This is a genomic window from Candidatus Chryseobacterium colombiense, assembly GCA_029203185.1.
GTDB lineage: Bacteria > Bacteroidota > Bacteroidia > Flavobacteriales > Weeksellaceae > Chryseobacterium > Chryseobacterium colombiense.
On record CP119310.1, the window covers coordinates 1960833 to 2018503 of the forward strand.

Annotated in this window: 53 protein-coding genes (2 of these 53 cut by a window edge); 24 read left to right on the plus strand and 29 right to left on the minus strand. The window is 35.0% G+C overall.

Features of this window, described 5'->3' with window-relative positions; all coding sequences use genetic code 11:
- Both P0Y62_08700 and P0Y62_08705 read right to left on the minus strand, forming a co-directional pair.
- On the minus strand, nucleotides 1-1140 hold the 5' portion of the coding sequence (locus P0Y62_08700) for an outer membrane beta-barrel protein (GenBank protein WEK71633.1). It extends 972 nt beyond the left edge of the window; only the first 1140 of its 2112 coding nucleotides appear in the window; the start codon lies at nucleotides 1138-1140; the stop codon falls past the left edge of the window.
- A gap of 69 nt (nucleotides 1141-1209) precedes the next feature.
- A complete protein-coding gene (locus P0Y62_08705) occupies nucleotides 1210-1446 on the minus strand; it encodes a hypothetical protein (GenBank protein WEK71634.1) in 237 nt (78 codons plus the stop codon).
- Nucleotides 1447-1728: 282 nt separating this feature from the next.
- Between P0Y62_08705 and P0Y62_08710 the strand changes: the two genes are divergently transcribed.
- Nucleotides 1729-3465: an AraC family transcriptional regulator gene (locus tag P0Y62_08710; GenBank protein WEK71635.1), complete on the plus strand. Its 1737-nt coding sequence runs from the start codon at nucleotides 1729-1731 to the stop codon at nucleotides 3463-3465.
- 132 nt (nucleotides 3466-3597) lie between these two features.
- Here the strand turns inward: P0Y62_08710 and dnaK are convergent, their stop codons facing one another.
- On the minus strand, nucleotides 3598-5487 hold the full coding sequence (gene dnaK / locus P0Y62_08715) for a molecular chaperone DnaK (protein WEK71636.1): 1890 nt from the start codon (nucleotides 5485-5487) through the stop codon (nucleotides 3598-3600).
- 246 nt (nucleotides 5488-5733) lie between these two features.
- Between dnaK and ppk1 the strand changes: the two genes are divergently transcribed.
- The 7 genes from ppk1 to P0Y62_08750 all read left to right on the plus strand — a co-directional run bounded on the left by ppk1 (nucleotide 5734) and on the right by P0Y62_08750 (nucleotide 15098).
- Nucleotides 5734-7806 carry a polyphosphate kinase 1 gene (gene ppk1, locus P0Y62_08720; GenBank protein WEK71637.1) on the plus strand — a complete coding sequence of 691 codons (2073 nt, stop codon included), beginning with the start codon at nucleotides 5734-5736 and terminating at the stop codon, nucleotides 7804-7806.
- A 92-nt stretch (nucleotides 7807-7898) separates the two neighbouring features.
- Entirely contained in the window at nucleotides 7899-8771 is an 873-nt protein-coding gene (locus tag P0Y62_08725) for an exopolyphosphatase (protein ID WEK71638.1), read from the plus strand.
- 358 nt (nucleotides 8772-9129) lie between these two features.
- The gene (locus P0Y62_08730; protein ID WEK71639.1) at nucleotides 9130-9783 is read left to right on the plus strand and encodes an NAD-dependent epimerase/dehydratase family protein; all 654 of its coding nucleotides are present in this window, start codon (nucleotides 9130-9132) and stop codon (nucleotides 9781-9783) included.
- Nucleotides 9780-9932 (plus strand): hypothetical protein, encoded by a 153-nt coding sequence (locus tag P0Y62_08735; GenBank protein WEK71640.1) that lies wholly within the window; start codon nucleotides 9780-9782, stop codon nucleotides 9930-9932. The genes P0Y62_08730 and P0Y62_08735 overlap by 4 nt, the downstream gene beginning before the upstream one ends.
- Before the next feature lie 178 nt (nucleotides 9933-10110).
- Nucleotides 10111-13152: a choice-of-anchor I family protein gene (locus P0Y62_08740; protein WEK71641.1), complete on the plus strand. Its 3042-nt coding sequence runs from the start codon at nucleotides 10111-10113 to the stop codon at nucleotides 13150-13152.
- A 107-nt stretch (nucleotides 13153-13259) separates the two neighbouring features.
- On the plus strand, nucleotides 13260-13859 hold the full coding sequence (locus tag P0Y62_08745) for a Crp/Fnr family transcriptional regulator (GenBank protein WEK71642.1): 600 nt from the start codon (nucleotides 13260-13262) through the stop codon (nucleotides 13857-13859).
- 90 nt (nucleotides 13860-13949) lie between these two features.
- On the plus strand, nucleotides 13950-15098 hold the full coding sequence (locus P0Y62_08750) for a T9SS type A sorting domain-containing protein (GenBank protein WEK71643.1): 1149 nt from the start codon (nucleotides 13950-13952) through the stop codon (nucleotides 15096-15098).
- 114 nt (nucleotides 15099-15212) lie between these two features.
- Here P0Y62_08750 and P0Y62_08755 read toward each other — a convergent pair whose 3' ends face one another.
- Both P0Y62_08755 and P0Y62_08760 read right to left on the minus strand, forming a co-directional pair.
- Nucleotides 15213-15461, minus strand: a complete 249-nt coding sequence (locus tag P0Y62_08755; protein WEK71644.1) for a NifU family protein — start codon at nucleotides 15459-15461, stop codon at nucleotides 15213-15215.
- Nucleotides 15462-15479: 18 nt separating this feature from the next.
- On the minus strand, nucleotides 15480-16583 hold the full coding sequence (locus tag P0Y62_08760) for an Mrp/NBP35 family ATP-binding protein (protein WEK71645.1): 1104 nt from the start codon (nucleotides 16581-16583) through the stop codon (nucleotides 15480-15482).
- Between the two features lie 129 nt (nucleotides 16584-16712).
- Between P0Y62_08760 and P0Y62_08765 the strand changes: the two genes are divergently transcribed.
- Together P0Y62_08765 and P0Y62_08770 are read left to right on the plus strand one after the other, a co-directional pair.
- Entirely contained in the window at nucleotides 16713-19514 is a 2802-nt protein-coding gene (locus P0Y62_08765; protein ID WEK71646.1) for a GH92 family glycosyl hydrolase, read from the plus strand.
- 236 nt (nucleotides 19515-19750) lie between these two features.
- On the plus strand, nucleotides 19751-22906 hold the full coding sequence (locus tag P0Y62_08770) for an AsmA-like C-terminal region-containing protein (GenBank protein WEK71647.1): 3156 nt from the start codon (nucleotides 19751-19753) through the stop codon (nucleotides 22904-22906).
- A 45-nt stretch (nucleotides 22907-22951) separates the two neighbouring features.
- Here the strand turns inward: P0Y62_08770 and P0Y62_08775 are convergent, their stop codons facing one another.
- Both P0Y62_08775 and P0Y62_08780 read right to left on the minus strand, forming a co-directional pair.
- Nucleotides 22952-24184, minus strand: a complete 1233-nt coding sequence (locus P0Y62_08775) for a hypothetical protein (protein WEK71648.1) — start codon at nucleotides 24182-24184, stop codon at nucleotides 22952-22954.
- A gap of 10 nt (nucleotides 24185-24194) precedes the next feature.
- Nucleotides 24195-25535: a DUF4270 family protein gene (locus tag P0Y62_08780; protein WEK71649.1), complete on the minus strand. Its 1341-nt coding sequence runs from the start codon at nucleotides 25533-25535 to the stop codon at nucleotides 24195-24197.
- Between the two features lie 227 nt (nucleotides 25536-25762).
- Here P0Y62_08780 and P0Y62_08785 point away from each other — a divergent pair, with 227 nt between their 5' ends.
- The 4 genes from P0Y62_08785 (at nucleotide 25763) to P0Y62_08800 (ending at nucleotide 28886) form a co-directional block, all read left to right on the plus strand.
- Nucleotides 25763-26743 (plus strand): kelch repeat-containing protein, encoded by a 981-nt coding sequence (locus P0Y62_08785; protein ID WEK71650.1) that lies wholly within the window; start codon nucleotides 25763-25765, stop codon nucleotides 26741-26743.
- Nucleotides 26736-27038, plus strand: coding sequence for a DUF4907 domain-containing protein (locus P0Y62_08790; protein ID WEK71651.1), 303 nt, complete (start codon nucleotides 26736-26738; stop codon nucleotides 27036-27038). The genes P0Y62_08785 and P0Y62_08790 overlap by 8 nt, the downstream gene beginning before the upstream one ends.
- A gap of 406 nt (nucleotides 27039-27444) precedes the next feature.
- Nucleotides 27445-28173 (plus strand): sensor histidine kinase, encoded by a 729-nt coding sequence (locus tag P0Y62_08795; protein ID WEK71652.1) that lies wholly within the window; start codon nucleotides 27445-27447, stop codon nucleotides 28171-28173.
- A 2-nt stretch (nucleotides 28174-28175) separates the two neighbouring features.
- Nucleotides 28176-28886, plus strand: coding sequence for a LytTR family DNA-binding domain-containing protein (locus tag P0Y62_08800; GenBank protein ID WEK71653.1), 711 nt, complete (start codon nucleotides 28176-28178; stop codon nucleotides 28884-28886).
- A gap of 29 nt (nucleotides 28887-28915) precedes the next feature.
- On the opposite strand, the gene P0Y62_08805 is transcribed toward P0Y62_08800, so the two are convergent.
- Together P0Y62_08805 and P0Y62_08810 are read right to left on the minus strand one after the other, a co-directional pair.
- On the minus strand, nucleotides 28916-29635 hold the full coding sequence (locus tag P0Y62_08805) for a phytanoyl-CoA dioxygenase family protein (GenBank protein WEK71787.1): 720 nt from the start codon (nucleotides 29633-29635) through the stop codon (nucleotides 28916-28918).
- A 24-nt stretch (nucleotides 29636-29659) separates the two neighbouring features.
- Nucleotides 29660-30910 carry a cation:dicarboxylase symporter family transporter gene (locus tag P0Y62_08810; GenBank protein ID WEK71654.1) on the minus strand — a complete coding sequence of 417 codons (1251 nt, stop codon included), beginning with the start codon at nucleotides 30908-30910 and terminating at the stop codon, nucleotides 29660-29662.
- 224 nt (nucleotides 30911-31134) lie between these two features.
- Here P0Y62_08810 and P0Y62_08815 point away from each other — a divergent pair, with 224 nt between their 5' ends.
- The 3 genes from P0Y62_08815 to P0Y62_08825 all read left to right on the plus strand — a co-directional run bounded on the left by P0Y62_08815 (nucleotide 31135) and on the right by P0Y62_08825 (nucleotide 34145).
- Nucleotides 31135-31623 (plus strand): BON domain-containing protein, encoded by a 489-nt coding sequence (locus P0Y62_08815; protein WEK71655.1) that lies wholly within the window; start codon nucleotides 31135-31137, stop codon nucleotides 31621-31623.
- Nucleotides 31624-31628: 5 nt separating this feature from the next.
- Nucleotides 31629-32048, plus strand: a complete 420-nt coding sequence (locus P0Y62_08820) for an SH3 domain-containing protein (GenBank protein ID WEK71656.1) — start codon at nucleotides 31629-31631, stop codon at nucleotides 32046-32048.
- A gap of 240 nt (nucleotides 32049-32288) precedes the next feature.
- Nucleotides 32289-34145, plus strand: a complete 1857-nt coding sequence (locus tag P0Y62_08825) for a CocE/NonD family hydrolase (GenBank protein WEK71657.1) — start codon at nucleotides 32289-32291, stop codon at nucleotides 34143-34145.
- 111 nt (nucleotides 34146-34256) lie between these two features.
- On the opposite strand, the gene P0Y62_08830 is transcribed toward P0Y62_08825, so the two are convergent.
- The 3 genes from P0Y62_08830 to speB form a co-directional block, all read right to left on the minus strand.
- On the minus strand, nucleotides 34257-34871 hold the full coding sequence (locus P0Y62_08830; protein WEK71658.1) for an alpha-ketoglutarate-dependent dioxygenase AlkB: 615 nt from the start codon (nucleotides 34869-34871) through the stop codon (nucleotides 34257-34259).
- A 188-nt stretch (nucleotides 34872-35059) separates the two neighbouring features.
- Nucleotides 35060-35908, minus strand: a complete 849-nt coding sequence (locus P0Y62_08835) for a methylated-DNA--[protein]-cysteine S-methyltransferase (protein WEK71659.1) — start codon at nucleotides 35906-35908, stop codon at nucleotides 35060-35062.
- Between the two features lie 66 nt (nucleotides 35909-35974).
- The gene (gene speB, locus P0Y62_08840) at nucleotides 35975-36832 is read right to left on the minus strand and encodes an agmatinase (GenBank protein ID WEK71660.1); all 858 of its coding nucleotides are present in this window, start codon (nucleotides 36830-36832) and stop codon (nucleotides 35975-35977) included.
- Nucleotides 36833-37013: 181 nt separating this feature from the next.
- On the opposite strand from speB, the gene P0Y62_08845 reads away from it, so the two are divergent.
- Nucleotides 37014-37673, plus strand: coding sequence for an HAD-IA family hydrolase (locus P0Y62_08845; GenBank protein WEK71661.1), 660 nt, complete (start codon nucleotides 37014-37016; stop codon nucleotides 37671-37673).
- 122 nt (nucleotides 37674-37795) lie between these two features.
- Here the strand turns inward: P0Y62_08845 and P0Y62_08850 are convergent, their stop codons facing one another.
- The 6 genes from P0Y62_08850 to P0Y62_08875 form a co-directional block, all read right to left on the minus strand.
- A complete protein-coding gene (locus tag P0Y62_08850; protein ID WEK71662.1) occupies nucleotides 37796-39190 on the minus strand; it encodes an arginine decarboxylase in 1395 nt (464 codons plus the stop codon).
- A gap of 111 nt (nucleotides 39191-39301) precedes the next feature.
- Nucleotides 39302-40177, minus strand: a complete 876-nt coding sequence (locus tag P0Y62_08855) for a tyrosine-protein phosphatase (GenBank protein ID WEK71663.1) — start codon at nucleotides 40175-40177, stop codon at nucleotides 39302-39304.
- A 165-nt stretch (nucleotides 40178-40342) separates the two neighbouring features.
- Nucleotides 40343-40972: a thiamine diphosphokinase gene (locus tag P0Y62_08860; GenBank protein ID WEK71664.1), complete on the minus strand. Its 630-nt coding sequence runs from the start codon at nucleotides 40970-40972 to the stop codon at nucleotides 40343-40345.
- On the minus strand, nucleotides 40962-41594 hold the full coding sequence (locus tag P0Y62_08865) for a hypothetical protein (GenBank protein ID WEK71665.1): 633 nt from the start codon (nucleotides 41592-41594) through the stop codon (nucleotides 40962-40964). Before P0Y62_08865 ends, P0Y62_08860 begins: the two co-directional genes overlap by 11 nt.
- A 1-nt stretch (nucleotide 41595) precedes the next feature.
- On the minus strand, nucleotides 41596-42165 hold the full coding sequence (locus tag P0Y62_08870; protein WEK71666.1) for a cob(I)yrinic acid a,c-diamide adenosyltransferase: 570 nt from the start codon (nucleotides 42163-42165) through the stop codon (nucleotides 41596-41598).
- Nucleotides 42166-42295: 130 nt separating this feature from the next.
- Entirely contained in the window at nucleotides 42296-42880 is a 585-nt protein-coding gene (locus tag P0Y62_08875; GenBank protein ID WEK71667.1) for a hypothetical protein, read from the minus strand.
- A gap of 178 nt (nucleotides 42881-43058) precedes the next feature.
- On the opposite strand from P0Y62_08875, the gene P0Y62_08880 reads away from it, so the two are divergent.
- Complete coding sequence (locus P0Y62_08880) at nucleotides 43059-43550, plus strand: DinB family protein (protein WEK71668.1); 492 nt, start codon at nucleotides 43059-43061, stop codon at nucleotides 43548-43550.
- A 204-nt stretch (nucleotides 43551-43754) separates the two neighbouring features.
- On the opposite strand, the gene P0Y62_08885 is transcribed toward P0Y62_08880, so the two are convergent.
- The 4 genes from P0Y62_08885 to lptB all read right to left on the minus strand — a co-directional run bounded on the left by P0Y62_08885 (nucleotide 43755) and on the right by lptB (nucleotide 47964).
- The gene (locus tag P0Y62_08885; GenBank protein WEK71669.1) at nucleotides 43755-44711 is read right to left on the minus strand and encodes a YafY family protein; all 957 of its coding nucleotides are present in this window, start codon (nucleotides 44709-44711) and stop codon (nucleotides 43755-43757) included.
- Between the two features lie 42 nt (nucleotides 44712-44753).
- Nucleotides 44754-46481 (minus strand): ABC transporter ATP-binding protein, encoded by a 1728-nt coding sequence (locus P0Y62_08890; GenBank protein ID WEK71788.1) that lies wholly within the window; start codon nucleotides 46479-46481, stop codon nucleotides 44754-44756.
- A 165-nt stretch (nucleotides 46482-46646) separates the two neighbouring features.
- Complete coding sequence (locus P0Y62_08895) at nucleotides 46647-46901, minus strand: hypothetical protein (GenBank protein WEK71670.1); 255 nt, start codon at nucleotides 46899-46901, stop codon at nucleotides 46647-46649.
- Between the two features lies 1 nt (nucleotide 46902).
- On the minus strand, nucleotides 46903-47964 hold the full coding sequence (gene lptB / locus P0Y62_08900; GenBank protein WEK71671.1) for an LPS export ABC transporter ATP-binding protein: 1062 nt from the start codon (nucleotides 47962-47964) through the stop codon (nucleotides 46903-46905).
- Between the two features lie 133 nt (nucleotides 47965-48097).
- Between lptB and P0Y62_08905 the strand changes: the two genes are divergently transcribed.
- Nucleotides 48098-48826 (plus strand): hypothetical protein, encoded by a 729-nt coding sequence (locus P0Y62_08905; protein ID WEK71672.1) that lies wholly within the window; start codon nucleotides 48098-48100, stop codon nucleotides 48824-48826.
- 40 nt (nucleotides 48827-48866) lie between these two features.
- Here the strand turns inward: P0Y62_08905 and P0Y62_08910 are convergent, their stop codons facing one another.
- Nucleotides 48867-49625 carry a carbonic anhydrase family protein gene (locus P0Y62_08910; GenBank protein WEK71673.1) on the minus strand — a complete coding sequence of 253 codons (759 nt, stop codon included), beginning with the start codon at nucleotides 49623-49625 and terminating at the stop codon, nucleotides 48867-48869.
- 200 nt (nucleotides 49626-49825) lie between these two features.
- On the opposite strand from P0Y62_08910, the gene P0Y62_08915 reads away from it, so the two are divergent.
- Complete coding sequence (locus P0Y62_08915) at nucleotides 49826-50008, plus strand: bacteriocin (GenBank protein WEK71674.1); 183 nt, start codon at nucleotides 49826-49828, stop codon at nucleotides 50006-50008.
- Between the two features lie 57 nt (nucleotides 50009-50065).
- Here P0Y62_08915 and hemB read toward each other — a convergent pair whose 3' ends face one another.
- Nucleotides 50066-51055 carry a porphobilinogen synthase gene (gene hemB / locus P0Y62_08920; protein WEK71675.1) on the minus strand — a complete coding sequence of 330 codons (990 nt, stop codon included), beginning with the start codon at nucleotides 51053-51055 and terminating at the stop codon, nucleotides 50066-50068.
- Between the two features lie 120 nt (nucleotides 51056-51175).
- On the opposite strand from hemB, the gene P0Y62_08925 reads away from it, so the two are divergent.
- The 3 genes from P0Y62_08925 (at nucleotide 51176) to P0Y62_08935 (ending at nucleotide 53862) form a co-directional block, all read left to right on the plus strand.
- Nucleotides 51176-51526, plus strand: coding sequence for a T9SS type A sorting domain-containing protein (locus tag P0Y62_08925; GenBank protein WEK71676.1), 351 nt, complete (start codon nucleotides 51176-51178; stop codon nucleotides 51524-51526).
- A gap of 106 nt (nucleotides 51527-51632) precedes the next feature.
- Nucleotides 51633-52544, plus strand: coding sequence for an ATP-binding cassette domain-containing protein (locus tag P0Y62_08930; protein ID WEK71677.1), 912 nt, complete (start codon nucleotides 51633-51635; stop codon nucleotides 52542-52544).
- Between the two features lie 7 nt (nucleotides 52545-52551).
- Nucleotides 52552-53862 (plus strand): ABC transporter permease, encoded by a 1311-nt coding sequence (locus P0Y62_08935; protein WEK71678.1) that lies wholly within the window; start codon nucleotides 52552-52554, stop codon nucleotides 53860-53862.
- An 81-nt stretch (nucleotides 53863-53943) separates the two neighbouring features.
- On the opposite strand, the gene P0Y62_08940 is transcribed toward P0Y62_08935, so the two are convergent.
- From P0Y62_08940 to lpxA, 5 genes are all read right to left on the minus strand, one after another.
- Nucleotides 53944-54588 (minus strand): porin family protein, encoded by a 645-nt coding sequence (locus tag P0Y62_08940; GenBank protein ID WEK71679.1) that lies wholly within the window; start codon nucleotides 54586-54588, stop codon nucleotides 53944-53946.
- A gap of 126 nt (nucleotides 54589-54714) precedes the next feature.
- Nucleotides 54715-55587 carry a succinate--CoA ligase subunit alpha gene (gene sucD, locus P0Y62_08945; protein ID WEK71680.1) on the minus strand — a complete coding sequence of 291 codons (873 nt, stop codon included), beginning with the start codon at nucleotides 55585-55587 and terminating at the stop codon, nucleotides 54715-54717.
- A gap of 90 nt (nucleotides 55588-55677) precedes the next feature.
- Nucleotides 55678-56580 carry an LpxD N-terminal domain-containing protein gene (locus tag P0Y62_08950; GenBank protein WEK71681.1) on the minus strand — a complete coding sequence of 301 codons (903 nt, stop codon included), beginning with the start codon at nucleotides 56578-56580 and terminating at the stop codon, nucleotides 55678-55680.
- A gap of 73 nt (nucleotides 56581-56653) precedes the next feature.
- Nucleotides 56654-57220 carry an elongation factor P gene (gene efp, locus P0Y62_08955; protein ID WEK71682.1) on the minus strand — a complete coding sequence of 189 codons (567 nt, stop codon included), beginning with the start codon at nucleotides 57218-57220 and terminating at the stop codon, nucleotides 56654-56656.
- Between the two features lie 31 nt (nucleotides 57221-57251).
- On the minus strand, nucleotides 57252-57671 hold the 3' portion of the coding sequence (gene lpxA / locus P0Y62_08960; GenBank protein WEK71683.1) for an acyl-ACP--UDP-N-acetylglucosamine O-acyltransferase. Its footprint extends 372 nt past the window's final position; only the last 420 of its 792 coding nucleotides appear in the window; its start codon lies off the right edge, out of view; the stop codon is at nucleotides 57252-57254.

Genomic DNA, 57671 nt, shown 5'->3' on the forward strand with positions numbered 1-57671 from the left:
AAGATTGATCAGATCATTATTAATTGAAGTATTGGATATTCGATATCCTGAGCTTAATTTTCCTTTTTCAAAATTATGAACATGCGCAATTTCCCCTACAATTCCGGTTTGTTTCGCTTTCAAATTCATATCATTATTGAAAATGTCGGTATAATCACTGGATTTCCATTCATGGTCAAACTGATAAGATTTTGTATTGAAATAGGAACCTATGACATTCAAGCTCAATTCATCTTTTTTTCCAATGTTTTTAGAATAGTAAAGATCCAAAGTAGGGTTCGTATAATTAGAATTGCTATTATGAACAGTATGATGCAGCTCATCATTATTATTCATTGTAAATAAGCTTTGACCTGCTCCTTTTAAAAAACTTGAATTCAAAATCATATTCAATTTTGCCTGAAATACATACTTACCTGAATCAGTATTCGAATATCGTAATCCTATATTCTGATAAGTATACCCAAAATGATCTTTTTGCTCCTCTGCTGACCGGTAATGAATCTGATTCAGATCATATTCATACGTCTTATCAACAATCCTGTTATTATAGTCCCTAAGATTGATGGTATATTCCAGACCGAAATCATTTTTCCCTTCTGTATAACCACCATACACAGAACCATTAACAAAACCTGTTGTAAATGCAGAAGTCAGATCTGTCCCGAATGAATATCCTACTTCCGGATTTTTTGTAATAATATTTACTACCGCATCTGCTCTTTGTGAATACCTTGCAGGCGGAATATCAAAATATTCCACTCTTACAACATTTGTTGATGCAACACTTTTAATTTGGTTATCGGTAGCCTCAACTCCATTGATAAGAAACAGGATTCTTCCTCCTTTAAGACTTATCACCATATTAGAAACAGGATCAAGCTGTAGCTCAGGCAGTGTAATAAGCAAATCTTTAGAATGCCTGGCTTTTTCAAGAGCTTCTTTATCAAAAGTATAATTTGCGTGATCCGAAAACTGTTTTTTCTTTTGGGCTTTAATAAGTACCTCCTGAATTTCTTTAGTTTTTAAGGTATCAACTACATTTTCCGATATTTTATTTTCATTAGTCTGTGCAAACATACCGGTTGCCATCAATGCCAATATCACTGTAAAATATCGTTTATTACTTTCTTTTATCATAATTTCTTTCTCAATAAAAACCAGTATTTACTTTATTTCATACTGCACATTTTTCAATAAGTATAAATATCACCACTTAATTTCATCCTTCTTTGGTGGCGGATCACCTTCTGGCCCATCTGACAAAATGGAAGCATTTTGTGACAGAGTCACAGACTGTATGCCAACAGAATCTATTTTGATTTTTGTAGCTATCGACTGATTTTGCATTTCATCAGCAATTGTTGTTAATTCTTCTGCTTCTCTACAGCTAACTACTGTAACGAATACAACAATTGCTGATACCCAAGAGATAAACTTTTTCATAATATTTTCTTTGAAGTTTATCCCGGCGCCGGGAGTTTTTTAAATTGAATTCGGATGCTAAATTATTTGGGTGAAACGTTTTTTCCTAAAAAAGCAAGTCTCTAATTGAAAATTGACAAATAAAGACGTCCTAATACAGAAATTAGGACCACTATTTCGGAATTAAATATCTGATACACATTCATATAATTTTTATTTATAATTTGTATAAATAAAAATTATATGAATGTTTTTTTATCAGGTTTAGTTAGTTTTGCACTACATAATATATTCTGAACTAAAATGTTCTCTAAAAAAACTCCTTTTTATTTATTTTATTTTTTATTGTTTTTTTCTTTTGGAAAGATATACAGCCAGCAAAGCTTTGAAAATCTACGAGGTCTATATGAGAAGAAAAATGAGAATGATATAACCGCATTAAAAGGTATAAATCTCTATATTAAGAAAGCTAAACTAGAAAACAATCTAACTGAGCAGATACAGGGATACAGAGATGCCACATTTTTTTCTCCTGATAAAAAGTTAAAAATACAATATGCAGATAGCGCCATAGCAGTCGCAAAAAAAGCAGATAATAAAGAACTTATTTCTACGGTTTATCTGCTGAAAGGCAGTCTATATTATTTTTACTATAGAAACTACCAGTATGCATTAGCAGAATATTTAAAAGCCTACCAATATTCTAAAGACAGTAAAGATGATTATTTGAAATTTAAGATCATTTATCAGATGGGGCTGGTAAAAAGTTATTTAGGATACTATAACGAAGCAATTGAACATTTTAAAGAATGTATTTTTTACTTTGAACCGAAAACAAAGGGCAATTACCATCCTAATTCAATATATAATGCTAAAAAAGGATATCTCAACAGCCTACACCAGATTGCTGTATGTTATAGAAATATAAATGACTACAAAAATGCAGATTCAATCATCAACATAGGCTTAAATATTTCAAGTCAATCGGACGATTTTTCTTTGGAAGAAGCGTATTTTCTTAAATGTAAAGGCATCTCGGAATTTAATCATAAAAATTATAATGCATCCCGTGCTTTTCTGCTCCAAGGGCTCTCTCTCTTAAATAAAAATGAAGACTTTTATTGGGCATCTGTTTCCGATTTTTATGTCGGAAAAAATTACCTAAGTTTAGGAAAAGAAGATGTTGCAATACAACAGTTTGAAAAAGTGGATTCCATTTTTCAAAAAAGAAAATTTATTGTCCCTGAGCTTCTCGAAAATTATAATTTCTTAATCAAATATTACCAGAAGAAAAAAGATGTTGAAAAGGAACTCGAATACTCAAAAAAGCTTTTGAAAGCTGACAGTATTTTTAGTAAAGACTTTAATTATTTGTCTGCAAAAATCCACAAGGATTACGATAAGCAAATTTTGGAAGAGTCTAAGAATAAACTAGAGGCCCGTAATAACCTGAATATTGGAACAATCATACTCCTTGTTTCCGTGCTGATTTTGTTAGCTATATTGGCGTGGCGATTTTACAATAATGCACAATCAATAAAGCTGAAGTACCAAGAATTGGAAAAAAAACTTCAACACCAGACGAAACCAGCTTTACCTTCGTACGAGAATATCACTAATTACGGAAAGTCTGTCTTGAGTGAAGATATATTCATGGATTTACAAAATAAATTAAAAGAATTTGAAGCTACAGGAAATTTTAAAGAAAATGGATTAACAATCGACCAACTTGCCAATACTTTCCGTACTAATAAGTCTTATCTCTCTCAATATATTAATGATGTTAAAGGTATGAATTTCAGTAAATATCTTTCTACCCTTCGTATTAATTATATTACTAAATTAATGTATGAAAACCCTCAGTACCTACGATTAAAAATACAAGGACTGGCGAACGAGTGTGGAATAAGTTCCCGCCAAAATTTTTCAGACCTTTTTCTGGAAATAAATAATATTCGTCCCACAGACTTCATTAAGCAAAGGAGAAAAGAATTAGAAGAAAGAAAGATACCTGGTTTTGAATCTCCATCCGAGTCTTAAGTTGGGATCAGAACAATTATCTACTTCTGATTTTAGATTGGTTTCTTTGGCTTCTTAAAATATAAAAAATATAAACCGCTATAAATATTTATAGCGGTTTATTAATTATTATTAATTGATAATGATCAATACTTATTTCACTTCTTCGAAGTCTGCATCCTGTACATCTTCACCTCCTGCATTTCCTGCATTTTGTGCACCTGCATCAGCTCCCGGCTGTTGACCAGCTGCATACAATTCTTCTGAAGCGGCCATCCAAGCTGCATCTAAAGCTTCTGTTTTAGCTTTTACATCGTCAGCATTTTTAGCTTCGAAAGCTGTCTTCAATTCTCCGTGAGCTGCTTCGATAGCTGCTTTTTTATCAGCAGAAAGTTTCTCACCGAATTCTTTCAATTGTTTTTCAGTCTGGAAGATCAATCCGTCAGCTTTGTTGAAAATCTCAACTTCTTCTTTCTTCTTAGCATCCGCTGCAGAGTTTTCCTGAGCTTCTTTCTTCATTCTTTCGATTTCTTCGTCAGAAAGACCTGAAGATGCCTGAATTTTGATTGTCTGTTCCTTACCAGTACCTTTATCTTTAGCAGAAACACTTAGGATACCGTTAGCATCAATATCGAAAGTTACTTCGATCTGAGGAACTCCTCTTGGTGCTGGCGGAATATCTGTAAGGTCGAATCTACCGATTTCTTTGTTATCGTTGAACATTGGTCTTTCCCCCTGTCCTACTCTGATGCTTACAGCAGGCTGATTGTCAGAAGCTGTAGAGAATACTTCAGATTTTTTAGTTGGGATCGTAGTGTTTGCTTCAATTAATTTAGTGAAAACAGAACCCATAGTTTCAATACCTAAAGAAAGTGGCGTAACGTCAAGAAGCAATACATCTTTTACATCACCTGTCAATACACCTCCCTGAATAGCAGCACCAATAGCTACAACCTCATCCGGGTTAACTCCTTTAGATGGTTTCTTACCGAAGAATTTTTCTACTTCTTCCTGAATAATTGGGATTCTTGTAGAACCTCCTACCAAGATTACTTCGTCGATATCAGAAGTTGATAAACCTGCATCTTTCAATGCTTTAGCAACCGGTTCCATAGATCTTCTTACTAGATCTGCAGATAATTGCTCGAATTTAGCTTTAGTTAAAGTCTTCACTAAGTGTTTAGGACCTGTAGCTGTAGCTGTAATATATGGAAGGTTGATTTCCGTTTGTGGAGAAGAAGATAATTCAATTTTAGCTTTTTCAGCAGCTTCTTTCAATCTTTGAAGAGCAATTGCATCAGCTTTTAAATCTACACCTTCTTCAGCTTTGAATTCATCTGCCATCCAATTGATGATCACATCATCAAAGTCATCACCTCCTAAGTGCGTATCACCGTTTGTAGACAATACTTCGAATACACCATCTCCTAAATCAAGGATAGAGATATCGAAAGTACCACCACCAAGGTCATACACAGCGATTTTTTGATCTTTATGGTTTTTATCTAGACCATAAGCTAACGCAGCAGCTGTAGGTTCGTTGATAATTCTTTCTACTTTAAGACCAGCGATTTCACCCGCTTCTTTAGTAGCCTGTCTTTGAGCATCGTTGAAGTATGCAGGAACAGTGATTACCGCTCTTGTTACTTCCTGTCCAAGATAATCTTCAGCAGTTTTCTTCATTTTCTGAAGCGTCATTGCAGAAATTTCCTGTGGAGTATATTCTCTGTCGTCGATTTTTACTTTTACCGTATCGTTTGGTCCGGATACTACTTCATAAGGTACTCTTGAAATTTCTTTCGCATCTTCTTTGAAGTGAGTCCCGATAAATCTTTTAATTGAATATACTGTTTTCTTTGGGTTAGTTACCGCTTGTCTTTTTGCAGGATCACCCACTTTTCTTTCTCCATCTTCTGTAAATGCTACAATAGAAGGAGTTGTTCTTTTACCTTCAGCATTAGGAATAACAACAGGGTCTTTTCCCTCCATTACAGCAACACAAGAGTTGGTTGTTCCTAAGTCAATACCAATTATTTTACTCATAATATTTATATTTTTTCTAATTTTTAAAATTAATTTACACTCTCAATTTCTCAATATCTGTACCATTCATAGGGATGTGACAAAATGACACAATACAGTATAAAGAGACTTATCCATCGCTCAAAAACCAGTCTATTCAAGACATTTTTGACATTGACAGCTACAAAAATTTAATCAAAGTTTAACCTATTATATAGGGATCATAATCTCATGAATTATTATTTTTGATAAAATATAAACTAGAGAATGTCATTACACTTCAATCCAAGAGATATTACATGGCTTGCTTTCAACGAAAGGGTTTTGCAGGAAGCTATGGACGAAAATGTGCCTTTGCATTTAAGAATCCGTTTTTTAGGAATTTTTTCTAATAATTTAGATGAATTTTTCAGAGTACGTGTAGCAGGATTAAAGCGTGCCATGGATTTTAAAGAAAAAGTAATTGCAGAATCGTTTTACCAACCTCCTTCAAAAATTCTTCAGAAAATTAATGACATTGTTATCAAGCATCAGCAGAATTTTGATAAGACCTGGAAGAAAATTCAGACTGAAATGGCTGATCATAAAGTTTTCATTAAAACCGCAAAAAACTTAACCGCCAGACAAAAGGAATTTGTCAGAAATTATTTTGATGAGGTAGTAGAAGCTAATGTCATCCCTATTCTACTTCATGAAAATACACCAATGCCTTACATGAGAGATAAAAGTCTTTACCTGGGTGTTGCAATGAGAAAAAAAGACTGGCAATATTCCAGCAATTATGCTATCATTGAAATTCCGTCAAGATTTGTAGGACGATTTCTTTTGCTCCCGACGGAAGATCCTGAGGAAAAAGATGTCATGCTGCTGGAAGATGTCATTACATTCAATTTACCGCATATTTTCTCTTATTTTGGATATGACGAATTTTCTGCTAATGCTTTTAAAGTAACCAAAGATGCAGAGCTTGATCTGGATAATGACATCCGAACCAACTTCGCGGAAAAAATCGAAAAAGGATTGAAAAACCGAAGAAAGGGAAAACCTACCCGTTTTGTTTTTGATAAAGATATGGACAAAGCACTCCTGGAAATGCTGATCCGAAAATTGAACTTAACGAAGAAAGACAGCATCATTCCTGGTGGAAAGATTCATAATTTCAAGCATTTCATGGATTTTCCGGATGTTTTTGAAAAATACGAAAGACCGGTAGAGAGAACTTCTTTTATGCACCCTGCTTTTGAACATGGCGAAAGAATAACCGATGTTATTCTGAAACATGATGTTCTGCTTACTTTCCCTTACCACAAATATAATCCTGTAATTGACCTTTTACGTGAGGCAGCAATGGATCCGGATGTAAAATCGATTCAGATCACGGCTTATCGTTTGGCAAGCAGCTCAAAAATCATCAATGCATTGATCAATGCAGCCAGAAACGGTAAAGAAGTTACAGTAATGCTTGAGCTTCAGGCCAGATTTGATGAAGAATCCAACCTTGAATGGAAAGAAATGCTTGAGCCAGAAGGAATAACGGTTCTGGTAGGAATTCCTGATAAAAAAGTACATGCCAAATTGTGTGTCATCAAAAAAAGAGCCCATAATAAAACCATTCAATACGGATTTATAAGCACAGGAAATTTTAACGAAAAAACTGCCCGAATCTACGGAGATCACCTTATCATGACCGCAGACCGGGGAATAATGGCAGATATTAATAAAGTGTTTAATGTTTTGAGAAAACCGAAAGAAGATTATCTTACGGTACTAAAAACCTGTAAAAATCTTTTGGTATGCCCTCAGTTTATGCGTGAAAAAATCATTCACCATATTGATAAAGAAATAGAAGAGGCTAAAGCAGGAAGAAAAGCTGAAATGATCATTAAAGCCAATTCGGTAAGCGACCGTCTCCTCATTACAAAGCTTTATGATGCAGCAAATGCAGGAGTCGTAATAAAAATGATCGTAAGAGGAATTTACTGCGCAGTCAACCAGAAAGATTTTAAAGAAAAAATAAAAGCGATAAGTATTGTAGATGAATATCTGGAACACGCAAGAGTGATGTACTTCTATAATAAAGGTTCAGAAGACCTGTATATTTCTTCGGCAGACTGGATGACCCGAAACCTTGACTATAGGATAGAAGCCGCTGCAAAAATCACTGATAAAAATTTAAAAACCGAATTGAAAGAAATTCTTGATATTCAGCTTCGGGATAACGTAAAAGCAAGAATATTAGATAAAAAATTGAGCAACGAATACATCCGGAATAATAAAGAGGAATGCCGTTCTCAGGTAGAAACATATAAATATTTAAAAGCAAAGGCCACGAAAAAGTAATTGTTCACCAAAACTTTGCTTTAAATGACAAATAATCATATAATTTTGTAAATTCAATTCATTAACTGAAATTTAATAAACGTAAGAACATAATGATCATCGCAGCGATAGACATAGGAAGTAATGCAGCCAGACTTTTAATAAACGAAGTAAAAACTCAGCAGAAAGAGCCTGAATTTATCAAGCTTAATCTTCTAAGAATCCCTTTGAGATTAGGTATGGACGTTTTCACTATGGGTAAAATCGGCGTCGAAAGAGAAAAAATGGTCCTCGATTCTATGAAAATATTCAGTGATCTGATGAGAATTTACAACGTACAGCATTACAGAGCTTGTGCCACAAGTGCAATGCGCGATGCAGTAAACGGTTTGGAGATCATTAAAGAAGTAAAAGAGACTTCAGGTATTGATATTGAAATTATTTCAGGGGACGAGGAAGCAACCTTGATCTATGAAAACCACGTAGCAGAAGGACTTGATAAAAACTTTGCCTATCTGTATGTAGATGTTGGTGGAGGTTCCACTGAGCTTACCTTCTATGAAAATGGGAAAATGGTATACAAAAGATCGTTCAATATCGGAACCATACGTCTTTTGAATGATTTGGTGGCAGAGGATAACTGGAAAGAAATGAAAGAAGAGATAAAATCCAATATCGTCAGCAAAAAACCAATCGTTGCCATTGGTTCCGGAGGGAATATCAACAAAGTTTTTTCTTTAAGCAAAACCAAAGACGGAAAGCCTATGTCTGCTTCCTATCTGAAAAAAGCTTATAAAGAATTTGCAGGACTTACCATAGATGAAAGAATGACTCAATATAATCTAAGAGAGGATCGTGCCGATGTATTGGTTCATGCATTAAAAATTTACAATAATGTAATGTCCTGGTCAGAGATAAGCCGGATTTTTGTTCCGAAAATATCTGTAGCCGACGGTCTTATCCATAATATTTACAGCAAATTATAGCTAAACAATTAGCTTTTTAACACATACATTAAAAAACCAGTCAAAAGTGATTAGTTTTTTATTTTATACCTCATCTCAAATCTGTCATTCTGACGAAGGAAGAATCTAATAGTAGTAAAAATGATTTATTAAAGATTTTTACCATTAAGAAATTAAGATTCATTAAGGGAAAAAATTACTTTTATTTTGAAGTATAACGGATAAATTTAAAGTTTTTTCTTTTAATAACTTCTTTATGAAAAGGTACCTGAAATAACCTCATTCTGTTTATCAACCTATTATACTAATTCAAATTAAATTTTAAAAAGTTAAAGTAAAACTCAATGAGGAAACGTCATTAAGAAAAACAGAACTAAAAATGGACACACTCAAAATAATTCTAACAGGAGCTACAGGAATGGTAGGAGAAGGAGTTTTAATGGAATGTCTTGAAAACCCCAATATATCAGAAATATTAAGCGTAAGCAGAAAACCGTCAGGAAAGAAACACGCCAAACTTAAAGAATATATCGTTTCAGATTTTTTAAACATCGATATGAATGATGAAAACCTGAAAGGTTACGATGCCGTTTTCTTTTGTGCCGGAATCAGCAGCGTAGGAATGAGTGAAGAAGAATATATTAAAACCACGTATGATGTTACTTTACATTTTGCAAAGGTGGTTTTACACCAAAATCCCAATATGGTATTCAATTATGTTTCAGGAGCACATACCGACAGCACGGAAAGCGGAAAAATGATGTGGGCCAGAGTAAAAGGCAAAACGGAGAATGCATTAAAAAAACTGGGATTGAAAGCCGCATACAATTTACGTCCCGGATTTATGAAACCTGTTGAAGGCCAGGAAAATGTAAAATGGTTTTTTAAGCCTTTTATTTGGCTGTTCCCTATTTTTTTACCGTCAAAATCATTAACTTTACACGAAGTGGGAAGAGCAATGATCAATGCCGTACAAAAAGGATACCCAACTTCAACATTAGAAATTAAAGACATTAAAAATCTCGCGGTATGAAAGATATGTTAAAAAGAATTTTTCTGGTTATTTTTGTATTACTTGTTCTGACGGCCATTTCAGGGTTTTTCTTCATGCAGAAACATCCTTTGGGAGGGAAGCAGCCTGTAACGGGGATTCATGCTCCATCAGGACAAACGGTTAAATAGTACAATTATTTGCCCATACTGTATCATACCATTTTTACGGTATGTCTTTCTTCCTGCGATCTTATAACATTGATTTATCTGAAATACAATTACCTATTTATTAAACATTTATTAAAATTACCTTAAAATGTTTACAAAGTAGAAACTTCATTTTTGCATAAACTTAATTTAAGTAAAAATGATTAATAACTACTTGTTAAAAGGGACTGTAATTGCAGCATTTTTCCTTCAGGGAAATCTTTTCGGACAGACCTCTCTTATCCACTACTGGAATTTTAATAATAACGCCTCTGCCACTTCCATCACTACTCCGACTTCAACTTTGACAGGCGGTTCACTGACGGCATTTACAGGAGGAACCACAGAAATAGATTTCGCAGGCGGAACAGGACAAAATTTTAATGTCAATAATTTAAATGCAAGAAACGGAGACGCTTCAGGAACGCATTTGAGATATAATATTCCTATTGGAGGTAATTTACAGTTCAATTTGCCTACTACTGGATACAATAATGTAATTGTAAAATTCACAACGAGAAGATCAGGTTCGGGAGCAGGAACACAAATATGGACCTATTCTACTGACGGAACAACTTTCCTGCCTTATCAGACCGTTTCTCCACTTGATGCAGACCCTCAATTAATTACTTTTGATTTTTCGGCGATTGCTGGGGTTGCCAATAATCCGAATTTTAAACTTAAAGTTGAATTCGCTGCTGGAGCCGGAGGAACAGTAGGAAACAACCGTTTTGATAATTTCACAGTAGACGCAACAGCAGTAAGCGGAACAGATACCACTCCACCTACTGTAACCTATCTTCCTGCAAACAATACAAATAATACTTCCACAACTATAAATCCTACCATTTCTTTCAATGAAAATGTAAGGTTAATAGACAACTCAACGATCAACGATTCTAATGCACAAACCCTTGTAGATTTCCGCCTTGGAAGTGCTTCAGGTACACAAGTTCCCTTCACAACCACTTTCGCCAACAACAAAATCACAGTAATTCCCACTTCAAGCTTAGTGGCGAACCAGACTTATTATCTGGCTTTAAAACCGAATATGGTAGAAGACACCAGTGACAACGCTGTAACAGTCTCTACTTCAACAACCTTTACTACAGCCGGATCTATCATTTCTTTGGATAAGAATTTTATTAAAGTCAATGAAAATACAGGAACTTTAGCGTTTAAAATAAACATTGCCAATCCTTCGAATTCAACAGTCAATCTGGTAGTAAAGCCCGCTCCCTTCAGTACTGCAGACAACAGTGATTTTACTTTAGCTAGTCAAACGATTAGTCTCACTCCATCAATGACAAGCTATACCGTAAATATTCCGATCATTGATGATACTTTAGAAGAACAACAGGCTGAATATTTTGTAGTCAGTCTTGAAAATCCTACAGGAGCAACAATTTCCGGCGATAATAATGCAACGGTTTATATTGTTGATAATGATAAACCTGCACCTGTTCCTTCCAACCAAATCTCATTAAACTATATCGGAAGTTTTGATCCTTCCGGAACGAACACAAGCTCTACGGAAATTGTAGTTCATGATCCTACTACTCAAAGATTATTTACGATCAGTTCAATTACTGATGTTTTTGACATTATTAATTTCAGCAATCCACTTGCACCAACTGTAGTGAGCACTGTCAATATGGCACCGTATGGAGGAATCACAAGCATCGCAGTGAAAAACGGGATCATTGCGGCCGCTTCTCCGAATACCAATCCTCAGCAAAACGGTTCCGTTGTTTTCTTTGATATCAATGGAAACTTTTTAAAACAAGTCACTGTAGGAGCTTTACCGGATATGGTCACTTTTTCTCCGGACGGAACAAAAGTAATCACTGCCAACGAAGGCGAGCCGAATGATGCATACACCGTAGATCCTGAAGGTTCTATAAGTATTATCGATATTTCCGGAGGAATTAATAATCTGAGTCAAACCAATGTCACAACGCTAAACTTCAATGCATTTGATTCTCAGGTTGCAGCTTTAACAGCAACAGGTTTAAGAAAAGTAAGAACCAACAATACATTGTCTCAGGATCTGGAGCCAGAATATGTTACGGTGAGCTCTGACAGCCAGAAAGCATGGGTTACTCTCCAGGAAAACAATGCTATTGCGGAGATTAATTTAGCCACAAAAACAATTACCAACATCTGGGGATTAGGAAAAAAAGATATGAGCATTCCAGGAAACGGTTTTGATGCTTCCGATAACAATGGAGAAGTTTTAATCGCGAACTGGCCCGTAAAAGCTTATTTCCTTCCGGATGGCGTTCAGAATTTCAAAGTCGGAGGAACAAATTATATTGTAACCGCCAATGAAGGGGATGAAAAAGACCTTCCGGGTTTCAGTGAGAGAACAACAGTCGGAGCCAATACTTATACTTTAGATCCGGCTATTTTCCCTCAATCAGCGATTCTGAAAGCTTCTTATAACCTGGGAAGATTCAGGGTTTCCACCGCCACAGGAAATACAGACGGAGACGCCGATTTTGAAGAAATGGCAGCATTAGGAGCACGTTCATTCTCGATCTTCAATGCAGACACAAAGCAGATCGTTTATGACAGCGGCGACAAGTTTGAAAGATATATTGCAGCTAATCATCCATTGATTTTTAATGCAGACAATGAATCCAACGGAATAAAAAACAGAAGCCGCGCAAAAGGGCCGGAACCTGAAGGAGTAGCTTTAGGAGTTATTGGCGGACAAACCTATGCTTTTATAACATTAGAGAGAACAGGAGGCGTAATGGTTTACAATATTTCAGATCCTAATAATCCTACTTTTACCGATTATAAACATTCCCGTACAACTTCGGCTTATGGAGGAGATAACGGACCGGAAGGGCTTATCTATATTGCTCCAGAAAATACAACAACAGGAAAAGGCTATGTAATTATCGCTAACGAAATCAGCGGAACGTTATCGATGTATGAGGTAGCGAATGCACCAACTCTGGCAACAGGTGAAGTAAAAACTGAAAAAGCAACCTTCAATATCTTCCCGAATCCTATTAACAAAGGAAATACGCTTTATTTCAACAGAGCTCAGGATTACGAATTGTACGATATGTCCGGAAAGCTTCTTGGAAAAGAGAAAAACGCTTTAACAATTGAAACTTCAAAGCTTTCTACAGGCGTTTACCTGGTTAAAACTTCCGAAGGTTTTGTGAAAAGGGTGATTGTAAAATAGATTCAAAATAGTATCATTAATAAAAAAGTCTCGGGATTTCCCGGGACTTTTTTGTTGAAGAGAAAATGAGTAGTTTTAGAGCCTCCAAAATAAACAAAGCTCTTTCTATGTTAAATATTTTCAATGCCATAAATTCATACATCAGTTCTATGATTGATGAAGAAAATACTTCGCTGGTTAATCTTTCATTAGAAAGTATGATGGCGGTCTTTATGAAATTAAAGAAAGAAGAATTTCCTAAAAACACTTTATTATTAAAACCCGGTCATACTTGCCAACATATTTATTTCATAGAAAAAGGAGCGGCAAGAATTTTTTATTATAAGGATGAAAAAGATATTACGGACGGATTTCGAGGGGAAGAAACACTCTTATTATCAATTATCAGTTTCATCAAACAAAAACCAGACAAAAGGGGAATTGAGCTTTTAGACAATTGCATACTCTGGAAATTAAGCTATAAAGACTTAGAAGAATTAGCCAATAAACATCCTGATATTCAATATTTATATAGAATGATCATGAGTAGCGTATTGGTGATGACCCAAAACAGGATTGATAGGATGCTGTTTCAGACTGCTGAGGAGAGATATGAAGATTTTATCAAATCTCATCCCAGAGCAAACGAGTTGCTTACTTTAGGAATGATCGCTTCTTTTTTAGGAATAACTCTCGAAACCTTAAGCAGAATCAGATCAAGAAAATAGTATTTGATCAATATCAAAATATTTATTCTATGATTTGATTTTTATCAAATTGATTAGTTGAGGCCTGTTAATATCTTTGAAAAAAAAGCTATGAAACAGAAGTCAATTTATTTCTCTTTATTATTATTCTTTTCAAATTTTTTACTGAGCCAACAATGGCAAACGGCAACATTACAACACTCTTCAGGACTTAGAGAATATTCTATTTATATTCCGTCCAATTACAATGCACAAAATCCGGCATCATTAATTTTAACGTTGCACGGATTAGGAGACACGATGTATAATTTCAGAAATATCGGCTTTAGTAGTATTGCTGAAACCAATAATGTTATCATCGTTTGTCCTCAAGCACTCACTGATCCTTTATCAGGAACCGCATGGAATTCAGGAGCCGGTTATACTTTTTATACACCCAATGCGAACGTTGATGATATTGGGTTTATAAGTGCCTTAATCGATAAAGTAAAACAAGATTACAGCATTAATGCTAACAAAGTTTTTGCCTGCGGATTTTCTATGGGCGGATTTATGACGGAACGTTTAGCAATATCTTTAAATAATAAAATAAAATTATTCGCTTCTGTAGCTGGAACTTTTGGAAATGGTATACTTCCTGTCGCAGCAGGAGCTCCTGGACGACCAGTATCCATCGCACACTTTCATGGTACAAGTGATGCCACTATTGGATATACCAACAATAATTTTGGAAATTCTGTTGATCAGATGATAAATTACTGGAAAACTAATAATCAATCCGTTGCTACTCCTGTCCACACATTACTTCCTGATACAGCAAATGACGGCTACACCGTGGATCACTATAAATATACAAGTCTCAATAATAATTCTGTAATTGAATTATATAAAGTCAATAATGCGGATCACGTCTGGCTTACTTCACAAAACGACATATCCTATACACAGAAAATTTGGGAATTTTTTAATCAAAACAGTAATTTATTAGCCGTTTCAAATTCAAAACAGGAAATCAGTTTCTCGGTTTCTCCGATTCCTGCAAAAAATTATATCACTATAAGCTTTCCTAAGGATTATTCTGATGCTGAATTAAGTATATATGATGCAGCAGGCAGATCTGTCTGGACGGAAAAACCTAAAATAGTGAATCAGCAATATAGGCTTAATTTAAATTCAGTAGGCATTAAAAATGGAACATATATTTTATCTCTTAAAGCCAATGGTTCTACTACTACAAAAAAAATAATTGTACTTCAGTAACTCATAATTTTATTCAATTAAAGCCTCGGAAAATTCTGAGGCTTTTTGTTTGAAATAGAACACAAAAAAAGACAGACCCAAAAGCCTGTCTTAAAAAATATATCGTTTTATTTTTTACTCTACATTCACTACCTTATCAATTTCAGGAGCATGTTGTTTAATGGTATTTTCAACGCCTAATTTCAACGTTGAGAAATTAAGAGAACACCCTGAGCAGTTTCCTAAAAGTTTTACAAATACTGTACTTTCCTTTACATCGATCAGCTCAATATCTCCTCCGTCCTTATTAAGAAACGGACGAATGCTTTCCAACGCTTCCATTACTCTCGTCACAGTCTCTTCGTGTGTTGTATTTATCTCCATATTTGGGTTTGGTTTTCTTTATTTTTTTGGTGAGCAACCCGCCATTGTTGTAATTTTCACTGCCTCAGTCGGAGGAAGGTTTTTATTTCTTTCTACAAGGCTTTCAATCATTTTCTGTACAGTTCCTGTATAGATATCAGAAATTTTAGAATTTTCCTGTAACGCCGCTGGTCTTCCTACATCTCCCGCTTCTCTGATACTCTGGATCAAAGGAATTTCCCCTAATACAGGAATTCCCAAATCATCCGCTAAATATTGTGCTCCCTGGTTTCCAAAGATATAATATTTATTCTCAGGTAATTCTTCCGGAGTAAAATAAGCCATATTTTCAACTAAACCTAGTACCGGAATATTGATACTTTCCATCTGGAACATCGCAATTCCTTTTCTAACGTCTGCCAAAGCAACATGTTGAGGAGTACTTACGATTACCGCTCCTGTTACCGGAACTTCCTGAATAATGGATAAATGAATATCTCCCGTTCCCGGAGGAAGGTCGATCAATAAAAAGTCAAGCTCCCCCCATGCTGCATCTCTGATCATCTGGTTCAAAGCTTTTGAAGCCATCGGACCTCTCCAAACAACTGCCTGATTGGCTCCTGAAAAATATCCGATCGAAAGCATTTTTACTCCGTAATTTTCAATAGGCTTCATCAAACTTCTGCCGTCCACTTCTACCGTAACCGGTTTTTCTCCTTCTGTATCGAACATCGTAGGAACTGAAGGCCCATAGATATCTGCATCTAAAAGTCCCACTTTAAAGCCCATTTTAGCCAAAGTGACTGCGATATTGGCAGAAACCGTAGACTTTCCTACTCCACCTTTACCTGATGCAATAGCGATAATATTTTTAATCCCAGGAATCTGCTTTCCTTTGATCTGGCTTTGTTGAATTTCGCTTGGTTCCGGTGAAACTATCTTAAGTTTTAAATTAATCTCTTCTCCGAATTCACTGGCAAAAGCCTGCTTCATCGCTGCTTCCAGTTTCTTTTTTTCGTGCATTGCCGGTGAATGGGCAGTCATATCAATATATACTTCTGTCCCCATGATTTGCAGATTATTCACCAGGTCATCTACTTCTATCTCTTTAAGGAAATTTTGTACCTTTTCTTTAGTCAACATAAAAAAATAAATTGTCTACAAATTTACGGAAATTTTACCTATTTAGAATAAGTAAACTTACTGATAGATAAATTCTTTTGCAGAACGAAATTTTGTAGTACTTTAGGGCGATTTTAATTTTAAAATGCAATGAAAAAAATAATATTCGTTCTTTTAGGATTGGCAGCCCATAATTTGTTTGCTCAAAATTATTCGCAATATGTAAATCCCTTCATAGGAACGGGCGGTCACGGACATACTTTTCCGGGAGCTATAGTTCCCTTCGGAATGGTACAGCTTTCCCCTGATACGCGAATTGACGGAAGCTGGGACGGATGCAGCGGTTATCACTACTCAGATTCTGTGATCTATGGATTTTCTCATACCCACCTGAACGGAACCGGAGTTTCCGATTACGGAGACATTATGCTGATGCCTACTATGGGAAAACCAAGTCTGGACAGCAAAGATTATTCATCCAAATTCTCTCATAAAAACGAAAAAGCTTCGGCAGGATTTTACGCTGTTAAATTAGATAAGAATAATATTGATGTCCGATTAACCACTACAAAAAGAGTTGGTTACCACGAATATACATTCAACAATGCCGGAAATGCCAATATCATTTTAGACTTAAACCATAGAGACAAACTTCTTGAAGGCGAAGTAAAAATTATAGACAATAAAACGATCGAGGTTTTCAGGAGAAGTGAAGCCTGGGCAACCAATCAGTATATCTATGCCCGAATTGAGTTTTCTAAGCCTATGCAAATCACTAAAAAAGAAGCTAATGGAAAAAACGAAAACAACCTTTATTCAGGAACTGAACTCGCTTTAGCATTTTCAACTTCAGTAAAAAAAGGAGAAAAAATTAGCTTAAAGGTTTCAATTTCTCCAACAGGATACGAAGGTGCAGAAAAAAATATGTTGGCAGAGGGGAAATCCAATGACTTTGCAGCCATTCAAAAACAGGCAGTAGCAGATTGGGATAAAGAGTTATCAAAAATTGAGGTTACATCTTCTGACAAGGATAAACTTTCTGTTTTCTACACAGCCATGTACCACGTTTTCACACAACCTAACATCAATATGGATGTTGACGGAAAGTACAGAGGCAGAGACAATAAGTTCTATTATGCTAAAGATTTTGACTACTATACTGTTTTTTCGCTTTGGGATACCTTCAGAGGAGCACATCCTCTTATGACGTTAATCGAGAGAAAAAGAACAGCAGACTTCATCAATACCTTTATTAAACAATATGAACAGGGCGGGAAACTTCCGGTTTGGGAGCTGGCTTCCAATGAAACCGAATGTATGATCGGTTATCATGCCGTTTCTGTAATTGCTGATGCGATGGCAAAAGGAATCACCGGTTTTGATTATGAAAAGGCATTTCAGGCTTCAAAAAACTCTGCGATGCTGGATATTTTTGGATTAAATGCTTATAAACAAAACAATTATATTGCTATTGATGATGAACACGAAAGTGTTTCAAAAACAGTTGAATATGCTTATGATGACTGGTGTATCGCACAAATGGCTAAAATTTTAGGTAAAAAAGACGATTACCAATATTTCATGAAACGTTCTCAAAACTGGAAAAACCTGTACAATCCAAAAAACGGATTTATGCAGCCCAGAAAGAACGGAAACTGGTATGAACCATTCGAACCGAGAGAGGTGAATAATAACTATACGGAAGGAAATTCATGGCATTATTCCTTCTCTGTTCAGCAGGATATCCCCGGATTAATTGCGGCACACGGAGGAAAAGAAAAATTTGAACAGTTCATCGATGGTATTTTCTCTGCTCCGGATAAAACGACAGGTAGAGAGCAAGTAGATATAACAGGGTTGATCGGACAATATGCTCAGGGAAATGAGCCGAGCCACCACATTGCTTACCTTTATAATTACGTAGGAAAGCCTGAAAAAACAGATGCAAAAATCAAATATATCCTTGATAATTATTATAAAAATGCTCCGGACGGATTGATCGGAAATGAAGATTGCGGACAAATGAGTGCCTGGTATATTTTGAGCGCAATGGGAATTTATGCCGTAACTCCCGGATTACCCGAATGGCAAACAACAACACCTTATTTTGATGAGGTTAAGATCCATCTGGAAGACGGAACGACAAGAACCATCACCAAAAACACAAGCAAAGACGAGCTTAAAAAATTAGGCTTTGAAAACGCAAAATCGTTTAAAGATTTCAAATATGATGAGTTAACAGCAACACCTGTTATCGCTGCAGCAAGGATTTTTGATTTAAACACAAAAGTAGAAATCACTGCTTTGAATCCGAATGATAAAATTTATTACATGACATTGGATGAAGGTGATGCAAATGTAAGAAAGACTTTCAAAGCATACAGCGGTCCCTTTACCATTACAAAAACAACTCAGGTTTCAGCATATGCAGAAAGAAAAGGTGAGAAAAGCTCAATCGTAACGGCCAACTTCAACAGAAGACCGAATAATTGGGACATCACTGTAAATTCTACACCCACCCCGCAATACACTGCAAGTGGAAAACTGTCTTTAATCGACGGGATTTTAGGGGATACAAACTGGAGAAAAGGGGAATGGCTGGGTTATCAGGGGCAGACTTTTGAAGCAATTATCGATATGAAATCTCCTCAACAGATCACCCAACTGTCTTCATCATATCTTCAGGACAGCAGAGCATGGATTTTAATGCCGAAAAAAGTAGAATATTACGCTTCCAATAACGGAAAAGATTTCATTTTATTAAAAACAGTTGACAATACGCTTGATCCGAAAGACGAAACGGTCCAGAAAAAAGATTTCACAGCTGAAATTCTTCCGACACAGGCCCGTTATATCAAAATAAAAGCTTATCATTTCGGGAAACTTCCGGAGTGGCATCAGGGAGCCGGCGGAGATGCTTATATTTTTATAGATGAAATTTCTGTAAAATAATTTTTTGCAGTTAAATAATAAAAAAACGCTTCGGAATCTTTCGGAGCGTTTTTTTATTCGTAATTACTAATCATTTAAATCTAAAATCAAGATTTTTTCTAATTAAAAAAATAAATTTACAGTAGCTTTTTTTTCTGAAAATTCATAAATTTATCTATAAATGATGGATGTTAGTCGAAAAAATTCTTTTTCCTCTTCTTTATCAGTTATTTTTGTAGATTGATATTAAAGACACTATGAAGAAGGAAAAAACAAAAGTCTCGCGTTTATCCAAAATTCTAAAAATCTCCGGAATCAGTTTAGGCAGTCTTGTATTGGTTCTGTTCGTAACTCCTTATTTTTTCAAGGACACCATCAATAATGGTATAAAAGAAGTTTCAAAGAGTTATATAAAAACAAAGGTAGATTTCAAGGATTTAGACATTTCTTTCTTCACCCATTTTCCTAATCTTACGGTTACTCTTACTCATTCTTCGGTGAAGGGAAATAGTCCATTTCAGTCAGAAAACCTGATTGATGCTAAAGAAATTGGTTTAGGAGTGGATATCACTAGTCTTTTCGATGAAAAAATTATTTTCAATACCCTTTACATTGAAAATGCAAACATCAGAATGAAAATTGACCGCTCAGGAAAAAACAATTTTGATATTCTGATATCTGAAGAAGAATCAAAAGAGAAAAATGATTCTCAACTGGCTTTAGCTTTAAAAAACTTCAAAATTTCCAATTCCAATTTTATTTATGATGACCAGGTAAGTAAAACTTATTTAAAATTAGATCATTTAGAATATGACGGTCTGATCGATCTAACAAAAGATATCCTGAGCCTAAACGCAAAAACGGAAATTAAGAACACCCTTTTCAAATTGGATAAGGATACCTGGGTTAAAAATTTACCTTTAAAGGGAAAAATCAATACAAAGATCAATGTTGATCAGCTAGGTTTTTATTTTACAGATAATCCGTTGATTTTGGGCGAATTTCCGTTCAATCTCCAAGGAAGCCTGAAAATGCCTAGCGAACAGCAGATATATGATTTAAAAATCACCACTAAAAATGCCGATCTAAAAGCCATTCCTGCCATCATTCCGGAAGCTTATCAGGAATATGCAAAACAGGTTGAAATGAAAGGTAAAACCGATCTCCTGTTTACCATGAAAGGTATTTTGAATGCATCGAAGAAACAAAGTCCTGATATCCATATAGAAACAAATATTAATAATGGATTTTTTAATTATCAGAAATCTTCTTCACCTATCAATAACTTAAGTTTAACTTCTTTCATCGATATTCCGGCTTTAGATCCTAATCGGCTGAAAGTAAAAGTAAACGAACTTGATTTCAGTTTATTAAACGGTTATACCAGAACCAATTTTGTTTTTGAGAACGGTCCTTCGATGTTTTCTGAGGGAACAATAGACTCAAACATTAACCTGGAAGCCTTAAAAAATGCTATCGGATATAAAAAAATTGATGCGAAAGGAAACCTTAAACTAAACGGAAACTGGAAAGGTTTTCTCTCTATGAATACTAAAAAAGCGTTACAGAAAGTTCCTTTATTCGATGTAAAAGCTGATCTGAAAAACGGACATTTCAAAATGAGAGAAATGCCTGCTGCTTTGGATCATATCAATTTGGATATGACGGTTCACAATATGGACGGTAATTTTAAAAATACAGCGGTTTTAATTCATCATATTGATGCTAAGGCTTTAGATAACTACGCACAAGGAAAAATTGAAGTAAAGAATCTGGACAAATATCCTATTGATGCAGATTTTACCGCGAAAATCCATCTTCAGGATATTTACAAAATTTATCCTGTAAAAGGTATTGATCTTCGCGGCGACCTTTTTGTAAAATCGAAAGCAGTCGGAACTTATGAACCCAAATATAAAAGAGTTCCTGTAAGCAATAGTACTTTATCCCTGAAAAATGGTTTTATAAAGTTCGACAGCTACCCTGAACTCCCTTTAGAAAACATCAATGTAGAAACCCATGTAAAAAGCGGGAGGGGCTCTTTCAGTGATTTGGATATTAGTGTCCTTCCCATTTCATTTACATTGGCTGGGAAACCTTTTACGGTAAAAGCTAATCTGAAAAACCTTAATAATCTGGATTACAGACTACATTCTAAAGGACAGCTCAATCTTGGGGATTTATACAAACTCTTCCCTATTGAAGGTTTAGACATCAACGGCGTTGTCTCCACGGATGTTGGATTAAAAGGTCAGAACGGAGCTGCTCTGGACAACATTCAGAACAGAGGCTTTGTAAAAATTGAGAACATTACCATCCATTCCAAATTTTTTCCAAGCGATTTTACAGTACAAGAAGGTTTATTTAAACTTAATGGAAGCCAGCTGACATTTGAAGAGGTAAAAGCCCGTTACAAAAAAAATGTATTTGTCTTTAACGGAAATGTTTCGAATTACATTAATTATATCCTGAAAGACCAGAATTTAACCGGAAATATCAATTTTACTTCAAAAAAAGTTAATGTTGATGATTTTATGGCGTATAATTCAGGAACTCCTTCCAATTCAGCTACTGCGGAAGAAGGCGTTGTATTACTTCCCAAAAATCTGGATATTACCCTCAATGGAAATGCCAATGAAATTTTATTTAAAGATATTAAACTCAATAATTTCAAAGGAAATTTAGCTTTAAAAAACGGCAATCTGGCCCTAAATGAAACTGAATTCGGAATGATTGGTTCTACATTCAATGCCAATGGAACTTACTTTCCTGTTAATGCTAAAAAAGCAAAGTTCGGTATCAACATGAAAGCTAAAAATTTTGATATTCAGAGAGCATACAAAGAGGTTACCCTGTTCAGAGAAATGGTTTCTGCTGCCGAAAAAGCATATGGAAAAGTTTCTATGGATTATCATCTGGAAGGTGATTTAGGGGCTGATTTCTTTCCCAGACTGAAGACGATAAAAGGAGAAGGAGTTTTAACTCTGGAGGATATTCAGTTTCATGGCTTTAAAGTATTTAATTCTGTTGCTGAAAAAACCTCAACCGATGCACTGCACGATGCTAAAGTGAGTAAGGTCAACATTAAAACAAGTATTAAAGACAATGTGATCACCATTGAAAGAACGAAATTTAAAATTGCAGGATTCCGACCTAGAATCGAAGGACAGGTAAGTCTTGATGGTTATATCAATTTGGGAATGCGTTTGGGACTTCCTCCTTTCGGAATTATTGGTATTCCGATTAAAATCACAGGACCTTCAGACACGTTTAAGGTAGAAACAGGAAAGTATCAGAAAGAAGACCTGAATGAAACTGATGATGATGACTACAAAGATTACCAAAAATCTCTAGAAGAGGAAGCTGCTAAAAAAGCGGAAGCAGAAAAAACAGATTCTAAACCAAAGTTATAAAGAAACCTCATCAAAATGATGAGGTTTCTTTTCACAAATACTAATTTAATCAAGGTATCTTTTTGTAAACCAAGTATCTAAGAAATTAATACTCAGATTGAGCATATGATAATTCTCCCGTATCGGAATATTTTTCTGAACGCCATGAATTCCATATCCGTAATTTACATTCAGAATGATTTTATTAAATGGAATTCCCAATCCTACCGTGGCTTCCATTTTGTCTATTTTGGAATTGTTGATTTTATAATATCCGGTATCATAATTAAGTCCGAAACGATAGATAAATGCTTCTGATATCGACTGAATACGTTTTCTTTCTGGAAGAATTTCAAACCCTAATCCATAGGTATTTTGTCGGTAATATTTTTCAGAGGTTACGGAATTGGTCACTTTATCCCAGTGACTCTGCATAAAGTCGAAACTTGCACGGTATCTGTCATTTTTCAGGATACTGATTCCTGCCCCCATTTCGAAAGGCAGAGAAGTATCTTTTGATGAGAGTTTTGAGGTAACTGTATTGGTATAGTCTCTATTCTCAGTATAGGCAACCTCTCCTTTGGCAACCAGCTTACTTTTGAAATTTACAACTCCTCCCAAATTGAGCTGAAGGCCACTATCCGTAAACTCCTTCTTAAACTGAGTTCCCAATCCATAGCTAAAACCAGTATACCGTATATCTCTGCTTATCTCTACTTCAGAAGTTGTTGCAATGGTTTCTTTACGGATAATAGTTCCGAAATTGTTTTTTACTTTCCCCCCGAAACTCCAGTTATCATTTACTTTATATCCAAAACTGGCTCCCCAGTTTGAAATCCCCCCACTTCCTTCATAAGTGATAGGATATTCGCCAGCTGTTCCCTCGATGGGAATGGTAGACGAAATTTTATAATCGGCAGAAGTTGTAGGCTGCATACTCAGTCCAACAAAAGCATTTTTAGAAATCCTTAAGGCAGCCCCGAAGTTTGTAAAATTGGAACTCAGCCTTTTGTCTGTTCCTAAATTACTGGAAATCGTATTATATTTCATTACGCCACTAACATCAAAAACTACATTTTTTGTAGAAATACTTGTCATCGCTGCCGGATTTTTAGAATTAATATAATCAGGCGCATCTAAAGCAATCCCCGTATTTCCCAAAGCTATATTTCTGGCATTATCTACATTGTTAAACATTCCTATTCCAAAATACGAATACGGAGATGAATTTTGAGCAGCTAGTTTCTGAGTTCCTACACTCGCAAAAAGTACAGTGACGATGATTGTTTTCTTCTTCATAAATTTTTAATTAATATCCTAACATATACACCTTCAGCTTAGCAGGATTCGTTTTATTTTTTTGATCTCCCAATACGGCTTTTCCGGCTAAAACATCTGTATAAGAAGAGGGGTAAATCAGCGTATTATGATTGGAATCCGCCGATTCTGATAAAATTGTATTTATATACGTTTTAAAAGAAAGATTGTAAGAATGTTCATTCTGAAACTCACTGGTATCCGACAAACCTGCAGTGATTTCTGATCCGTCACTTTGTGTATATGCTCCCACTACATGATTCAGCTTATCCCCCCAATAATAATACAATGCACTCGGATTATAAAAATTGTTAGAATAGTATCCTGCAACCGGACTTAGTGAAAGCGTTGCATCGATAAGCTTATAATTTTGAAATATGTTTTTCAACGATTTGAGATAAGGAATCTCAACTTTGGTATATACACCAATTCCTGCCATGAGATATGTTTTATTTCCTAAACTCTCAGAGGATATCGGGTTTTTAGGAGTAAGATTGGCTAGTTCGGAACCCGAAAAATCATGCCCTATTTTGTTATAACTATAGCTAGTACTCGGCGCAAGATCCAATGTATATTTTAATAATTCCGTACCGTTTTGTGAGGTCGTATGGTAATAAAGCCTAACTACATTTGACACTTTTTCCTTAGTGCTCTTATTAATCTGAACCTGATATGAACTATTGATACCAAAACGCATCATAGCATTATTATCGCTGGAAGGAACCAGCGCAAGTCCCTTAAAAAAGTTCAGGAAATTTTCCTGAGTCGTCACATCACTATTTTTAAGCGTATTGAAAATACTCAGTCCATAAGACTGATCCAAACGCATTTTTACATGGCTGCTGTCAGTTCCAGGTCTTGGATAAAACTCCGCGCTTCCCACAGAACTTGAAGAATAATTAAAGTTGCTTTTATTATAAAGATATCCATTGTTCAGTTTTATTCTGTCCTGCAAAGGATAAGCATTGAGCTTAAAACTTTTCAGGGTATCCCCATAATAAAAGTTGGTATTGGTAAGATAAAGTACTATAGAATCATAAACCGCAGAAGAGGGAGAGGTAAGTTTATAGCTGGAAGGGGTAAGTTCAAAAAGAGAAGAAGAAGTTACCCTACCAAATGTCTGATCTTTTATATTTCCCATCATCATCACGCTTTTTCCTGAAGTAACCACAGAATCCATCATTATGGTAGACATTTTCATCGTAAGAGTGTCAATCATGACCATTTTAGACTGGGCGCTTGTCCAGGAACTTCCTACTTCATATGTATTGCTCTCATCTTCACAAGAAAAAAGGCACAACATTGAAATACACAATAAAAGGTATTTGTACATTTTTTTTCCGCAAACATATAATGAACAAGTATGAGCGTAAAATTTTTTATCCCTTTCATCGTGAGTTGTAGACCATCGCAAAGTCTATGTCGATATTTAATACATTTAAAATCAATACAATATTTATCTAAAAAAAACAGCCGTTTGCCTACAAAAAACACACGTTCGTCTAAAAAATTTTCAAAATACTATAAAATGAAATTTTTTTGCATCAAAAAGAATGAATAATGAATCGTAAACTTTCAATCTTCGCTCTTACTATGGTAGGAACATTATTAGTAACAAGCTGTAAAAATGATGATGACGAAGAACTAATGGGAAACTGGGTAAGAGTATCTGATCTTGATGGTAAACCTCGATCTAATGCATCTGCTTTTGTAGTGAATGGAAAAGGATATATCACCGGAGGATATGATGGGGAATATTATTATAATGATTTATGGAGCTATGACCCCTCTCTGAATGCATGGACGCAAAAAGCAGACTTTCCGGGTTCTAAAAGAAGTTCTGCAGTAGGTTTTGCCACCAATTCTTACGGATATGTAGGAACAGGATACGACGGATTGAATAAACTGAAAGACTTTTATAAATACGATCCTTCGTCCAATACCTGGAGTCAGATTGCCAATTTCCCGGGCACAGAAAGATATGCTGCATTGGCTTTCGGAATCAATGATAAAGGATATGTAGGAACAGGATATGACGGAAGCGAATTGAAAGATTTTTACAAATATGACGAGTCTACTGCAACATGGAGCACCATTACAAGCTTAGGAGGTTCAAAAAGAAGAGACGGGGCTGTTTTTGTAATTAACAATACGGCTTATGTAGGATTTGGAACCAATAACGGAAGTCTGGTATCGGATTTCTGGGCATTTGATCCTAACACGGAAGCATGGACAAGAAAAGTAGATACCAGTAATGATGATGATTCTCAGAACCGTGCTTCCACAGCAGCTTTTGCAGCCGGAGGTTTAGGGTATGTTTCTACCGGATCTACCGGTGGAGTGGTCAAGACAACATGGGAATATAACCCTGCTACGAATGACTGGACAGAAAGAACAGGTTTTGAAGGTTCTGCCAGAGAAAGTGCATGTTCATTTTCAATAGGTAATTACGGATATGTACTTACGGGAAACAGTGGTTCATCTTATTTTGATGACATCTGGGTATTTCATCCAAACGAAAGTCAAAACGACAATGATTAAAAGATTTGGGAAGTTCCTTTTTGTTTCGGGAATTATTATGGTTGGCTGTAAGAAAAAAAGCGGTGATTTTGAAATTAAAATTACCCAACAGGATGCAGGATATGGTTATCAGATCATTAAAAAGAAGAAGATTCTTATCAATCAGCCATATATTCCCGCAATAAACAAGCAACAGCCTTTTAAAAATAGTACAGAAGCTCATAAAACAGCTGATCTTGTAGTGAGTAAAATAGGAAAACTTTCTTTACCGAGAGTTTCCGTACAAGAATTGGACTCTATGAATATTACGTACTAATTCTATTTTTTGTAAAACAATGGATTCCTTCAATTTCTATTGAAGGAATTTTGTGCTCACCAAGCTAAGCTTATAACACACCTCACTTATGACGGCATTTTTTAAAACTATCCGAACCGTATATATCTATCATTGGGTATTGTGGATTCTTCTCATCCTCTTTAAACTCTGTATGGACTATGCCGTATTCGGAAGTTTTCTATTATTTATTAATTTAAAAATTTTCCTGGTCTTTTTTATTCTGTTCTATATTAATTATGGGATCTTTTTACCCTTTCTTATCAAACAAAAGCCTAATACCATACTTATTATCACCATCTCTTTTGTTGCAGTATATATAGGCTTAATGATGGCTTTTTTTCCCCCTTTGCGACAACCGCCACATTTTCCTCCGCCCGGAAATTTTATGAGACCAGGAAGAATGATGAGGTTTAATCACGATCTTAATTTTCATGATATTTTTTTCAAAATAGGACTATTTTCAATCACTTTCAGTACTATGCTTTTCTTTGTGGATAAGTGGACAGAAAACGGAAAAAAAATAAAGGAATTAGAGTTTGAGAGACAATCCAGTGAACTGAAAATTCTTCGTGAGCAGATTAATCCCCATTTCTTTTTTAATGCTTTAAATAGTATTTATTCTCTCTCCATAGCACAATCCAAGGAAACACCGAGAGTTATTCTTATTTTATCCGATATTATGCGTTATGTACTGAGTACCAAAAACAGACAGAAAAATAATCTGGATGATGAAATCAATAATATTAAAAAGTATATCGAAATACAATCTATCCGTTTTAAAAAATATGATAATATCCATTGTGAATTTGAAGGAAATTTTACAGCTCACGAAATAGAACCTCTTTTGCTTTTAACATTTGTAGAAAATGCCTTTAAACATGCTGATATAAGAAAAGGACCTTTGGAGCTCTCCGTGCATATGAGAGAAGATATATTAAACTTTAGCATCAAAAATTTTTATGAAAAAAAGAATCCCGACATCTTCAACAGCAATAAGATGGGAATAAAAAATACAAAAATGAAGCTTGATCTGATCTATCCTGAAAAATATCAGCTTTACATCAATGATAACGGCTCAGAATATCAAATTAATTTAAAACTTCAACTGAATTAACTATGAATTGCATTATTGTGGACGATGAAGAACTTGCCCATCACGTTATTGAAGAGTATATCTCACGAATTCCTTTTCTGAATCTGGTCAAAAACTGCTTTGATATTCAGGAAACAATCCAGGTTTTACAAGATGAAAGTATAGACCTGATTTTTCTGGATATTAATCTTCCGAATATTTCCGGGATAGAATTCTTGAAAAGTTTTAATAAACTCCCCAATGTTATTATTACAACAGCTTATGACGATTGTGCCATTCAGGGTTTTGAAATGGACGTTATTGATTATCTGCTGAAGCCATTCTCTTTCGAAAGATTTTTAAAGGCAGTTTATAAAAGTTATAATCTTCAGAATAATGCAAAGATTTTACAGGAAAAAAACAGCCAAAGTCTCTTTAAAGAATCCTTCATCTTTGTACGTTCCAATAATGAAGATGTAAAACTGAATTTAAGCGAAATTGTAAGAATCAACGCATTAAAAGACTACATCCTGATCTACACGGAAACACGAAAACTGATCATCCACCAAACGATGAAATCTATTGCCGAAAAAATAGATTCCGAAAACTTCATTCGTGTGCACAACTCCCATATTATTTCACTTCGTCACTTGCAGAGTATCGGAAAAAATAATCTTTTAATAGGAAACGAAAGAATTCCTGTAAGTGAAAAATATAAGGCTTATCTCAACAAAACCATTGAAAAATATAAATAAGAATTTAAAAATTCAGACAAAAAAGTTTATCATATACTTTCCTTTTCAGACCATTGAATTTCTTCAGGAAGTTCCCGGTCAGAGAATTCTATATGAATTACCCGTCTTTTCTTTCCGTTGGTAGTTCGGTTAGACCCGTGAAGAGTTAATGGCTTCATCAGCATCACGCCTCCCCTCTCTACATTACAGATATGTTCAGTTTCTATGCTCCAGTCAATAGTTTCCGGCCGGTAAATTCCTTTGGCGTATGATCGGGGAACCACTTTTAATGCTCCATTATGCTCATCTGTATCATCTAGGTGAATCCTGATCGTATAAATGTTTTCCAAAATATCCAACGGAGGCTGAACAGCAAACTGATTCTGCTTTGTCGTCCAGGGACCGAAATTGGGCAATGCTGTTTTCTTATCCACAGAAATCGTTAAATCCTGATGATAAGCCACATACCAGTTCGATCTCTCCGGTTTATCAAAATAGATGCTCTTTACCACAAAATACTGCTCTCCAAAAACCTCTTTGATGATTTTTTTAATATTTTCATTAAAAATCAGATTCTTTATTTCCGGAATTTCCTTTAAAAATTGTCTGATGGCAAAAAGATCCTCAGATTTCCGGAAGGTTTCTTTCGAAGTATCAATATCATTAATAATGTTGGAAATATGTTCAATTTCTTCATCAGAAAAAATATTGCTGATAACGGAAAAACCTTTATCAGCAATATCTTGTTTATAGTGTTGTAAATTCAAAATGCCAAGCTTACAGAAAATTACTCATTAAATATCCCCGCCATGATTTTCAAGCTGGCCTTCCCATTTGGAAACCGCCGAAGTAGCCAATGCATTTCCTAAAACATTGGTCATACTTCTTCCCATATCACAGAAATGGTCAATTGGTAAAATAAGGGCAATTCCTTCCGGTGGAATTCCAAACATGGAACACGTGGCTACAATGATTACCAAAGAAGCTCTCGGAACCCCGGCAATTCCTTTTGAAGTAAGCATCAATACCAAAAGCATCGTAATCTGCTGTCCTAACGTCATTTCAACCCCATAAATCTGCGCTATGAAAATCGAAGCAAATGTCATATACATCATACTTCCATCCAGATTGAACGAATATCCTAAAGGTAAAATAAATGAAACGACTCTGTTATTACATCCGAATCTTTCTAATTCTTCTACCAGTTTTGGAAAAACAGCTTCTGAACTTGTGGTAGAAAATGCAATTAACAAAGGAGCTTTTATTCTTTTCAACAAATCAAAAAGTCGGTTTCCTAAAATCAGATATCCTGCTAACAGTAAAACCAGCCACAGAACTCCTAAAGCAAAGAAAAAGTCTCTCAGATACACCGCATATACTTTAAAGATCTCAAAACCATTGGTAGCTACAACCGCGGCAATAGCACCTAAAACTCCAAGAGGGGCAAACCACATGATATAACCTACCATTTTAAGGATTCCATGGGCGATAATGTCAAATAATTTGATCACAGGTTGTGAATATTCTTCTCCCAGATTAGCCAAAGCAATCCCGAACATAATGGAAAATACCACAATCTGAAGTACTTCGTTTGTCGCAAAAGCCTCAAAAATACTTTTAGGAATCACATGTTCCACAAAGTCCTTCATAGAAAAACCTTTGCTGCTTTTCAGCAATTCTTCCGCAGAAGCTACATCCTGTATAGGAAGTTTAGTTACATGTCCGGGTTCTAACCAATTCACTAGAACTAGGCCTATGAAAAGGGAAACCAGAGAAGCAGAAATAAACCATAACATTGCTTTCGTCCCTACTCTTCCAATCATTTTAATATCGCTCATCTTAGCAATACCTACCACAAGTGTAGAGAAAACCAACGGAGCAATAATCATCTGAACCAATCTGATGAAAACAGTTCCCAGCAGTTTTATGTTTTTTGAAAAAGGTTCTGCACTTTCAGGATAACGTAAGTGAACGAAACCTCCAATTCCTACGCCTAAAATAAGGGCAATAATGATCGCAAAAAATAGTTTATTTTGTCCTTTCATATATATAATTCAAGTTGCACAAATATAATGTTTTTAAACTTTTACCTGCTATTTCTTCTTTCTCTGCATCCAACAGCCATTTTATTCCATAAATTTTCCATTTTTAATGTTGAATCTTTTAGAGAAATAAAAAATAATTAGCTAAATTTTAATCTTTTGGTATAAATTTTATTATTACATTTACGTATAACATAAAACCTAAACAACAAAAAAATAACTCTATTATGAAAAAAACAATCGCAATGGCTGCGTTGGCAATCGCAGTATCTTTCGGATCGGTTTCATGTAAGAAAAAAGTCTCTGATGCAGATCTTCAGACTCAGGCAACTACTATTGTAACGTCAAATCCAAATGCTTCCGTTGAAGTAAAAGACGGTGTAGCACATTTAAGCGGAACTTTTGCCGATGAACAATCTAAAAATGCTATGATTGCTCAGCTGAAAACTGTAAACGGGATCAAAGATGTAATGGATATGACGAAAATTGAAGCTCCGGCTCCTGCAGCTCCTGTTGCAACGACATCTGCAGTAGATCCTGCTGTTCAGAAAAAAGTACAGGATGCTGTAAAAGACTTCCCTTCAGTAAAAGTAGAAGTTGTAAACGGGGAGCTTACTCTTACAGGAAACGTATCTTCACTACAGGCCAGAAAAATCAAAGAATCTATAGATGCTTTGAAAATCGGGAAATACAACAATAACTTAGTCGTAAAATAATTAATATGAGCACATTACAAGACAAATATTCAAGCGTGGTTTCTGCTGCCCAGTCTGCAGGAATTTCAAATCTTCAGGTTCAAGAACAGGACGGAATTTTATATGTTTCCGGAAATGCCGCTAATACAGCTGCTAAAGATGCAGTCTGGAATGCTTTAGGAGCAATAGATTCTACTTATTCTGCTTCGGATATCAATATCGATGTACAGGTGAGCGGACTGGCTTCCGGAGCTTCTTTAACAGTAGCAACTGAGGAATCTAACTTAAATATCAGACAGGAACCATCTACTGAAGCTGCTGTTGTAGGTAAAGCAGCAAAAGGAGCATCTGTAACTTTGGTTGAACAAACTTCCGACGATTGGTGGAAAGTAAAAACAGCTGACGGACAGGAAGGATATGCTTATTCAAGATATTTAAAAGCTTAATACAGTTAACAATATCAACTTTATACATAAGGCTACCTTTTTCAAGGTAGTCTTTTCTTTTCTAAAGATTTTAACCAAAACTTTATTCATAGATAGTTAATTTCACCCAATCCTATTTTTGAAAATATCCAACTCCTTTTTCTACTAAAAAAATAAAGATTTAAAAGCTTTCTTATCGCGTATTCACAATTTGAATAATTAAAAACATTTTATGTTTAAATTAGCGTCAAATTTAATATAATGAAAGCTCATTTTTCAATTGTACTTATTTTCCTGTTCATTTTTGGGAATTCACAGACACAGCAACCCGACACATTTGTAAAAGACAATTTTACCAAAAAGGAATTCTATATTCCCATGCGTGATGGAACAAAGCTCTTTACAGCTGTTTACATTCCTAAAGATATTTCCAATAAAAATAAATATCCGTTTTTGATGCAGAGAACATGCTACAGCATCGCTCCTTATGGCGAAAACGAATACAGAACCAAACTTGGTCCGAATCCTTATATCATGAAAGACAAATATATTTTCGTTCTTCAGGATGTTCGAGGAAGATATATGAGCGAAGGAACTTTTACCAATATGACACCACAGGTTGACAGAAAAACAAAGAAAGATGTTGATGAAAGTACCGATACATATGACACTATTGATTGGCTGATTAAAAATATTAAAGATAACAACGGAAAAGTAGGACAATACGGAACTTCATATCCTGGGTTTTATACGGCTGTAGGGATTTTGGCACAACATCCTGCTTTAGTTGCTTCATCTCCGCAAGCACCGATTTCAGACTTCTGGAATGATGACTTTCTTCACAACGGAAGATTTATGTTAGCTTATTTCAGAACTTTCCCGGTATTCGGGGTTCAAAAAACAAAACCTGAAAATAAGGCTTGGTATAACGATTCTATGATTAAAATAACTTCTGAAGACGGTCTGAAATTCTACAGAGATATGGGAACTTTGAAAGATGGTTATGAGAAATATTATAAGAATAATTTCTTTATGACTGAAATTATGAATCACACCAACTATGATGAATTCTGGCAAAAAAGAAGTCTTCTTCCTCATCTTAAAAATGTAAATCATGCGGTGATGACAGTTGGAGGCTGGTTTGACGCGGAAGATCTTTCAGGACCTTTAAATATCTATAAAACTATCGAAAAAACAAGTCCGAAAGCGAAAAATACCATTGTAATGGGACCTTTCTCTCACGGAGCCTGGGCACAGGAGCAAGGAAAGCATTTCCACAATCAGATCTATTTTGGAGACAGTATTGCAACATATTATCAGAAAAATATTGAAACGAAGTTTTTCAATCATTATTTGAAAGGAAATACAAAACAGGATGTAGGTCTACCGGAAGCCTTAATGTATGACACCGGAGCAAAACAATGGAGAGAATTCACAACATATCCTCCAAAAGAAGGTCAAAAAATAAACTTTTATTTATCCAACGGAACATTGAAAAATGCAGCAGGAAAAGGTTCATCAGAATACTACAGTGATCCGAACAATCCGGTTTTGAGTTCAGATAATTTAAAAGATTTCAATGGATTCACCCCTAAAAATTATATGTCGGAAGATCAACGGTTTGCAGAAGGAAGACCTGATGTTTTGACGTTCACAACAGATGCTTTAACAGAAGAAATGACTTTCGCCGGAGAAATTATGGCTAAATTAAATATTGCTTCCACTTCTACCGATGCAGATTTTGCAGTGAAATTAATTGACATTTATCCCGAAGATTTCAAACCTGCCGAGAAAAAAGACGGTGTGGTTTACGGAAATTATCATCAAATGGTAAGAAGTGAAATTATGCCTGCAAGATTTAGAAATTCAAGAGAAAAAGCTGAGGCTTTGATTCCAAATCAAAAAACAGCAGTAAATTTCAGATTGCAGGATGTTGTGCATACCTTTAAAAAAGGACATAAAATCCAGATCCAGATTTCTTCAACCTGGTTCCCTTTATTTGCTGTCAATCCGCAAAAATTCTTGGATAATCCGAATTTCGCCACGAAAGAGGATTATACGAAAGCGTTTATCAAAGTTTTTGATGATAGCGCGATTGAAGTTGAGGTAATAAAATAAATTTAAAAAGCTGTTCACACTGAACAGCTTTTGTTTTTTTGTCTCTCGCAGATTTTGCAAATGATTGTGTCTAAAAATCTGCGTCATCTGCAAATCTGCGAGAGAATTCTATTAATCTTCCTCAATCGTTCTGAAAGTCAGATTCACTCTGGGAGTATTCACTTTTGTAGTCGGTGGAAGCCGATGCATCCAATGATCCTGTGTTGTTCCTTTCATAACCAGCAAACTCCCGTTTTCCAGGAATATTTCTATCTTTTCTTTTGTGGTTTTATGTTTAAACAGGAACTTTCTTTCCGCTCCAAAAGTCAGAGAAGCGATGGCGCCATGTTTTTTCAAGTCTTTTTCGGCATCGCTGTGATAGGCCATTCCTTCGCTTCCGTCATGATATAAATTTAAAAGACAGGAATTATAAGTTTCTCCGGTAATTTCTTCACATTTTTGTTTGAGCTCCAATAATTCAGGAGCCCAGAATTTGGCATACTTTGTTCTTTTTGAATACGTATATTCAAATGGCTTTTCACCAAACCAAGCGACTTTTCTTTTGGTTAAAATCAACTTACCAAAAATGACGGCTTCATCATTTTCCCAGGGAATCTGATTGAATAAATACTTATAATAAAAATCCGACTTTTCTTGGGAAAAAATTTTTCCGTAATAGTGAACAATTCCGTCATTGGGAAGAATATTAAAAGGGTAATCTGATATATCTTCGAATAGGCTTAACATGATAACAATTCTGTATAATATTTTGTGCTTAGAAGAATTCAAATAAGTTTTGGCTAAAGCCAATTGATTGAATTTCTTATTTATCTAAACGGGCTAAAGCCCGTTCCTACTTATGAAATAATTTGCTTTATAAAATTTTAAATAAAATCTTCGTGTTTATTCGTGAAAAAAACTTGTATAATTTGTATTTAAGAATCGGAGTAAATCCGAGAACTTTCCCATCCTACAATCAACTGTTTTCTTTCACTTCCCCATCGATACCCTCCGATATTTCCCGAGGACTGAATGACACGATGACATGGAATTAAAAAAGCGACAGGATTGCTTCCGATTGCTGTCCCGACTGCACGTGAAGCATTGGGATTTCCTATTTTCTCAGCCAAATGTCCATACGTTGAAAGTTTTCCCATCGGAATGGACAGAAGACTTTCCCAGACTTTTAACTGGAAATCAGTTCCCTTTAAATGGAGCTTTATCGTATTGAGCTTCGTCCAGTCTTTATTGAAAATGGATAATGCATTTTTCTGAAATTCATCCTGTTTTTCAAAAAAAGAAGCATTGGGAAATTTAGCCTGTAAATCTCCCAATGCTTTATTTTCATCGGTTTCAAAAGCCATATAACAGATCCCTTTTTCTGTGGAAGCCGTAATTACATTTCCAAAAGGTGTTTCGGAAAAACTATAATTAATATGAAGACTTTTTCCCCCGTTTTTATATTCTGCCGGAGACATTCCTTCGATCTTCACAAACAAATCATGCAGCCTGCTTGTACTCGAAAACCCTGTCTCATAAGCGGTATCAAATAAACTCGCTTTTTCTTCCTTTAGTAAATTTTTAGCATGTTCAAGACTTATGAACTGTAAAAATTTTTTCGGACTCGTTCCTGCCCAATCAGAAAACATTTTCTGAAAATGAGCAGGGCTCAAATGAATTTTCTCTGCTACTTCCTCCAAACTTGGCTGAAGCTTAAAATTGCTCCGGATATACTCTATCGCCTTCGCAATTCTTTCGTAATCGATCTGATTTTGTGTGTACATACCATTGAATTTACCTCACAAAGTTCCAAAGAATATACGGCGGAAAAAATCCGATTCTTGCGGAATTTAGTTGTTATTATACATATGATAGTAAGCAAGCATTTTGTAATATAGCTTTGCGGCAAGGAATGCACTTGGTTTTGCCATCGGAGAATCCATTAATTCTACAATATCAAACGCTACAACGTTACATTTTTCAAATACTTTGCTTAATAATTCCAAAGTTGGATACCATTGTAAACCTCCCGGTTCAGGAGTTCCTGTTGACGGACAAAGTGAAGGATCAAAAGCATCTAGGTCAATTGTAATATACACGTTTCCTGAAACTTTTTCCAGTACATCATTGATCCAGTTTTCATTATTGGCAATTTCATGAGCGAAAAACACTCTTCCTTCCGGCAAATATTCCACTTCTTCAACATCCATTGAACGGATTCCTACCTGTACCAAATTGTGCTTCTGATTCGCTTCAAAAACCGCACAAGCATGGTTAGAAGTAGAACCATGGAATTCCGGACGTAAATCTGTGTGAGCATCCAGTTGAAGAACTGTTAAGTTCTCGAATTTCTCACCTACCGCACGGATTGAACCGATAGAAACAGAATGTTCTCCACCGAAAAGAGTGAATAATTTACCGTCATGATTTAAAAGCTCTTTTGTTTTTTGATAGACAGCTTCTGTCATGGCTTCAGGTGAAGAGTTTTCAGAAACTTCTCCAGCCAGGTAAACTCCTTCCAAATAAGGCTCAGTCTGAGTTTCAATATCATAAAGCTCCATATTTTCAGAAGCGTTCAAGAACAATTCAGGACCTTTATCCGCTCCTTTTCCCCAGGTTGAAGTTCCGTCGTAAGGAACAGTCACCAACATTACTTTCGAGTTCTCTAATGATGCATTTTCTTCAGGAATTCCTGCGTATGTTTTCATATATAATTTATTAATTAAAAAATTAAATGATTGAAATAGTAAAAGATTCGACAAAGATACAAAATAGTCGTTGAGTTATAAATGATGAGTCATGAGTTATGAAATTTGGCATCATAATTTTTTAATTTTAAACCTTCAATCTTTAAGTTTTAAAACATTATTTTTGCTAAAACTTAATTGTATGCCTTTAAAAGCTGTTCTTTTCGATATGGATGGAGTGATTGTAGATACAGAACCATTGCACAGAAAAGCTTATTTCAAAACTTTTGATGAACTGGAAATTGCTGTTTCCGAAGATTTATATACTTCTTTCACAGGAGCGTCCACAAAAAGAGTTTGTGAAACCTTAATTCAGAAATTCGATTTAGATCACCCCCATGAAGCCATTGCAGCCATCAAAAGAACCCATTTTAAGGATTATTTTTATAATGATGACGAATTTGATCTCATTCCGGGAGTGCGAGAATTGATTCAACACTATTATGATAATAGTATTACATTGATTTTAGCTTCTTCCGCTACTATGACTACCATCAATATGGTTTTTGAAAAATTCGGTCTGGAGAAATATTTCAGCGGAAAAATAAGCGGTGCAGATTTAAAAGAATCAAAACCCCACCCTGAAGTATTTTTGTTAGCGGCAGAAATGTCGGGAGAGCCTGTTGAAAACTGTATGGTGATTGAAGATTCTACCAACGGAATTTTAGCAGCACACCGGGCAAAAATTTTCTGTGCGGCATACAGAAGCCCACATTCTAAAAATCAAGACTATACTTTGGCAGACACCGTTGTTTCAGATTATGAAGACCTTCAATTGGATAAAATTTCAAAATATTTTTAAATAGAAAAAGCTCTCAAATTTGAGAGCTTTTGTTTTTATTTTCTATTTGTCGTCCTTCTGAATGAAATGGAGAATCTATTTTTAGATTTCTCCTATCGTCGAAATGACAGTGGTATGTCAGATTATTTATACCCAAGAAGTTTCAATACATCTTCCGGTTCCTGCTTTTCACGGAAAATCTCATAGTGTAATTCTCCGTTTTCATCTTTCTGAATCAAAACGTGTCTCGGTTGAGGCATTAAGCAATGGTGAACTCCCCCATAACCTCCGATTGTTTCCTGATACGCTCCTGTATGGAAAAAACCGATATACAAAGGTTTAGTATCACTGAAAACCGGCAAATAAATAGCATTGGTATGTTGTTCAGAATTGTAATAGTCATCCGAATCACAAGTCAATCCACCTAAGAAAACTCTTTCATAAGTATCATCCCAACGGTTTAAAGGAAGCATGATAAAGTGTCTTGAAATCGCCCAAGTATCAGGAAGAGTCGTCATGAAAGAAGAATCGATCATATTCCATTTTTCTCTGTCGTTCTGGCGTTTTTGAGAAATTATTTTATAAATATTTGCCCCACTTTCTCCAACGGTAAAACTTCCGAATTCTGTATAGATATTTGGCTCTTCTACCCCTTCTTCTTCACAGAATTTTTTGATTTGAGAAACGATTTCCTCAACCATATATTGATAATCGTAATCAAACTGTAAAGAAGTCTTGATTGGGAAACCACCACCGATATTCAATGAATTTACTTCCGGAGCAATTTTCTTCAAACGTGCATACACACGAAGACATTTGTACAATTCATTCCAGTAGTACGCTGTATCTTTGATTCCCGTATTGATGAAGAAGTGAAGCATTTTCAATCTTGCATTCGGGTGTTCAGCAATTTTTTGGCTGTAATAAGGAATAATATCTTTATATCCGATTCCTAATCTTGAGGTATAAAATTCGAACTTCGGTTCTTCTTCAGAAGCGATTCTGATTCCGATGTCGAATGTGGTATCAATACTTTCTGTTAATTTATCAAGTTCACGGTAATTGTCCAGAATTGGAGTAATGTTTTCAAAACCGCTGTTGATCATATCTGAAATTTTCGCCAGATAATCATCTGTTTTGAAACCGTTGCAGATCACTTCAATATCTTTTGATACTTTCCCTTCTTTATAAAGAGACTTTACGATATCCATGTCATAAGCAGAAGAAGTCTCTATAGAAATATCATTTTTCAAAGCTTCTTCCAGTACAAATTTGAAATGACTTGATTTTGTACAGTAACAATAGGTATAATTCTTCTTATAATCGGTCTTCTCAAAAGCTTCCTTAAACCAGCTCTTGGCTTTCTGGATATTTTGAGAAATTCTCGGCAGGTAGCTAATCTTTAGCGGAGTGCCAAATTTTTCAACAACATCCATCAACGGAATGTCGTGAAACAACAAATTGTTCTCAGAAACATTGAACTCCTCAGTAGGGAAATACAACGTCTGATCAATAAGTTCCGAGTATTTTATTTTCATTTCTAAACAAGTGAATTAAGAAATGCAAAATTGCTAAAAAAGTTTGATTTTTTAACGTTAAATTTATTATAAATTTTTAGTGATTTTGTAATGAAAATTTCACTCCGATTATTAATATGTAAACTTCTGAATATATTCTTGCCGTTTATTTTCAGAAATTCCTAAAACCTTTTGAATATAGTTATCAATAGAGCCATATTCTTTATTGATTTCATTAAAAGCAGCATCCAGATAATCAGTTTCCACCCAACTTAGTTTTTCTAATACTTTGACATCCATTTTCGGATAGAGAAAGTGAAGATGAGTAGCCAAATTCAATCTTTTATCCACCAATTTTTTTCTGTAATTATTCGATAAAAGATAATCGTTGTAAATTGTTTCTTTATCAAATTTTAAAATGGTCAGAATCAAAGCTGTTGTAATCCCTGTTCTGTCTTTTCCCGCCGTACAGTGGTATAAAACGGGCTGATCCGAATCTAAAATTTCGGTGATGATTTTCTTAATAATTTCAGGATTTTCCTTTACATAATCTCTGTAAAATTCCAGCATTCTTTTATCCGCATCTGAACCGTCAACTTTTCCTTTTAAAACCAACCTTTTAGCCTGATCCAATTGATCACCTTCGTCTTCAAAAGCAGAATAATTCTTATAAACAATATTGTTGGGAAGATGATCCGGTTTCTGAGCGATTTCTTTTGAATTTCTAAGGTCTATAATTTCTTTAATCCCTAATTCTTCAAGCTCTTTAAAAGATTTTTTCTTCAGTTTATGCAGGTGTCCGCTTCGGTAGAATTTTCCTTCTTTTAAGGTTCTTCCATCTACATTTTTAATATTTCCGACCGCTCTGAAATTATGAACTTTTTTAATCTGAATATCTTTTTCTGTTGTATTTTTTCCGTATTCAGGTGTAGAAAAGCTCTGCGTTTTGCAGGAGAAAATGCAGAATATTGAAATGATTAGAAATGATATTTTGATTACGTTTTTCATTTTTTTTCCGCAGATTTCACAGATGTTTGCGTAAGACTTGTATGTTTTGGCTAAAGCCGATTGATTTATTTTTAATTTTAAAAACGGGCTAAAGCCCGTTCCTATTGATATTACAAAAATTAGATTTTATAATTTGTGAAAACATTAGTGAAATTAGTGTTTAAACTACAAATAATTTTTCCCAACAAAAATCAGCAAATCTCCTTTTTCATATTCAATGGAAACCTCATCTTCAACAGCGAAATTTCTTGTTCCGATTCTTGAAGTAATGCTTAAGTCCCCATTTGTCAATGGCCAGTTTAAGCCTACTGTAGTAATGTTTTCAACTGCCGGAAACGGATACAGTGAAATCATTTTATCTTTCACGCCCTTTAAATTATATATTTTAGGGATAAAATAATATTCAGAAAACTCGTCATAAAATTTTATAGTTAATTGATCCTTAAAACTGAAAGCAACAGTAAGGTTTCCTAAAAAATGATCCTGTTCTCCTCCACTTCCTCCAAAAATATCAATGTCTGTAAAGCCTTTTTCTAAAATGATCTCTAAAGCCTTATAAAAATCTGTATTGTTCTGATCCGGAGTATGAATGAACTTCTCTTCATAAATATTTTCATCAGCACCGGAATGAGAATCAAAATCACCGGAAATAAAATCCAGCTTCTCCATTGGAAAATTCATCCTTTTCAGATAATGAAAAGCTCCGTCTGTACATGCGATCAAACCATATTGTTCAAGATCCGGAAAGGATTTCGGAGCATCTCCATTGATGAAAAGTAATGCTTTATTTACCATTTAATTCCTTTTTTATTTCTTCCACAACATTTGGGTCTGTAGTGATTACCCATTTTTCAACATTTCTTCCGGGTCTATTATTTTGTATTCTTTCTACAAAACTTTTAACATTAATGATATTTTCTGCGTCAGGTTCTGATTCAACATATTTATTATACGCTTCTATCATTCTATCAACTTCATCATATGATAAACCTTCTTTATAAAGTAATTTCTGATAGGATTTTCCGATATAAAAATTTAAAGCAGAATACTGTTTTGAGTTTTTATCAATCAACTTGTATAATTTTTCAAAATAAGAGAGAGCTTTTCTAAAATCAGGCTTTTTTTTCGAAAAATTATTAAGTCCTCCATACCAAAGAGCGGCCGGAAATGATGGGTCTTTTTTTAAAACTTCAACAATTATTTTTTCAGCCTGGTCATTTTTATCTTGCTCAATTAAAGTTAAAGCCAATTGGGATTTAAAAATCAAATTATCAGGTTCCTGTTTTAATCCTTCACGAAAAACATTTTCAGCCTTTGAAAATTTATTTTCAGACATAAGAACATTTCCATTATCAATATAATCCTGTGAAAAATACATCCCGGAATACAATATAAATAATAAAAATATTTTTTTCATTTTATCTTTCATTCGGATTCCAGTATTCTTCCGGCTCGTTGTTGATTTTTGAAATATATCTTGCCAATACAAAAAGATAATCTGAAAGTCTGTTCAGATATTTAATGAGTTCTGGACGAACTTCTTCCGATTCATTTAAGAACACCAAAGAACGTTCTGCTCTTCTGCAAATTGTTCTTGCTGCATGTAAAAATGTTGCCGGTTTTCCTCCACCCGGAAGAATAAAATATTGTAGAGGTTCCAATTTTTCGTCAAAAGCATCCATCCAGTTTTCCAGTTCTTCAATTTCGGTATCGGAAATAATTAATGGTAAACGAGACTTTCCGTTAGCCAACATTAGTTTATCAACCGGAGTAGCCGCCTCTGAGCCTACCGTAAATAAATCAAATTGGATTTTCTTTAATTGTCTTAACACTTCCTGATCATCAATATGGCTTTTTGCAATTCCGATGAATGAATTAAGCTCATCTATATTTCCGTAGCTGTCAACTCTTGCACTTGCTTTCGAAACTCTTGTGCCGCCATACAAAGCAGTCTGACCTTTATCTCCTGTTTTTGTGTAAATTTTCATAGGACTAAAATACTTTATTTTGAACAATGTAAAAAGCGAAATGCACAAATGTCAGTATTACTCTTTGAAGGAATCTATTTATAGGATAAGAAATAGCAAAAATGACCGGAAAACCGGCCATCTTCTCAAATTATTTATTTACCTCTACATATTGTAATACGGTCTGGTTCTTGGGATTGTAGATAATCGTACTCTTGTTGGGAAATCTTTTTAATCTATAATATTCAATACCCTTATCATTTTTTATATCCTCCAGAAAACCTGAATCAACGGTATTTTCAGGAAGAAACTTTTCTATAAAACTGATTTTATCTATGATACTTTGTCCATCAATTTTTCTGGCTGTCTTATCCGATTTATTTTCATCGGTAGTCGGCTGACTTTCCAAAAATGGAATTAAAGTCTCTTTATCTGCCTTATATTTAAAAATAAAGCCTTCTGAACCATTTGGAAATTTGAATTTCTTTCCTGTTCCTTCTGAAATTATCGCTTTGTCAGCTCCGGGAAAAATCTGATTAATTTGAACATCCTCGGAATTGGTTAGAGAATTTATAGATTCGTTGACCGTCTTTTTCACTGTTTCTTCAACGGCTTCCTGAGTTTTTTTCTTTACCGTTTCGGTAGTTTTTTGAACAGTCTGGTCGATTTTTTCTTCAATCTTATTACATGATGTCAATAAAAATGCAATGACAACCGGCAAAATAAGCTTCTTCATATTTTTAAATTTCAGGACAATTTACAATTTTATCAAATCATTGTCCTACTCTAACGTGAAAGTATGCTGAAATATTTAAAAAAAATAAAATATTTTTTATTCTTAAAACCCTACTGACAAACTGTTGTCATAACCTCGATTTATCTTTGTATCAACAATAACAAACAATATTAAAATTATGACAACTACAGCAACCATCACAAAACAATTTATGACATCTGAACAATTATTAGAGCATTGGCAAGGCCACAGAAATCTGACAAGAAGAGTAATTGAAGCTTTTCCTGAAAAAGACTTATTTGAATTTTCAATAGGAGGAATGAGACCATTCGCAAAACTGGCAGTGGAGCTCATCAGCATTGGAGGACCTGCTTTAAAAGGAATCGTTGACAAAAATATGGAAGCCTACAATGAAGAAGGGTTTACTCCAAAAACTAAAGAAGATATTCTGAAAAAATGGGACGAGGAAACTGAGACCATCAATACTTATTTTGCTCAGATTTCCGAAGAACGTTTCCAGGAAACTTTCAATCTATTCGGACAATACGAGTTCCCTGTGTATCAAAATATTATGTATTTCGTAGATAATGAAATCCATCACCGTGGACAAGGATATGTATATTTAAGAGCTTTAGGAATTGAGCCGCCTTTTTTTTGGGAGAGATTTTAGGATCTTTAATGCCTTTATGGAGACTAAAATCTTTAATTAAACTTAATCTTAAAAATCAATCCTGATCAACTAAAGGGCGGAAATGCATCCCATACATTAAATTTTGACCAATCTTTATGTAATTGCAGATTCGCCTTTTTTGATTGAAAACCATCTTCAATTTAATTAATATTGCCAAAAACCTCAACAAAAATTGTTGAGGTTTTATTGATGTTTACCAGATATTTTGATGAGTAATTCGTTCAAATTTGCTTTCAGGCTTTCAGGCTCCAAGATGGTTGCATAATCTGCAAAGGTGATCAGCCAGCGAGGGAAACCATCTTTCAGCGATTCTGTTTCGAACGTTAATTCCACCATTCCGTTTTCTGCATCAACTTCTTTGGTTAAACCATAATATTTTTTAGAGTTTACCAAAAATCCCATGATTTTTTTCTCGACTAAAAGTCTTACAGTTGTTTTATTGCCATTACCGCTTTTTCTGTAATCGTTGATTTGTCCGTATTCACCTAAAAACGGATTCTGAGTTTTTGAAATTTTTAAGAGCCTGTCCACACGAAATTGTCTGAAATCGTTTCTCAGTGTGCAGAAAGCCATGATGTACCAATAATTAAATTCAAAGAAAACCCCAACCGCTTCGATCGTTCTTGTTGAAATATTGTCGTCAACCGTTTTATATTCAATGATCAGCTGGCGTTTTTCTGCAATACTTTCTAATATTGTTGGAATTACATTCTTTATCGTATTTTCTGTTTTAGCATGATACTGAAAAATATCGATCTGCTTTTCGATATTTTGAATCAGGTTTCTGTCAGAATATTTCAAGACAGACCGTACTTTTTCCATAGCAGTCTGGTAATGGCTTCCCAAACTCTGATGGGAGAATTTCTGCATCAGTTTCTCTGCGGTAATGAAACTTAAGACTTCTTCTTTGGTGAACATTACGGGTGGAAGCTTATAACCATCCATCAGCGAATAACCGCTTCCGGCTTCTCCAACGATAGGAATTCCCGCATTTTCCAATGTTTTTATATCCCGATAAATAGTACGGACACTTACATCAAATTTTTCTGCAAGATCCTGAGCTCTTACAATAGGTTTTGATTGTAATTGAGTGAGAATGGCCGTAACTCTGTCGAGTTTTTTGAGATAGTGGTCGTTCATTTAAACGTCAAATTATTAAACTGCTAAATTGCCACATTTTATTTAATTATCCTTAAAAGTACTGACCAACTTATCCAAATTCAGACTTCTTGCTGAAGCATCAAAAATTTCTCTATAAGTTCCATTAATTTGTACCAGTTCATCATGAGTTCCGCTTTCCACCACTCTTCCTTTTTTCATCACATAAATTTTATCCGAATCTAAGATCTGAGATAAAGAGTGAGAAATAATGATTACCGTTCTGCCCTCTTTTATCGCATCCAGAGAATTTTTAATCTGCTCTGTCGCAATTGCATCAAGACTCGCCGTGGGTTCATCAAGGAAAATAATCGGTGGATCTTTTAAAAATAATCTTGCAATGGCAATTCTCTGTTGTTGTCCGCCTGAAAGTTGGGTTGCATCGTGATTATATTTTTCAGGCAAATCCAGAATCTGCTCATGAAGATAGGCTTTCTTTGCAGCTTCTTCAATCTCTTCAAAGCTGGCATTCATATTTCCGTAGCGGATATTATCTTCAATACTTCCCTGGAAAATATGGTTTTTTTGAAGCACCAATCCGAGATCATTACGTAGGAATGTATTATCAAAATCATTCAGATTAACGTTATCTAAAAGAATGTTTCCTGAATCCGGAAGATAAAATTTACATAAAAGATTAATAATAGTTGATTTTCCGGCTCCGCTAAGGCCAACCAGAGCGGTAGTTTTCCCGTTTTCAATCCTCATGGAAACATTATGTAAAGCCTGCGTTCCGTTGGGATAGGAAAAGTTAACATTTTGCAATTCGAAATTCCCTTTAATTTCTTTTTCTACAAAAACACCGTTTGGTTCTTTTTCATCGTCTGCATTTAAAATATCAAAATAGCCTTCTGCATAGATCATTGCATCGTTCATATCATCATAAATTCTGTGAAGCTGGCGAATGGGAGCCGAAACATTATTAAAAAGCATAATATGAAGCATAATAGCTCCGATCGTCATTTGCTGATCCAACACCAGATAAACTGTCAATAAGATAATTAAAACCACTCCAAACTGTTCTATAAAGGTTTTCAACCCGTCATAAATAAAGTTTGTTTTTCGGGTGAACATCTGACTTTCCATAAGCTGCATCTGTAAATCGTACTGTTTTTTACCTTCAAATTTTTCGCGGACAAAACTTTTAATCACCATGATGGAATTAATTAAATTCAAAAGTCCTGAAGTTTTCTGCTCCCTCTGGTTTCTTAAGGTTCTTCTTACCCCGCTCAGTTTTTTCGCCTGTAGAGAACTTATATAAAAATATATCGGAACAATGATCGTGGAAACAATACCTACATATACATTTTGCAGGTACATGATAATTAAAGCAATAATGGCATTGGAAAACAACGGCAACATATCTATGAAAAAATTCTGAACCAGCCTTGTCAGGCTTTCAATTCCCCGGTCAATTCTTATCTGCAGTTTTCCGGATTCGTGGTTTTCATCATTAAAATAAGCTACTCTGTAGGTTAAAATTTTGTCAATAGCAGATTGTGCCAAAACAGAACTCACATTGATCCTGATTTTTTCTCCGTAAAATTTCTGTCCGAAGTTGATAAAAATGTTCAATAATTCTTTTCCCAATAAAATCACGGAGATCAGTACCAAAACATGTATTCCTTCTGACATGGGATTGGGAAGATGAGTAAGCTTTGTCACTTCATCTACGGTATATTTCAGCACCAGCGGATTGACCTGTGCCGCAAGAGCCCCTAAAAATGTAAGAAATAAAGTCCCGTAAATCATTAACCGATAAGGCCTGATAAACGGAACAAGCTGTTTATAAATACCAAATAAGGTGATAGTTCTATTGAAAGGTTTTGCCATAGAATTATTTTAATTAAAAAACGTACCGTTTTACAAAGGAAAAGGTACGTTTTATTCTATTTTTCAGCAAATATTTTGCTCGTTTCAAGTTTTTTCTTTTAAGCTTCCATCATCATTAATGTACATAAACTGATAATTTTGATTAACAATCTTCCCACCCATTTGAATAAATGAAAACCACATAGAACACCAGTCTTCAAAATCATTTTCTTTTGGCGTATCCCAGCGAATTATTGTTGAATTTTGATGTTCTTTTAGATCAACTACCACTCCGTATTCATCGTCTAAGAAAACTTTTGTTCCTATTTTAAATTCTTCAAAAACAGAAAATTCCGACATTTTACCCTTCGAATAAATAGGTTGTCACATAGTGAAGCTCTGCTTTTGCGGCCTGTTTTGATTCTAATTCTGCCTGTTCCAATGAGTAGTGGGAATTGATTTCCTTTTTCTGGAAAACATAAGAATTATTGGCATTCTTATCAACAACCTCACTGAAGATGTGCTCAATTTCGGAATTGGCCAGAGAAGCAAAACTAATATCTTCAAAACCGTGCATCAATCGCAGATCATCAAACTGAGAGAAGTTATGGTCTACAAAGCTCTGAAATTGAGACTTTGAGTCAAAATTTCCCGCCCAGATGTTGTAGGCATATTTTTTACTTTTCGGTTTGTCAAAAATACTTTGGTACACAAAATTCTCACCCAGATAAGCTTCCCTTACCTGCGGATCATTCGCAAGATCTTCAGGAAGGCCTTCTTTCAGGATTCTTCCTTCAAACATAATGTATGTTTTATTGGTAATTGCTAACGTTTGCTGCACATTGTGGTCAGTAATCAGAATTCCGATATTTTTATCGGTAAGGCTTCTTACAATTTTCTGAATATCTTCTACCGCAATCGGGTCTACTCCTGCAAAAGGCTCATCCAAAAGAATAAAGCTGGGATCCGTTGCAAGACATCTTGCAATTTCGGTTCTACGTCTTTCCCCTCCGGACAAAAGATCTCCCCTGTTTTTACGGACATGCTGCAAAGAAAATTCTTCAACCAGTTCATCACATTTCATCTGCTGTTCACGCTTCGAAAGCTTCGTCAGCTGCAGAACGCCCATAATATTGTCTTCTACGGAAAGCTTTCTAAATACAGAAGCTTCCTGAGCCAAATAACCGATCCCTTTTTGGGCTCTACGATACATAGCGTCCGTTGTTATTTCCTGTTTATCCAGAAAAATCTTACCGGAAGTAGGCTTAACCAATCCTACAATCATATAGAATGATGTCGTTTTTCCTGCTCCGTTCGGACCAAGCAATCCAACAATCTCACCCTGCTGAACCTGTACTGAAACACCTTTTACAACCTTTTTAGGACCGTATTCTTTGATTAAGTTTTCTCCTCGTAAAATCATAGCAGCAAAGATAAAGTTTTTTTGAATGTAATTTTTAGATTAGCGTATGCCGATAAAAGTTTTATGATATTTTAAAATTGAACCCGGCAATTTTTAATTAATTTTATGACAAGAATCTATAATCACAATACATATGGAAAATAATCAACAACTCACCGAACTTTTAGCCTTGGATCTGGGCATCAATATTACCAATCGAAGGCCTTATGCGAAAGAGGTTTTCAAATGGCAGGACATCGATCTTCTCCCTCATTCTTCCGCAGACACCTTACTTTGCGAAATTTTTGAATGGAACGGAAGAAACTGGAGAACTACAGGAAATAATCTTATCGGATTTTTATTTTCAGATGCCAATCTTACTACAGTAAAAAATCAATTGATTAATGCCCCCAAACACCCTGCGTTGATTCCTGATTTTGAATTCACTAAAGACAGCATGATAGAATATGGACTTTCTCTACCATCTTTATTCAATATTGGAGTGAACGGAAATATTAAAAGCGCCAAAAGTTTTTCGGTTCGGGTAAACGGAGTTACTAAATCCAGAATTACTAATATTGATTCGCCGGGAATTGAAATTTTAAGGAGTTATTCTGAATTCACTCAGAACAAATCTAAAACCTACCGGAAGAATATTAAGTTCAATTATTTAAGCACTTCTTTATTCTATGCGGAAAGTGTGGAAATCTATCTTGAAAAAGAATCCGGAGTCGGCCTGGATGTCAGTTTTCAGACTCAGGATGTAGAAGTGGATGCAAAGATTGATACGGATACCAAAAAACATTTTGTATTAAAATATTCAGGGAACCAATCGCCTTTTGCTGCAAAATTTACCAAAGGAAAAGATTTCAATATATCTTAGAAAAACTAAGGGATTTCAAAATTTGAAATCCCTTAGTTTTTTATTTTGTTAAAAATTCTACTTTTCCTGTTTCCATATGATATTCACCTCCCACAATCTTAATTTCCTTCTTCTCTTCCATTTCCTTCAGAATAGGACTGTTTTTTCTGATATTATCTATGGTCTGCAATACATTTGATTTCGTTACTGCTTCAAGATATTCAGGATTTTTTGAAGACTTATCTCCCTGAAAATTTTGTGTTCTTGCAATAGAGGGTTTAATTTTTGCCAGCAAACCTGTTATATTTCCCAGTTCTACATTATCCACAGCTGATTTTATAGCCCCACAATGCTCATGTCCCAAAACCATTACGACTTTTGCCCCGGATACCTTACAGGCATATTCCAAACTTCCTAAAATATCTTCATTACTGATGTTTCCAGCCACTCTCGCCACAAACATATCTCCGATCCCGGAATGAAAAACATCTTCAACAGGAACTCTTGAATCTAAACAGGATAAGACTACTGCTCCCGGAAATTGTCCCAGAGAAGCTTTACGAATCCTTTCTGAGGTGTTTCTAATCGTAAGATTATCCTCGACATACTCTTTGTTTCTCTGCTGCATGATGGAATACACTGTATCCGGCGTAAGCTTAGACTGTAATTTTTCAGTTAAGAAAGATTCATCAATAATTTCATTTTTGCTGATAGTGATAGAATCTCCATTCTTTTCATAATTCTTCTTCGGATCATTGCAAGAAATTAATATTGCTAAAACAGATAGCAATACTCCCAGGTTGTACATTGTTTTTTTCATAGTTATTTTTTTGTGAAATGATTTAAAAATCTAATTTACAACTTATTAAATGTAAATCACTTCTAGTTTTAATTAAATTTAACATGGTCTAAAAAAAGATTATTTACTCATAATCCTTATTCATTATATGACAAGTTATTTTTCAACATCATGTGATAAATTTTTATTAATTTAGATCTACCAATCAAATAAATATTATCATGAAAAAATTAACAAAAAAGGATTTAATGAAAATTAATGGTGGAAATATCCGTCCTCCTGATGCTAATGGAAATTGCCTTCCGGGGTGGTATTTGTGCCCATCGAATATTTGTGTTTATGACAAAGGTGGCGAAAATCCAATTGTTCCCGGAATTCCACATTACAACGCATGTTTCAATTAAATCTAAAATAAAAAAACACCTCAAATTGAGGTGTTTTTTGTTCAATATTGTTGATATTTATCTATTTAAAATCATTGCAGCTTCTTTTGCAAAATAAGTAAAGATCAAGTCTGCGCCTGCTCTTTTAAAACATGTCAAGCTTTCAATAATTGTTTTATCATTATCCAGCCAACCATTTTGAGCCGCAGCTTTTACCATTGCATATTCTCCACTTACATTGTAAACAGCAATCGGAAGATCAATCGCTTCACGAACTTTAGAAACAATATCCAAATAAGGAAGTCCCGGTTTAATCATGATAATATCGGCTCCTTCTTCCACATCTTTGAATACTTCGTTTAGTGCTTCACGGGAGTTGTGAAAATCCATCTGATATGTTTTTTTATCCTTCGGAATTTCCATATTATCTTTTGGTGCACTGTCCAAAGCGCTTCTGAACGGGCCATAGAAAGAACTGGCATATTTTGCAGCATAACTTAAAATTCCCACATCAGTAAATCCGTTTTCTTCTAAGGCCTCACGAATCGTTAAAACTCTTCCATCCATCATGTCACTTGGTGCCACAATGTCTGCTCCGGCTTCAGCGTGAGATACGGACATCCTTGCCAATGCATCATTGGTAGCATCGTTCAATATTTTTCCGTTCTCAATAATTCCGTCATGCCCATAAATTGAATAAGGATCTAAAGCAACATCTGGCATAACAATCATTCCGGGAACCGCATCTTTGATCGCTTTGATTGTATTCTGCATCAATCCGTCTTTATTCCATGCCTCTTTTCCGGTATTATCTTTAAGGTGATCCGACACTTTCATGTACAAATTGACAGATTTCACCCCTAAAGAAAATAGCTCTTTACATTCTTTTACCGTAAGATCTATGCTCCTCCTGAATATTCCCGGCATCGACGGAATGGGTTCCTGCTTGTTTTCGCCCTCCATTACGAAGATCGGCATTACAAAATCATCGGTGGTAAGCGTATTTTCTCTTACTAGACTTCGGATAGATTCGTTTACTCTAAGTCTTCTATTTCTTGAATGTATCATTTTTGGAATACTTTTTGAATAAGTTTATGCAAATTTAATACAAGTTCTATAAAAAAGTATTGCAAGAGATTATAGAATTAGTTATTTTTGTTATGATATATTACGAGAAATTATAATTGAATGAAAAAACTTTTACTTTTATTTATATTCCTAGGCGCATTTGTTGGATTTTCCAGCAATTTACAAGCTCAACAAAGAGAGCCTTCTTCCATCTCACAAAAATCTGATGATGGTATAATCGTAGCATATCCAAATCCCGCTAAAGACTATCTTGTCGTAAGAGCAAAAGACGCTTCTCTCAAAGTAAAGAATGTAACTTTTTATTCTATCTTAGGGACTCAAGTAGCAAGTTATGCTATTAATATGAACTCAGGAGAAATTAATATTGAAAAATTAAAACCTGGAAAATATCTGATCCGTTATATCTTAAGCGATAATACTCAAAAAGTAACACAAATCGTAAAACAATAATAGCAAATCCTGATAATCATCAGGATTTTTTCTTTTCCATTAATTCTGTTTTAATAATTCCGTAACTTTCGGAACTTTATTATACTAATTAGGTAAAAACAAATTAATGCTAAAAGCTGAACATATTAGAAAGACCTATAACGCCGGTAAAAAGGTAGCTTTGGATGATTTCAGCATCCATGTTCCGAAAGGAAGTATTTATGGTCTTTTAGGTCCGAACGGAGCCGGAAAAACTTCTTTCATCCGTATCATTAACCAAATCACTCAGGCAGACTCCGGAGAAATCCAGATTAATGGAGAAAAGCTCAATCCCAATCATATCAAAAACATCGGTTACATGCCTGAAGAAAGAGGTTTGTATAAAAACATGACCGTTGGTGACCAGCTTCTGTATTTCGGAGAGCTGAAAGGGATGAGCAAAAATGATGCTTTAGCTGAAGCCAAAAAATGGTTTGACAAACTTCACATCGACCAGTGGTGGAAGAAAAAGCTGTCTGAACTTTCTAAAGGAATGGCTCAGAAAATTCAATTTGTAGTAACGGTACTTCACAGACCACACCTTTTGATTTTAGATGAACCCTTTTCAGGCTTTGACCCTGTAAATGCTAATTTAATTAAGGATCAGATCATTGATCTTAAAAATAACGGAACGACGATCATTCTTTCTACCCACAGAATGGAAAGTGTGGAAGAAATGTGTGATTACGTAGCATTAATCAACAATTCTCAAAAGATTATCGACGGAAGAGTGTTTGACGTAAGAGAAAAATTCAAGAAAAATATTTTTGGGATTACACTTTCTGAAGTCAATGATTCTCAACTGGAAGGTTTCAAAAACAAATATGGAATTTTTGATGCTACCCATGAGAACAATTTGGTTTCTTTTAATTTAAAAAATGAAGCTGATCAGAACAATATTCTTTTAGATCTTGTGAACGTAGGAAAGGTACGTACTTTTGAAGAGAGAATTCCGAGCATGAATGAAGTGTTTATCAATGCCGTAAGTAATCATTCTTAATAATTTTATGAATAATATTTTTTTAATTACTAAAAGAGAGTTTCTTACTCAGGTTAAGAAAAAATCTTTCATTGTGCTGACTCTGCTTGCTCCCATCATGTTAATCGCATTTGGGTCGGTAATCGGACTGATGTTCAAAGCCAATGAATCTCACAATATCATTGAAGTGGTAGATAGCAGCGGACTTTTTAAAAATGAGTTGAAATCTACTGACAAAATAGAATATAAAATCATCCCTTCTTCTGAGGAACAGTCAAAAGTAAATACTCTAAAAAGTAATGAAGCTATAGATGGAATTCTTATTCTTCCCCAGGTACAGAATGGAAATTATGATGAGTTCCAGAAAAATACAAGGCTGGTTGTCAATACAAAAATTGGTTTTGACACCAAGCAACGTATCATTTCCGATCTTAGCAATGTCATTAAAAAGGAAAAAATAAAGCAGTTAGGAATTGCTGAAACTCAAATTGATAATCTTGACAAAGGTTTCACTCTAAAAACAATCAATGTTTCGGAAAACAATAAAGAGGATTCTGATCTTGCTTTGGGAGTAAAAAGCGTACTGAGCATGCTTCTTATGTACGTCACTTTCATGTTTATCATTATTTATGGGGTAAGAGTGATGAGAAGTGTTCTGGAGGAAAAAAACAACCGTGTTGTGGAAATTATTATTTCTTCAGTAAAGCCTTTTGAGCTAATGATGGGAAAAATCCTTGGTGTAACTTTGGTTGCCTTAACTCAGTTTATCGTTTGGATTACAATGTCTGTAATCGGAGCTTTGGTATTAAATACCGGGTTTTCTTCCATGCAAAAAAATATTCCAGGAGGTGAAGAAGCAATGATGAGTAAATTGGATATAAGCCAAATTGCCACTCAGGTTTCGCACAGTTTACTGGAATTAAATTTCCCTTTAATTATTTTTGTATTTATTGTCTTTTTCCTTTTAGGATATATCTTTTACAGCTCAATTTATGCTGCAATTGGTTCAGCGGTAGATAATGAAACAGAAACGCAACAATTCACTTTATTTGCTGTATTGCCTTTGATGCTGGGAATGTATGGAAGCTTTTCTTTTATCAATAATCCGGACGGGCCTCTTGGGTTCTGGCTGTCAATCATTCCGTTTACTTCTCCTGTCGCTATGATTGCAAGAATCCCTTACGGAGTTCCTGCATGGCAAATTGCTTTATCTATTGTCTTGCTTTTAGGAACAACACTTTTCATGATATTCCTTGCCGGGAAAATATACAGAGTAGGAATTCTGATGTATGGAAATAAAGCAACCTTGAAGGAGATCTGGAAATGGATTAAAAGTTAATCATAAACATATCTTTATATAACAATAAAAACATCCCGGAAATGATTTTTCGGGATGTTTTTATTGTTTACTGACAATGTATTAATTAAAAATATAACTTAGGCTTAAGCTCAGAACTTGTTCAGACTTTTTCTTAGAAGAATTGGGATCTAATTTTGATTCATTCAAATCAGGATATGTATTAGACAATCCCAAGTCATACTTAAGAGCTACTTCCAACTGTCTTTTGTAGCTATACCCAACTCCAAGTCCTATTCCGAAATTAAAAGAATTTGCTTTTCCCTGTGCATCTTCTTTATAAATATCTTTAGATTCATTTTTTACAGTTTGATCTATTAAGAAATTAAATCTTGGACCTGCCAATCCAAAAAATTCAGATTCTGCTTCTGAGAAATACCCTTTAAAAAATACAGGTACACTCAGATAATTATTGGCATACACTGCATCATAGCCTTTCATACCTTTGGCGTCTTTATCTTTTCCTGTTTCTCCGGCTCCGTAATATAATACTTCAGGCTGAAGATAAAACTGATTAGATTTTCCAATCGGAATAAGGGCTACAACACCACCCTGGAATGCGTATCTAGGTCCGGAAGGATTATGTGCATTTTTAACTCGGGAATAATTGAGTCCTCCGGTAACTCCAAATCTTGTGCTGCTAAAATCTATTTGTGCAAAAGATAGAGTTGAAAGAGCCAATGCTGAGGTTAATAAAAGTTTTTTCATTTTGATATTGAGTTTTGTAGTTTATTTTTTAATTGTTTAAAGATAGTAATTATTCTAATTTTTTGTATAAAAATTCAAAAAAAAGCCTCGTAAAAACGAGGCTTTTTTTTATTTCTCAAGAAAAAATTATCCTAATATTTTTGCTACAGTTGCACCAATATCAGCAGGAGAATCTACAACGTTGATTCCGTTTTCTCTCATGATTTCCATTTTTGCCTGAGCTGTATCTTCAGCACCACCTACGATAGCACCTGCGTGTCCCATTGTTCTTCCTTTAGGAGCAGTTTGTCCAGCGATGAACCCTACTACCGGTTTTGTAGAACCACTAGCTTTGTACCATCTTGCAGCTTCAGCTTCTAATCCACCTCCGATCTCACCGATCATTACAACCGCTTCAGTTTCCGGATCGTTGATGAATAATTCCAACGCTTCTCTTGTAGTTGTTCCAATAATTGGGTCACCACCAATACCAATTGCAGTAGAAATCCCGTAACCAGCTCTTACCACCTGATCAGCAGCTTCATAAGTAAGCGTTCCTGATTTAGAAACAATACCTACTTTACCTTTTTTGAATACAAAACCTGGCATAATACCAATTTTAGCTTCTTCAGAAGTAATGATTCCAGGGCAGTTTGGTCCGATCAATCTGCAGTCTCTGTCAGCGATGTAAGATTTTACTTTTACCATATCTGCTACAGGAATACCTTCAGTAATACATACGATAACTTTGATGCCTGCTTCTGCAGCTTCCATAATTGCATCTGCAGCAAATGCAGGTGGTACGAAAATGATACTTACATTAGCTCCAGCTTTTGTTACAGCATCAGCAACAGTATTGAATACAGGCTTTCCTAAGTGCTCGCTACCTCCTTTTCCTGGAGTAACACCACCTACTACGTTTGTTCCGTATTCGATCATCTGGCTTGCGTGGAAAGTACCCTCGTTCCCTGTAAATCCTTGTACAACTACTTTAGAATCTTTGTTTACTAAAATTGACATTTTATTGTTGTTTTAATTTATTTTTATTTTTTATTAATGCTCACAAATTTACTTATTTTTCTTTGATTTCGGATAAAACTTTCGATTTGTTTATTTGAGATTTCTCAGTTTTACTTCTTTCTTCAGATATGTCTTAAAATCTTCTGCAAACATTCCGATATAAGTCCCTTTTTCAAGATCTCTGTTGACTCCGGTTTTTCCTAAAAGTACAGATCCACTCTCTATCTTGTTGCCGGAAGCAATACCTACCTGTCCCCACAATGTTACTTCATCACCAATCACACAACAGCCAGCAATTCCTACCTGTGAAGCGATCAGACATTTCTTCCCGATTATGGTATCGTGACCAATCTGAATCTGATTATCCAAAACAGAACCTTCCCCAATGATTGTAGAGTCTGTAACCCCTCTATCGATGGTACATCCGTTTCCGATTTCAACATTATTTTCAATGACAACGTTTCCAACGGAAATTAAACGATCGAAATTTCCATTTAATTTTCTGTAATAGAAAGCGTCCCCACCCAAAACGGTATTCGACTGAATGATCACATTATCACCAATAACTGTTCTGTCACCGATCACAACATTTGGGAAAATCAGAGTATTTTTTCCAATCTTCACATTGTTTCCGATCACTGCAGAATGATGGATGTGCGTTCCCTCACCTATTTCAGCATCATGAAGTTCTTCCCTGAAATTATAGATCCTGGTAAAATGAGTATTGATTTTATTAAAGTCCCTGAAAGGATCATCAGAAATTAAAAGAGCCTTTCCTTCCGGGCAGTCTACTTCTTTATCAATTAAAATAATTGTTGCCGGAGAATTTAAAGCTTTATCGTAATATTTAGGATGGTTTACAAAAACTATTTCTCCCGGTTTCACCATGTGAATCTCATTAGTTCCTAATACTTCAAAGTCTTCAGAACCAACAAATTTTGACCCGATAAGATCTGCAATAGTTTTCAGTTTTTGTGGAGAATGAAATCTCATAACAATTGATTTTCTTATAAAACAAAATTCGGAATGCAAAGGCAAACCGAATTGATGTAAATTTTATTAAAAATTATTCTTTAACTCTTTCTAAGTAAGAACCATCTTCAGTACTTACTTTGATTTTGTCTCCCGGCTCAATGAACAAAGGAACCATTACTCTTGCCCCAGTTTCAACGATAGCGTTTTTAAGAGCATTGGTAGCCGTGTTTCCTTTTACTCCCGGATCAGCTTCTACAACTTCTAAATAAACAGACTGCGGTAATTCAGCAGAAAGTGGAGTCTCATCAGCTTCTTTCAAGATGATTGTAACTTCTTCACCCGCTTTCATCAGGTTTGAGTTTTCAATCATTTCTTTATTTAAATATAATTGAGAGAAATCATCATTATTCATGAAGTGGAATCCATTCTCATCATCGTATAGATACTGATATTTTCTTGTGATCACTTTCACCTCTTCGATTTTGTGACCTGCAGAGAAAGTGTTATCAATTACTTTTCCGTTTGTTACAGATTTTAATTTTGTTCTTACGAAAGCAGGACCTTTACCCGGTTTTACGTGAAGGAACTCGATTACTTTATAAATATCATTGCTGTACTCAATGCACAGACCTTTTCTGATATCGTTACTTGTTGCCATTAATGTATATTATCTTTTTGTTTTTTATATTTTAACTGTCTTTCCCTGTTCCGTATCCTTTTACGATACCTCTAGGTGAATTCTGAATAAACTGAAGAATTTCATCTCTTTCAGCAGTGGGAAGCATTTCCTTTTCAATGTGAGTGATTGCCTGAGAAACATTCATCTTCATTTGGAAGATTGCTCTGTAAATTTTTTGAATTTCAAAGATTTTTTCATTTGTAAATCCTCTTCTTCTTAAACCTACTGAGTTAATTCCGGCATAAGACATCGGCTCTCTTGCTACTTTTACATAAGGAGGAATATCTTTTCTCACCAAAGTACCTCCGGAAATCATTACATGTTTTCCGATTTTACCAAACTGATGTACAGCCGATAAACCTCCCATCACAGTATAGTCACCAATTTCTACGTGACCTGCAATACCGCAACCGTTTACGATGATAACGTG

Bases quoted from the DNA above. Each gene is read 5' to 3' on its own strand.
- lptB (WEK71671.1), bottom strand. From the start codon at position 47,964: ATGATTTTACGAGGAGAAAACTTAATCAAAGAATACGGTCCTAAAAAG.
- P0Y62_08895 (WEK71670.1), bottom strand. From the start codon at position 46,901: ATGTCGGAATTTTCTGTTTTTGAAGAATTTAAAATAGGAACAAAAGTT.
- P0Y62_08705 (WEK71634.1), bottom strand. From the start codon at position 1,446: ATGAAAAAGTTTATCTCTTGGGTATCAGCAATTGTTGTATTCGTTACA.
- efp (WEK71682.1), bottom strand. From the start codon at position 57,220: ATGGCAACAAGTAACGATATCAGAAAAGGTCTGTGCATTGAGTACAGC.
- P0Y62_08825 (WEK71657.1), top strand. From the start codon at position 32,289: ATGAAAGCTCATTTTTCAATTGTACTTATTTTCCTGTTCATTTTTGGG.
- P0Y62_08830 (WEK71658.1), bottom strand. From the start codon at position 34,871: ATGTTAAGCCTATTCGAAGATATATCAGATTACCCTTTTAATATTCTT.
- P0Y62_08725 (WEK71638.1), top strand. From the start codon at position 7,899: ATGATCATCGCAGCGATAGACATAGGAAGTAATGCAGCCAGACTTTTA.
- P0Y62_08845 (WEK71661.1), top strand. From the start codon at position 37,014: ATGCCTTTAAAAGCTGTTCTTTTCGATATGGATGGAGTGATTGTAGAT.
- P0Y62_08880 (WEK71668.1), top strand. From the start codon at position 43,059: ATGACAACTACAGCAACCATCACAAAACAATTTATGACATCTGAACAA.
- P0Y62_08810 (WEK71654.1), bottom strand. From the start codon at position 30,910: ATGAAAGGACAAAATAAACTATTTTTTGCGATCATTATTGCCCTTATT.
- P0Y62_08860 (WEK71664.1), bottom strand. From the start codon at position 40,972: ATGGTAAATAAAGCATTACTTTTCATCAATGGAGATGCTCCGAAATCC.
- P0Y62_08760 (WEK71645.1), bottom strand. From the start codon at position 16,583: ATGTTGACTAAAGAAAAGGTACAAAATTTCCTTAAAGAGATAGAAGTA.
- P0Y62_08890 (WEK71788.1), bottom strand. From the start codon at position 46,481: ATGATTTACGGGACTTTATTTCTTACATTTTTAGGGGCTCTTGCGGCA.
- P0Y62_08785 (WEK71650.1), top strand. From the start codon at position 25,763: ATGAATCGTAAACTTTCAATCTTCGCTCTTACTATGGTAGGAACATTA.
- P0Y62_08820 (WEK71656.1), top strand. From the start codon at position 31,629: ATGAGCACATTACAAGACAAATATTCAAGCGTGGTTTCTGCTGCCCAG.
- P0Y62_08870 (WEK71666.1), bottom strand. From the start codon at position 42,165: ATGAAAATTTACACAAAAACAGGAGATAAAGGTCAGACTGCTTTGTAT.
- P0Y62_08795 (WEK71652.1), top strand. From the start codon at position 27,445: ATGAGACCAGGAAGAATGATGAGGTTTAATCACGATCTTAATTTTCAT.
- P0Y62_08775 (WEK71648.1), bottom strand. From the start codon at position 24,184: ATGAAGAAGAAAACAATCATCGTCACTGTACTTTTTGCGAGTGTAGGA.
- P0Y62_08925 (WEK71676.1), top strand. From the start codon at position 51,176: ATGAAAAAACTTTTACTTTTATTTATATTCCTAGGCGCATTTGTTGGA.
- P0Y62_08755 (WEK71644.1), bottom strand. From the start codon at position 15,461: ATGGAGATAAATACAACACACGAAGAGACTGTGACGAGAGTAATGGAA.
- P0Y62_08865 (WEK71665.1), bottom strand. From the start codon at position 41,594: ATGAAAAAAATATTTTTATTATTTATATTGTATTCCGGGATGTATTTT.
- P0Y62_08800 (WEK71653.1), top strand. From the start codon at position 28,176: ATGAATTGCATTATTGTGGACGATGAAGAACTTGCCCATCACGTTATT.
- sucD (WEK71680.1), bottom strand. From the start codon at position 55,587: ATGTCAATTTTAGTAAACAAAGATTCTAAAGTAGTTGTACAAGGATTT.
- P0Y62_08835 (WEK71659.1), bottom strand. From the start codon at position 35,908: ATGTACACACAAAATCAGATCGATTACGAAAGAATTGCGAAGGCGATA.
- P0Y62_08885 (WEK71669.1), bottom strand. From the start codon at position 44,711: ATGAACGACCACTATCTCAAAAAACTCGACAGAGTTACGGCCATTCTC.
- P0Y62_08740 (WEK71641.1), top strand. From the start codon at position 10,111: ATGATTAATAACTACTTGTTAAAAGGGACTGTAATTGCAGCATTTTTC.
- P0Y62_08950 (WEK71681.1), bottom strand. From the start codon at position 56,580: ATGAGATTTCATTCTCCACAAAAACTGAAAACTATTGCAGATCTTATC.
- P0Y62_08910 (WEK71673.1), bottom strand. From the start codon at position 49,625: ATGAAAAAAACAATGTACAACCTGGGAGTATTGCTATCTGTTTTAGCA.
- P0Y62_08745 (WEK71642.1), top strand. From the start codon at position 13,260: ATGTTAAATATTTTCAATGCCATAAATTCATACATCAGTTCTATGATT.
- P0Y62_08850 (WEK71662.1), bottom strand. From the start codon at position 39,190: ATGAAAATAAAATACTCGGAACTTATTGATCAGACGTTGTATTTCCCT.
- P0Y62_08915 (WEK71674.1), top strand. From the start codon at position 49,826: ATGAAAAAATTAACAAAAAAGGATTTAATGAAAATTAATGGTGGAAAT.
- P0Y62_08855 (WEK71663.1), bottom strand. From the start codon at position 40,177: ATGAAAAACGTAATCAAAATATCATTTCTAATCATTTCAATATTCTGC.
- P0Y62_08875 (WEK71667.1), bottom strand. From the start codon at position 42,880: ATGAAGAAGCTTATTTTGCCGGTTGTCATTGCATTTTTATTGACATCA.
- dnaK (WEK71636.1), bottom strand. From the start codon at position 5,487: ATGAGTAAAATAATTGGTATTGACTTAGGAACAACCAACTCTTGTGTT.
- P0Y62_08735 (WEK71640.1), top strand. From the start codon at position 9,780: ATGAAAGATATGTTAAAAAGAATTTTTCTGGTTATTTTTGTATTACTT.
- P0Y62_08905 (WEK71672.1), top strand. From the start codon at position 48,098: ATGGAAAATAATCAACAACTCACCGAACTTTTAGCCTTGGATCTGGGC.
- P0Y62_08790 (WEK71651.1), top strand. From the start codon at position 26,736: ATGATTAAAAGATTTGGGAAGTTCCTTTTTGTTTCGGGAATTATTATG.
- ppk1 (WEK71637.1), top strand. From the start codon at position 5,734: ATGTCATTACACTTCAATCCAAGAGATATTACATGGCTTGCTTTCAAC.
- P0Y62_08935 (WEK71678.1), top strand. From the start codon at position 52,552: ATGAATAATATTTTTTTAATTACTAAAAGAGAGTTTCTTACTCAGGTT.
- P0Y62_08780 (WEK71649.1), bottom strand. From the start codon at position 25,535: ATGTACAAATACCTTTTATTGTGTATTTCAATGTTGTGCCTTTTTTCT.
- hemB (WEK71675.1), bottom strand. From the start codon at position 51,055: ATGATACATTCAAGAAATAGAAGACTTAGAGTAAACGAATCTATCCGA.
- P0Y62_08815 (WEK71655.1), top strand. From the start codon at position 31,135: ATGAAAAAAACAATCGCAATGGCTGCGTTGGCAATCGCAGTATCTTTC.
- P0Y62_08765 (WEK71646.1), top strand. From the start codon at position 16,713: ATGAAAAAAATAATATTCGTTCTTTTAGGATTGGCAGCCCATAATTTG.
- P0Y62_08930 (WEK71677.1), top strand. From the start codon at position 51,633: ATGCTAAAAGCTGAACATATTAGAAAGACCTATAACGCCGGTAAAAAG.
- speB (WEK71660.1), bottom strand. From the start codon at position 36,832: ATGAAAACATACGCAGGAATTCCTGAAGAAAATGCATCATTAGAGAAC.
- P0Y62_08710 (WEK71635.1), top strand. From the start codon at position 1,729: ATGTTCTCTAAAAAAACTCCTTTTTATTTATTTTATTTTTTATTGTTT.
- P0Y62_08940 (WEK71679.1), bottom strand. From the start codon at position 54,588: ATGAAAAAACTTTTATTAACCTCAGCATTGGCTCTTTCAACTCTATCT.
- P0Y62_08730 (WEK71639.1), top strand. From the start codon at position 9,130: ATGGACACACTCAAAATAATTCTAACAGGAGCTACAGGAATGGTAGGA.
- P0Y62_08770 (WEK71647.1), top strand. From the start codon at position 19,751: ATGAAGAAGGAAAAAACAAAAGTCTCGCGTTTATCCAAAATTCTAAAA.
- P0Y62_08750 (WEK71643.1), top strand. From the start codon at position 13,950: ATGAAACAGAAGTCAATTTATTTCTCTTTATTATTATTCTTTTCAAAT.